Source organism: Bacillus sp. 22190, assembly GCF_052045575.1.
In the GTDB taxonomy this organism is placed as follows: Bacteria; Bacillota; Bacilli; order Bacillales; family Bacillaceae; genus Bacillus; species Bacillus altitudinis.
In genome coordinates this window covers 57,018-114,688 of the sequence record NZ_JBQEPF010000008.1, presented here as the reverse complement: position 1 = coordinate 114,688, position 57,671 = coordinate 57,018, and the positions used below count along the sequence as shown (strand labels likewise).

General features: G+C 40.4%; 57 protein-coding genes and 2 riboswitches (2 of these 59 cut by a window edge). Of the genes, 44 read left to right on the top strand and 13 right to left on the bottom strand.

The features are described 5' to 3' along the window. Nucleotides 1–257, top strand: the final stretch of a protein-coding gene (locus ACTJKA_RS12855) for an anti-sigma factor domain-containing protein (RefSeq protein ID WP_212338802.1). The gene continues 937 nt to the left of window position 1, outside the view; 257 of the gene's 1,194 nt are visible here — the last part of the coding sequence; its start codon lies beyond the left edge, outside the window; it ends in the stop codon at nt 255–257. 39 nt (nt 258–296) lie between these two features. Here ACTJKA_RS12855 and ACTJKA_RS12850 read toward each other — a convergent pair whose 3' ends face one another. Then, on the bottom strand, nt 297–491 hold the full coding sequence (locus tag ACTJKA_RS12850; protein ID WP_008346135.1) for an alpha/beta-type small acid-soluble spore protein: 195 nt from the start codon (nt 489–491) through the stop codon (nt 297–299). A 124-nt stretch (nt 492–615) separates the two neighbouring features. After that, on the bottom strand, nt 616–1,332 hold the full coding sequence (locus tag ACTJKA_RS12845) for a DUF1836 domain-containing protein (RefSeq protein WP_035700520.1): 717 nt from the start codon (nt 1,330–1,332) through the stop codon (nt 616–618). Nucleotides 1,333–1,611: 279 nt separating this feature from the next. Between ACTJKA_RS12845 and htpX the strand changes: the two genes are divergently transcribed. From htpX to ACTJKA_RS12820, 5 genes are all read left to right on the top strand, one after another. Beyond that, nucleotides 1,612–2,511, top strand: a complete 900-nt coding sequence (gene htpX, locus ACTJKA_RS12840; protein WP_007498762.1) for a protease HtpX — start codon at nt 1,612–1,614, stop codon at nt 2,509–2,511. 143 nt (nt 2,512–2,654) lie between these two features. Further along, nucleotides 2,655–4,001 carry a TrkH family potassium uptake protein gene (locus tag ACTJKA_RS12835; protein WP_007498761.1) on the top strand — a complete coding sequence of 449 codons (1,347 nt, stop codon included), beginning with the start codon at nt 2,655–2,657 and terminating at the stop codon, nt 3,999–4,001. Between the two features lie 97 nt (nt 4,002–4,098). Further along, nucleotides 4,099–4,626 carry a DUF421 domain-containing protein gene (locus ACTJKA_RS12830; protein ID WP_017359458.1) on the top strand — a complete coding sequence of 176 codons (528 nt, stop codon included), beginning with the start codon at nt 4,099–4,101 and terminating at the stop codon, nt 4,624–4,626. Further along, nucleotides 4,623–4,787 carry a hypothetical protein gene (locus tag ACTJKA_RS12825; RefSeq protein ID WP_008346124.1) on the top strand — a complete coding sequence of 55 codons (165 nt, stop codon included), beginning with the start codon at nt 4,623–4,625 and terminating at the stop codon, nt 4,785–4,787. The genes ACTJKA_RS12830 and ACTJKA_RS12825 overlap by 4 nt, the downstream gene beginning before the upstream one ends. Next, a complete protein-coding gene (locus ACTJKA_RS12820; RefSeq protein WP_050827210.1) occupies nt 4,780–4,962 on the top strand; it encodes a hypothetical protein in 183 nt (60 codons plus the stop codon). The genes ACTJKA_RS12825 and ACTJKA_RS12820 overlap by 8 nt, the downstream gene beginning before the upstream one ends. 35 nt (nt 4,963–4,997) lie before the next feature. On the opposite strand, the gene ACTJKA_RS12815 is transcribed toward ACTJKA_RS12820, so the two are convergent. Then, complete coding sequence (locus ACTJKA_RS12815; protein ID WP_081114181.1) at nt 4,998–6,017, bottom strand: acyltransferase family protein; 1,020 nt, start codon at nt 6,015–6,017, stop codon at nt 4,998–5,000. A 293-nt stretch (nt 6,018–6,310) separates the two neighbouring features. Here ACTJKA_RS12815 and ACTJKA_RS12810 point away from each other — a divergent pair, with 293 nt between their 5' ends. The 3 genes from ACTJKA_RS12810 (at nt 6,311) to ACTJKA_RS12800 (ending at nt 9,223) form a co-directional block, all read left to right on the top strand. Then, a complete protein-coding gene (locus ACTJKA_RS12810) occupies nt 6,311–8,506 on the top strand; it encodes a PAS domain-containing sensor histidine kinase (RefSeq protein WP_024719640.1) in 2,196 nt (731 codons plus the stop codon). Between the two features lies 1 nt (nt 8,507). Further along, nucleotides 8,508–8,999: a methylated-DNA--[protein]-cysteine S-methyltransferase gene (locus tag ACTJKA_RS12805; RefSeq protein WP_081114183.1), complete on the top strand. Its 492-nt coding sequence runs from the start codon at nt 8,508–8,510 to the stop codon at nt 8,997–8,999. 89 nt (nt 9,000–9,088) lie between these two features. Further along, on the top strand, nt 9,089–9,223 hold the full coding sequence (locus ACTJKA_RS12800; RefSeq protein WP_377862935.1) for a hypothetical protein: 135 nt from the start codon (nt 9,089–9,091) through the stop codon (nt 9,221–9,223). A gap of 24 nt (nt 9,224–9,247) precedes the next feature. Here the strand turns inward: ACTJKA_RS12800 and mtnA are convergent, their stop codons facing one another. Together mtnA and mtnK are read right to left on the bottom strand one after the other, a co-directional pair. Then, nucleotides 9,248–10,309: an S-methyl-5-thioribose-1-phosphate isomerase gene (gene mtnA / locus ACTJKA_RS12795; protein WP_099496472.1), complete on the bottom strand. Its 1,062-nt coding sequence runs from the start codon at nt 10,307–10,309 to the stop codon at nt 9,248–9,250. A gap of 6 nt (nt 10,310–10,315) precedes the next feature. Continuing rightward, complete coding sequence (mtnK, locus tag ACTJKA_RS12790; protein WP_099497012.1) at nt 10,316–11,509, bottom strand: S-methyl-5-thioribose kinase; 1,194 nt, start codon at nt 11,507–11,509, stop codon at nt 10,316–10,318. Between the two features lie 406 nt (nt 11,510–11,915). Between mtnK and ACTJKA_RS12785 the strand changes: the two genes are divergently transcribed. The 6 genes from ACTJKA_RS12785 (at nt 11,916) to ACTJKA_RS12760 (ending at nt 16,952) form a co-directional block, all read left to right on the top strand. Further along, nucleotides 11,916–13,106, top strand: a complete 1,191-nt coding sequence (locus ACTJKA_RS12785) for a pyridoxal phosphate-dependent aminotransferase (RefSeq protein WP_236810411.1) — start codon at nt 11,916–11,918, stop codon at nt 13,104–13,106. Nucleotides 13,107–13,150: 44 nt separating this feature from the next. Next, nucleotides 13,151–13,252, top strand: a riboswitch (SAM riboswitch). A gap of 99 nt (nt 13,253–13,351) precedes the next feature. Next, complete coding sequence (gene mtnW / locus ACTJKA_RS12780) at nt 13,352–14,569, top strand: 2,3-diketo-5-methylthiopentyl-1-phosphate enolase (protein WP_108611229.1); 1,218 nt, start codon at nt 13,352–13,354, stop codon at nt 14,567–14,569. After that, complete coding sequence (locus tag ACTJKA_RS12775) at nt 14,570–15,265, top strand: 2-hydroxy-3-keto-5-methylthiopentenyl-1-phosphate phosphatase (protein ID WP_017359449.1); 696 nt, start codon at nt 14,570–14,572, stop codon at nt 15,263–15,265. Then, the gene (locus tag ACTJKA_RS12770; RefSeq protein WP_007498743.1) at nt 15,229–15,861 is read left to right on the top strand and encodes a methylthioribulose 1-phosphate dehydratase; all 633 of its coding nucleotides are present in this window, start codon (nt 15,229–15,231) and stop codon (nt 15,859–15,861) included. Before ACTJKA_RS12775 ends, ACTJKA_RS12770 begins: the two co-directional genes overlap by 37 nt. A 16-nt stretch (nt 15,862–15,877) precedes the next feature. Then, the gene (locus ACTJKA_RS12765; protein ID WP_008346104.1) at nt 15,878–16,408 is read left to right on the top strand and encodes a 1,2-dihydroxy-3-keto-5-methylthiopentene dioxygenase; all 531 of its coding nucleotides are present in this window, start codon (nt 15,878–15,880) and stop codon (nt 16,406–16,408) included. 301 nt (nt 16,409–16,709) lie between these two features. After that, nucleotides 16,710–16,952 carry an aspartyl-phosphate phosphatase Spo0E family protein gene (locus ACTJKA_RS12760; protein WP_008346101.1) on the top strand — a complete coding sequence of 81 codons (243 nt, stop codon included), beginning with the start codon at nt 16,710–16,712 and terminating at the stop codon, nt 16,950–16,952. A gap of 51 nt (nt 16,953–17,003) precedes the next feature. On the opposite strand, the gene ACTJKA_RS12755 is transcribed toward ACTJKA_RS12760, so the two are convergent. After that, nucleotides 17,004–18,503: an ATP-binding protein gene (locus ACTJKA_RS12755; RefSeq protein WP_336749709.1), complete on the bottom strand. Its 1,500-nt coding sequence runs from the start codon at nt 18,501–18,503 to the stop codon at nt 17,004–17,006. A gap of 204 nt (nt 18,504–18,707) precedes the next feature. On the opposite strand from ACTJKA_RS12755, the gene ACTJKA_RS12750 reads away from it, so the two are divergent. Beyond that, nucleotides 18,708–19,163: a MarR family winged helix-turn-helix transcriptional regulator gene (locus ACTJKA_RS12750; RefSeq protein ID WP_003211701.1), complete on the top strand. Its 456-nt coding sequence runs from the start codon at nt 18,708–18,710 to the stop codon at nt 19,161–19,163. Nucleotides 19,164–19,349: 186 nt separating this feature from the next. On the opposite strand, the gene motB is transcribed toward ACTJKA_RS12750, so the two are convergent. The 3 genes from motB to ACTJKA_RS12735 all read right to left on the bottom strand — a co-directional run bounded on the left by motB (nt 19,350) and on the right by ACTJKA_RS12735 (nt 23,574). After that, complete coding sequence (gene motB / locus ACTJKA_RS12745; protein ID WP_024719648.1) at nt 19,350–20,117, bottom strand: flagellar motor protein MotB; 768 nt, start codon at nt 20,115–20,117, stop codon at nt 19,350–19,352. Then, nucleotides 20,110–20,904 (bottom strand): flagellar motor stator protein MotA, encoded by a 795-nt coding sequence (gene motA / locus ACTJKA_RS12740; protein ID WP_008346088.1) that lies wholly within the window; start codon nt 20,902–20,904, stop codon nt 20,110–20,112. The genes motB and motA overlap by 8 nt, the downstream gene beginning before the upstream one ends. Nucleotides 20,905–21,468: 564 nt before the next feature. Next, complete coding sequence (locus ACTJKA_RS12735) at nt 21,469–23,574, bottom strand: ATP-dependent Clp protease ATP-binding subunit (protein WP_058213826.1); 2,106 nt, start codon at nt 23,572–23,574, stop codon at nt 21,469–21,471. A gap of 245 nt (nt 23,575–23,819) precedes the next feature. Here ACTJKA_RS12735 and ACTJKA_RS12730 point away from each other — a divergent pair, with 245 nt between their 5' ends. The 6 genes from ACTJKA_RS12730 to ACTJKA_RS12705 all read left to right on the top strand — a co-directional run bounded on the left by ACTJKA_RS12730 (nt 23,820) and on the right by ACTJKA_RS12705 (nt 27,949). After that, entirely contained in the window at nt 23,820–24,863 is a 1,044-nt protein-coding gene (locus ACTJKA_RS12730; protein ID WP_108611227.1) for a YkvI family membrane protein, read from the top strand. Nucleotides 24,864–24,934: 71 nt separating this feature from the next. Next, a riboswitch (PreQ1 riboswitch) is annotated at nt 24,935–24,979 on the top strand. 158 nt (nt 24,980–25,137) lie between these two features. Beyond that, complete coding sequence (queC, locus tag ACTJKA_RS12725) at nt 25,138–25,794, top strand: 7-cyano-7-deazaguanine synthase QueC (protein WP_008348090.1); 657 nt, start codon at nt 25,138–25,140, stop codon at nt 25,792–25,794. Next, nucleotides 25,795–26,235, top strand: coding sequence for a 6-carboxytetrahydropterin synthase QueD (gene queD, locus ACTJKA_RS12720; RefSeq protein WP_136944412.1), 441 nt, complete (start codon nt 25,795–25,797; stop codon nt 26,233–26,235). Beyond that, complete coding sequence (queE, locus tag ACTJKA_RS12715) at nt 26,228–26,959, top strand: 7-carboxy-7-deazaguanine synthase QueE (protein ID WP_008348085.1); 732 nt, start codon at nt 26,228–26,230, stop codon at nt 26,957–26,959. Before queD ends, queE begins: the two co-directional genes overlap by 8 nt. Nucleotides 26,960–26,974: 15 nt before the next feature. Then, complete coding sequence (gene queF, locus ACTJKA_RS12710; RefSeq protein WP_003211403.1) at nt 26,975–27,472, top strand: preQ(1) synthase; 498 nt, start codon at nt 26,975–26,977, stop codon at nt 27,470–27,472. 258 nt (nt 27,473–27,730) lie between these two features. Then, nucleotides 27,731–27,949 (top strand): hypothetical protein, encoded by a 219-nt coding sequence (locus ACTJKA_RS12705; protein WP_017367128.1) that lies wholly within the window; start codon nt 27,731–27,733, stop codon nt 27,947–27,949. Nucleotides 27,950–28,073: 124 nt separating this feature from the next. Here the strand turns inward: ACTJKA_RS12705 and ACTJKA_RS12700 are convergent, their stop codons facing one another. After that, complete coding sequence (locus tag ACTJKA_RS12700) at nt 28,074–28,262, bottom strand: YkvS family protein (protein ID WP_003211747.1); 189 nt, start codon at nt 28,260–28,262, stop codon at nt 28,074–28,076. 167 nt (nt 28,263–28,429) lie between these two features. On the opposite strand from ACTJKA_RS12700, the gene ACTJKA_RS12695 reads away from it, so the two are divergent. From ACTJKA_RS12695 to ACTJKA_RS12620, 16 genes are all read left to right on the top strand, one after another. Further along, the gene (locus ACTJKA_RS12695) at nt 28,430–28,624 is read left to right on the top strand and encodes a hypothetical protein (protein ID WP_008348081.1); all 195 of its coding nucleotides are present in this window, start codon (nt 28,430–28,432) and stop codon (nt 28,622–28,624) included. 306 nt (nt 28,625–28,930) lie between these two features. Further along, entirely contained in the window at nt 28,931–29,584 is a 654-nt protein-coding gene (locus ACTJKA_RS12690; protein WP_025207246.1) for a cell wall hydrolase, read from the top strand. Between the two features lie 113 nt (nt 29,585–29,697). After that, nucleotides 29,698–31,014, top strand: coding sequence for a polysaccharide biosynthesis protein (locus ACTJKA_RS12685; RefSeq protein ID WP_017359440.1), 1,317 nt, complete (start codon nt 29,698–29,700; stop codon nt 31,012–31,014). Between the two features lie 54 nt (nt 31,015–31,068). After that, nucleotides 31,069–31,557: an endospore biogenesis thiol-disulfide oxidoreductase StoA gene (gene stoA, locus ACTJKA_RS12680; RefSeq protein ID WP_017367131.1), complete on the top strand. Its 489-nt coding sequence runs from the start codon at nt 31,069–31,071 to the stop codon at nt 31,555–31,557. A 295-nt stretch (nt 31,558–31,852) separates the two neighbouring features. Continuing rightward, entirely contained in the window at nt 31,853–33,772 is a 1,920-nt protein-coding gene (locus tag ACTJKA_RS12675; protein WP_099496477.1) for a heavy metal translocating P-type ATPase, read from the top strand. Between the two features lie 104 nt (nt 33,773–33,876). After that, entirely contained in the window at nt 33,877–34,971 is a 1,095-nt protein-coding gene (locus tag ACTJKA_RS12670; RefSeq protein ID WP_017359437.1) for a M24 family metallopeptidase, read from the top strand. A gap of 292 nt (nt 34,972–35,263) precedes the next feature. After that, entirely contained in the window at nt 35,264–36,253 is a 990-nt protein-coding gene (locus ACTJKA_RS12665) for a LacI family DNA-binding transcriptional regulator (protein WP_440607789.1), read from the top strand. 55 nt (nt 36,254–36,308) lie between these two features. After that, complete coding sequence (gene glcT / locus ACTJKA_RS12660) at nt 36,309–37,163, top strand: glucose PTS transporter transcription antiterminator GlcT (protein ID WP_017359435.1); 855 nt, start codon at nt 36,309–36,311, stop codon at nt 37,161–37,163. A gap of 202 nt (nt 37,164–37,365) precedes the next feature. Next, the gene (gene ptsG / locus ACTJKA_RS12655) at nt 37,366–39,465 is read left to right on the top strand and encodes a glucose-specific PTS transporter subunit IIBC (protein WP_129548257.1); all 2,100 of its coding nucleotides are present in this window, start codon (nt 37,366–37,368) and stop codon (nt 39,463–39,465) included. Between the two features lie 93 nt (nt 39,466–39,558). Next, nucleotides 39,559–39,825 (top strand): phosphocarrier protein HPr, encoded by a 267-nt coding sequence (locus ACTJKA_RS12650; protein ID WP_003211078.1) that lies wholly within the window; start codon nt 39,559–39,561, stop codon nt 39,823–39,825. Next, a complete protein-coding gene (ptsP, locus tag ACTJKA_RS12645) occupies nt 39,825–41,543 on the top strand; it encodes a phosphoenolpyruvate--protein phosphotransferase (protein ID WP_008348058.1) in 1,719 nt (572 codons plus the stop codon). Before ACTJKA_RS12650 ends, ptsP begins: the two co-directional genes overlap by 1 nt. Before the next feature lie 113 nt (nt 41,544–41,656). After that, nucleotides 41,657–41,884, top strand: a complete 228-nt coding sequence (locus tag ACTJKA_RS12640; RefSeq protein ID WP_008361179.1) for a transcriptional regulator SplA domain-containing protein — start codon at nt 41,657–41,659, stop codon at nt 41,882–41,884. 80 nt (nt 41,885–41,964) lie between these two features. Then, the gene (gene splB, locus ACTJKA_RS12635; RefSeq protein WP_007498710.1) at nt 41,965–42,993 is read left to right on the top strand and encodes a spore photoproduct lyase; all 1,029 of its coding nucleotides are present in this window, start codon (nt 41,965–41,967) and stop codon (nt 42,991–42,993) included. A gap of 115 nt (nt 42,994–43,108) precedes the next feature. Then, nucleotides 43,109–45,070 (top strand): methyl-accepting chemotaxis protein, encoded by a 1,962-nt coding sequence (locus ACTJKA_RS12630; RefSeq protein WP_035392234.1) that lies wholly within the window; start codon nt 43,109–43,111, stop codon nt 45,068–45,070. 80 nt (nt 45,071–45,150) lie between these two features. Further along, nucleotides 45,151–45,933: an SDR family oxidoreductase gene (locus ACTJKA_RS12625; RefSeq protein ID WP_345912240.1), complete on the top strand. Its 783-nt coding sequence runs from the start codon at nt 45,151–45,153 to the stop codon at nt 45,931–45,933. A gap of 13 nt (nt 45,934–45,946) precedes the next feature. Continuing rightward, nucleotides 45,947–46,819: an NAD(P)-dependent oxidoreductase gene (locus ACTJKA_RS12620; protein WP_181891549.1), complete on the top strand. Its 873-nt coding sequence runs from the start codon at nt 45,947–45,949 to the stop codon at nt 46,817–46,819. 114 nt (nt 46,820–46,933) lie between these two features. Here the strand turns inward: ACTJKA_RS12620 and ACTJKA_RS12615 are convergent, their stop codons facing one another. After that, nucleotides 46,934–47,731 (bottom strand): CAP domain-containing protein, encoded by a 798-nt coding sequence (locus ACTJKA_RS12615; protein ID WP_017359431.1) that lies wholly within the window; start codon nt 47,729–47,731, stop codon nt 46,934–46,936. A gap of 336 nt (nt 47,732–48,067) precedes the next feature. On the opposite strand from ACTJKA_RS12615, the gene ACTJKA_RS12610 reads away from it, so the two are divergent. Then, nucleotides 48,068–50,194, top strand: a complete 2,127-nt coding sequence (locus ACTJKA_RS12610; protein WP_008348045.1) for a peptidoglycan D,D-transpeptidase FtsI family protein — start codon at nt 48,068–48,070, stop codon at nt 50,192–50,194. 156 nt (nt 50,195–50,350) lie between these two features. Next, on the top strand, nt 50,351–52,177 hold the full coding sequence (locus tag ACTJKA_RS12605; protein WP_268359656.1) for a PAS domain-containing sensor histidine kinase: 1,827 nt from the start codon (nt 50,351–50,353) through the stop codon (nt 52,175–52,177). Nucleotides 52,178–52,202: 25 nt separating this feature from the next. Here ACTJKA_RS12605 and ACTJKA_RS12600 read toward each other — a convergent pair whose 3' ends face one another. Next, nucleotides 52,203–53,375 carry an aminotransferase A gene (locus ACTJKA_RS12600; protein WP_336749731.1) on the bottom strand — a complete coding sequence of 391 codons (1,173 nt, stop codon included), beginning with the start codon at nt 53,373–53,375 and terminating at the stop codon, nt 52,203–52,205. Between the two features lie 294 nt (nt 53,376–53,669). Here ACTJKA_RS12600 and ACTJKA_RS12595 point away from each other — a divergent pair, with 294 nt between their 5' ends. Beyond that, nucleotides 53,670–54,554 (top strand): cation diffusion facilitator family transporter, encoded by an 885-nt coding sequence (locus ACTJKA_RS12595; protein ID WP_039169114.1) that lies wholly within the window; start codon nt 53,670–53,672, stop codon nt 54,552–54,554. A gap of 65 nt (nt 54,555–54,619) precedes the next feature. On the opposite strand, the gene ACTJKA_RS12590 is transcribed toward ACTJKA_RS12595, so the two are convergent. Continuing rightward, complete coding sequence (locus tag ACTJKA_RS12590) at nt 54,620–54,772, bottom strand: hypothetical protein (protein ID WP_017367142.1); 153 nt, start codon at nt 54,770–54,772, stop codon at nt 54,620–54,622. Between the two features lie 300 nt (nt 54,773–55,072). Between ACTJKA_RS12590 and ACTJKA_RS12585 the strand changes: the two genes are divergently transcribed. From ACTJKA_RS12585 to ACTJKA_RS12575, 3 genes are all read left to right on the top strand, one after another. After that, nucleotides 55,073–55,612 carry an RDD family protein gene (locus ACTJKA_RS12585; RefSeq protein WP_007498690.1) on the top strand — a complete coding sequence of 180 codons (540 nt, stop codon included), beginning with the start codon at nt 55,073–55,075 and terminating at the stop codon, nt 55,610–55,612. Between the two features lie 125 nt (nt 55,613–55,737). Beyond that, the gene (locus ACTJKA_RS12580; RefSeq protein ID WP_026050080.1) at nt 55,738–57,048 is read left to right on the top strand and encodes an MFS transporter; all 1,311 of its coding nucleotides are present in this window, start codon (nt 55,738–55,740) and stop codon (nt 57,046–57,048) included. A 73-nt stretch (nt 57,049–57,121) separates the two neighbouring features. Next, nucleotides 57,122–57,671, top strand: partial view of a chemotaxis protein gene (locus ACTJKA_RS12575; RefSeq protein ID WP_008348035.1) — the 5' portion only. Its footprint extends 359 nt past the window's final position; only the first 550 of its 909 coding nucleotides appear in the window; the start codon lies at nt 57,122–57,124; its stop codon lies beyond the right edge, outside the window.

Genomic DNA, 57,671 nt, shown 5'->3' with positions numbered 1-57,671 from the left:
AGAAAAAGGGAAAAGAAGACAAGGACCGCCCTTTTGAAAAAGACAAAGAGCAAAAAAAAAATCACTCGACTGATCCAAATGAAAAAAAACATCCAAACGGCACATCACGTGGTGATACTGAAAAGCATGTAAAAAAAAACGACAGTGGTCAGAATCGTCCGTACGGCGAACGTAACAGAAATGACGTCAAACAAAAAGGAAAAAACACACCGCCCTCATACCGTGAAAACCGGGATGAACCTACATATGAACAGTAAAAAAACGCCAGAATAGATCCGGCGTATTTCACCATGTCTTTATTTAGTTGAATGGCCCATTTGAGATTGCGCCTGCTGTACGAGTCTTTTTGTCATCTCGCCGCCAACAGAACCGTTTGAACGTGCGACTGTATCTGAACCGAGATTCACGCCAAATTCTTGAGCGATCTCGTATTTAAATTGATCTAAAGCTTGTTCTACTCCAGGAACAAGAAGTTGATTTCGATTTGCCATCACATATTCCTCCTTTCACCTCATGTTTGTTGCGCCTTCTTATTTTGAAAAAAACAGCCTGCAATTATGCTGGCAATTGCTGCACAAAAAAGCCGAGGTGATGAAGGTCACCTCGGGCTCAGTTTTAAGTCTTTTTCAGCTGAAGCGTATTCAACATCATTTCTTGCGCTGTGCTTTGCAAGTGAGAAGTGAAAACGGAGAACACGGTAGAACTGATAATGCCTTTAATCAAATGCCATTGCGGCTTCGTCAATTCTGTGAACTCTTCGTGGAGTTTGTCCGTCTGCTCTTCTGTCATTTCTCGTAAATTTGTTTCCTTTAATGGAAAATGTGTATGGTGATAAATAAAATCAAGGACGTGCGCATATGCTTCATAAAAACGGATGGGGCTGATAATATCATCCGTTCGATCTGTGATCGTATTAAATAAGGCAGATAAGATCGTACGAATAGAATCAAAATCAAATACTGATTTTAAATCCCGGACAATTAATAAAATAACGACTTGATCAATGGAGTACTTCTTGCCAAGCTCTGGATGGCCGATCATATCTTTAATATCGCGCTTGATCCAGTTTTGAATGGCTGTCGATTTAAGAGAAGTCAGTTCACACAAGTTGCCAAGCTCAACGATTTCGTTCGTTGAAAGCCCGTGCTCTGATTTTTGCTTCCGCCGTTCGAGTTTTTCAAAAAACGAAGGGATTCTTAATTCATCATATTCATGTTCCTTATCGCTTTTTACAGATAAATTCAAAAGCTGAAGCGGAGTCAGATCTCCCTCGCCTTTTAGAGAATACAGAAGTCTCGTCATGTCAATTCTCGTTAATTTAAAAGTCACCATGTTCCACCTCATTTTGTACGTCAAAAACGTGATTATTGATCTAATTCAACATCATAATCTCTTTTTAATGAAAATGCAAAATAAACTAAAATAGGACCGGTGCGTCACAATTTGTTCACTTGTTTGCGGATGCAAGTAGCGTAATCATTGAAATGACGAGGTTTTAGCCAGTATGATAAACATAGAAAACGATTCCTTTTTCCTTGCAATTTGAGACGTTTATTTTTATAATTTTATTAATAAGTTCAAATGAACTTAATATGACAGCGGAGGTTATGTATGGGTAAAAGAATATTTCTGTTTATATTAACGAACATTCTTGTTATCACTACGATTGGTATTGTCCTATCGGTTATTAGTGCAGCAACTGGTGTTGGTTCTTATATAGGAGCAGACGGAAGACTTAATATCCTTTATCTTCTTGTATTCAGTGCAGTTGTTGGTTTTGTAGGCTCGTTTATGTCACTAGCGATGTCTCGCTGGATGGCAAAAATGATGATGGGTGTGCGTGTGTTAAATCCAGAAAAGGATTCTTTAACATATGATGAGCAGCAGCTTGTTGACCGCGTTCACAGACTATCAAGAGCAGCAGGCCTTTCTAAAATGCCTGAGGTCGGTATTTACCAATCATCTGAAGTAAATGCATTTGCGACAGGTCCTTCTAAAAGAAGATCGCTTGTTGCCGTATCAACTGGATTGCTTCATGAAATGGATGATGCAGCAGTTGAAGGGGTTATCGCTCACGAAGTCGCTCACGTAGCGAACGGTGACATGGTTACAATGACGTTACTTCAAGGAATCGTCAACACGTTTGTTGTCTTCCTTTCAAGAATTGCGGCATGGATCGCAAGCCGTTTCGTTCCACGTGAAGAGCTTGTGCCGATTGTTCACTTTATCGCTGTGATCGTCTTCCAAATTATTTTCTCTATCTTAGGAAGCCTTGTCGTATTTGCTTACTCTAGACATCGCGAATTCCATGCAGACCGCGGCGGTGCGGACCTTGCAGGAAAAGATAAAATGATTCATGCGCTCCGTTCACTAGAGGCGTATACATCAAGAATTAAAGATGATGATCAAACAGCTGTTGCTACACTGAAAATCAGTGGTAAAAGAAAAGCTTCTCTTTTCTCAACACACCCTGATTTAAACGAAAGAATTAGAAGACTCGAAGCAAAATAAGAAAGATCAAAAGACATTCTGCGTAAGGATGTCTTTTTCTTTTTGATGAAAAAGTAAATAAAGCACAAAATACCTTTAAAATCTTCTTTCTTTTCATTAAAATGATATAGTATTCGAAAAGAAAGATAAAAGAAGGAATAACCATGAATCCAATGAAAAAACTAATCGACCGGCTGTCGGCTTTTCAGTTGATTGCCCTTTACTATTTTCTTGCTGTGACCGTGTCGTTCATTCTACTCAGTCTGCCAGTGGCTCACCAAGAAGGAGTCAAATGGACATTTATTGATGCGCTATTTACAGCTGTGAGTGCTGTCAGTGTCACGGGTCTGACTGTTGTCGATACATCACAAACATTTAGTGTGACCGGGATGTGGATCCTTGCATTTGTTTTGCAAATCGGTGGTATCGGCATTATGACCCTTGGTACATTCGTCTGGCTGGTTATGCGAAAAAGGATCGGCATTAAAGAAAGAAAATTAATTATGGCAGACCAAAACCAGAGCAACTTATCAGGAATTGTAAAACTCATGAAGCAGGTCTTATATTTAATCTTACTGATTGAGTTTGTAGGCGGTCTGATTTTAAGTATGTATTTTCTTAAGTATTACGATGTGCAAGGCGCTTTTTTACACGGATTTTTCTCTAGTATCAGTGCCACAACCAATGGAGGCTTTGATATTACTGGGAATTCGTTAATTCCTTATAAAGATGACTATTTCGTCCAATTTATCACGATGCTGCTCATCATTTTTGGCGCTATTGGCTTTCCGGTACTTGTCGAAGTAAAGGATTATTTATTCAATCAAGACCGAAAACATGCATCGTTTTCATTGTTTACGAAAATTACAACGATCACGTTTGGCCTTCTTGTTGTCGTTGGGGCAATTGGGATTTATGCACTTGAAGCCCGGTTTACTTTTCTAGGGAAGAGCTGGCATGAAATCTTGTTTTATTCTTTGTTTCAATCAACAGCTACTAGAAGTGGCGGGCTTTCGACATTAGATATTACGCAATTGACAGAGCCGACACTGTTATTTTTATGTTTGCTGATGTTTATCGGGGCATCTCCAAGCTCGGTAGGGGGCGGAATTCGGACAACCACGTTTGCCCTTAATTTACTTGCTTTGTTTCATTTTGCGAGAGGAAATAAGTCCATTAAAATCTTTAAAAGAGAGCTTCATCAAGCGGACATTAATAAATCCCTCATGGTGACGATGATGGCCTTTATTTTAGTGTTTGGTGCTACGTTTCTGTTAACTTTATCAGACCATCATACACTTCTTGAAACTTTATTTGAAGTTTGTTCTGCCTTCGGAACAACAGGACTGTCGCTCGGAATTACGTCTGACTTGTCCGTATTTGGTAAGTGTATTATTATGGTCGTCATGTTTATAGGACGGATTGGAATTCCAAGCTTCTTGTATTTAATTGGCCGCCGGGAAAGTGAAGCGAATTATCATTATCCGAAAGAGCGTGTGATCATCGGCTAACCAGCATTCCTACTGAATGCTGGTTTTTTATTTCCATTATATAACTGGCTAAATCACAAAGGTTGTTCGCAATCTATAGGTAAGAGGTGAAAGAGACGTGCTGGATGTGTTATGGAAAGCAATTGTAATGCTGCTCGTTGGTACTTTGCTGCTGAGAATAGCAGGGCCTAAATCCATTAGTCAATTAACGGTTCAACAGACAGTCATCATGATTTCAATTGGATCGATTATTATCCAACCCTTTATTGAGCATAATTTACTTGAAACCATTTATGCGGCCGCCATTTTTATTGTGGCGCTTGTGATTATGGAAAAGCTGTCGATCCAATTTGATTTTTTTGAAAAATTGGTTTCAGGGAAGTCTGTGGTGATTTTAGAGGATGGAGAAATGCTTGATCACAAGCTAAAAAAAACGCGTCTGACAAGGGACCAATTCAAAATGCGCTTAAAGCAGCAGGGCATCACAGACATCAGCAGTCTCAAAAAAGCAACGCTAGAAGCGAATGGGCAAATTGGATATGAGTTAAAGCCTGAGGAAAAACCAGTGACAGTCAAACAAATGAAAGAGCTGTTTGATCAATTGAGCGAAGAACTAAACATGTTAAAAAGGAATGATGACAAATGAAAAGAAAAACAGCAAAAAATGAAGCACTCACGAATAATATGACGCCTACAGAAAGCATGGCACACGATCAAGGACAAACACAATTTGACGAGCAATCAGAAGACCGCCAGGCGAACCGAAATTCTCATCAAGGTAAACAGGGGGGAGCATCTCGTGACTAAAAAACATGTGAAAAGTAAAGATATGAAAGACCATAAAAAACCGATGAACCCCGATATCTTGGAAGAGGAATTTGGCAGCGAGCTGGGAGATATAAACAGCAGTAAATGGATTGATACCTTAATGAATCCTAAAAAAAACGATGAATGTCATACTGAACAGAAAAACAAAAAATAAATAGAAAAAAAAACGATCCAGAGAGATCGTTTTTTCTATTTAATATAACTGTTTTGTCTGCCAGTAATGGTTCGCATCAGACTGGTCATTTTGAGCTCGATGACTGGTTGTGCAACAGTTTTAACAAATGTACTAGATAGGGTAAAGGTTAAGAGGACCGTAAGTAGCAATAGAATCAATACACTTGCCGTATTTAGAGCCCAATCATCAAACCAAGTCGTTCTTAAAAGCTTAATCACAAAGCCATGAAGTAAATAGACATAAAGCGTTCTTGTGCCCCATTTGGTAAAGAAGAACCGGCGGGTTGGGACTAATGCAAAGAAACTAAAGGTAGCAGCAAATGCAAGTAAATACCATGCCATTCGTTTCATAGCTGCAATGAGTCCTTCATCTCCAAGAGAAGCGTAAGACTGTGACCCAAATAAAAAGGAATAATCGAATTCATAAAAATAGCAAAACATGAACACGGCCAACAGTACAAGAAGTGCAGTCAGTTTCCCTTTGCTTGTTCGGATAAATTCAAAGTGCTGCTTTTTTAAATAAAAGCCAGCTAAAAACATCGGCAAAAAGACAAACGTACGAGATAGGCTGAGCGTATCGCTAATGCTGTCCACGTAACCGACAAGTAACGCCATCGATAAACTGACAATCATTGCCCAGTGGAATGGCAGTTTTGAAAAAGGAATGAGTAGTAAGTTCCAAAAGAATAAACTGATTAAAAACCATAAAGACCATTGTGGATCAATCGGATTTAAGTTAGAGATGCTTTGATCCTGTAAAAAATAATAATACACAGAATAGATGACCTGAAAAATCAAATATGGGATGATCAGCTTAACTGCGACTTTTTTCATAAAACCTGGTTTTCTAAAACCTTTGGCAAAGAAGCCAGACACCAATATAAAAGCGGGCATATGGAATGTATAAATAAATTTATATAAGTAGAGTATCCAGTCATTATCATGTATGAATGACCGTAACAAATGACCAAAAACAACTAGAAAAATCAGAAGAAATTTTGCATTATCAAAATAACTGTCTCTCGTTGACGTCATAACATCACCTTTCCTGCTTCTTTTCGAACATAAACGTTCTAAGTGCACTGTTCCCTCATTTGCCCCATTTTAAAATACAAATTGGCTCATTTCGCTATTTGATGTGAAATTGTAGAACGGTTGTAAAAGAAGCGTAAGAAAAGAGAATCGTTATACAATCGTGTCATCCAAATGAAACAAATGAAGCAAGCCTCGTGTAAAAAGTTCTCTTTTTTTATGAGTCGAATGAAGGAACAATGAAAATCTTGTAGAAATATTGTAGAGGAATGAGGCTGGAAAAGGAGTGTAAGAGAATGACTGAAACGCTCGATGGTGCGAAAAATATCAGAAAATTAGAAAAAGAGAACGAATATTTGCGAAATGAATTGATACAGCACAAAATGCTGTTAAATAAGACGTTAGATGCGATTTTTATATTTGATCAGCACCTCAACATTATCCAAGCCAATGAAGCGACATGCAGGCTTGTGCAAACACCGAAAGAAGACCTCCTCAATAAATCCGTTCTAGATTTCCTATACGGCATCCCGAAAAACAAAATTGACTGCTCGCTTGAGATTTTTTTTCGAAAAGGAACGTTAAAAAGAGAGATCTCCATTCAACTTGAAAATGGAGAGACAAAATATATTGAATTTGTGGCGGAGCACGACGTGGTGAATCAACAATATATTGTCGTCATGCGTGATATTTCTTCAAAGAAAATATTAGAGCGAGAACGTTCGATGAATGAGCAGCTGTTTAAAGATTTATTTGATCGAGCGATTGACGGTATGGTCATTTTTGATCAGGATGGTTGTATGATTGACGCCAATCACTCTTTTTGCCAGAGCTTTGAACTTCAAAAAACAGATTTAACAGACCGCTACTTAAATGAATTTGTTGAAGAAGAAAACCTTCCAGCGCTCCAGCAGCTCTTAACTTCATTGAAAGAAACAGGGAAAGCAAAGGGAGAACTTCCTGTTACCCTTCAATCTGGGCAGCACAAATTATTCGAACTGACCATCACATCCAATGTGATGAGCGGTTTTTACATGTCCATCATGCGTGATATTACAGAAAAAAGATTAATGGAAGAAAAGCTGCTAAAAAGTGAAGAACGTTTTAGAGAAATATTCGAAAATGCGATGGATGCCATCATCATTTGGGCGGATGATGGAGAAATTGTCAGGGCAAATGAATCAGCCTGCCGAATTTTTGAATTACCGATGCATCAGCTGATTGGCAAGAAACTCATGGATTTTCTAGTCAAATCTGATCGCAGATACCGGCCGACAAGAAGACGGTATATCAGGAATCTTGAAATCAGAGAAGAACTTCTCTTTAGAATGGCGAATGGCCAATTCAAAGAGCTTGAGTTCACCTCTAAGCATGCGGTATTAGAAGGACAGCACTTAACCATTCTACGGAATGTCAGTGACAGAAAGCGAATGGAAGAGGAGCTGCGAGAAAGTGAGCTCAAATTCCGTAAAGTATTTAATGGCTCTATGGATGGCATTGTTCTTTTCGATAATCAATACCGGATTATTGATGTGAATCCATCCGCAAGTGAACTGCTTGGCCTCAAAGATGATCACTTAACGGAAATGAATCTTTTTCATATCCTTGCGCCATATCAAATTGAAAATTTGGCGCAGCCAGCTCAGGCGATGTCATTAGATGAGATGGACAATGAAGTTCCATTTGTGCTGAACCATCCAGATCAACGTATTTTGGAGTTTTCTTTTAAACGAAATATTATTCATAACATGAATTTGGCCATCTTTAGAGATGTGACTGAACGCAAGGAATTAGAGGAGCGGGTAAGAAAATCGGATACGCTTCATGTTGTCGGAGAGCTTGCTGCTGGAATTGCCCATGAAATTAGAAATCCAATGACGGCTTTAAAAGGCTTCATTCAGCTGCTCAAAGGAAACATTGAAGGGGAGTATTCGCTCTATTTTAATGTCATCACATCAGAGCTAAAAAGAATCGAATCCATCATTACAGAATTTTTGATTTTAGCGAAACCGCAGGCCATCATCTATGAAGAAAAAAATGTCGTGCAAATTGTCAAAGACACTATGGACCTTCTTCACGCACAGGCCAATCTTGGCAATGTACAAATGCATTTAGATGTGCTGGATGATATTCCGCTCATCTACTGTGAACAAAATCAATTGAAGCAAGTTTTTATTAACATTTTGAAAAATGCGATTGAAGTAATGCCTCAGAAAGGAAATGTATACGTGAGCATTCAAAGGAAGGGGGAGGAGCACATTGTGATTTCTCTTCGTGATGAAGGCTGCGGCATGACAGAGGATAAACTAAAGCGTCTCGGAGAACCATTTTATACAACAAAAGAAAGAGGCACTGGACTTGGGTTAATGGTTAGTTATAAAATTATTGAAGAGCATCAAGGAACCATTGAAGTAGAGAGTGAAGAAGGGGTCGGAACAGTGTTCCATCTCACGCTTCCACTCCGGCAGCAGAAACAAGAAGGGGAGCTTTAATGTGTATTATACAGTCTATACCGCACCAATCGGGGCATTATACATACTAGAGAAAGATGGTGCCATCATTGAAGTGAAGTTTGATGATGAATCGTTTTTGGTCAAAGAGCAGAGAGACCGTTTTAAACAAGAAGACACGCCTGTATTAAAAGAAGCGAAAAAACAGCTGGATGAATATTTTAAGGGCGATCGGAAAGTGTTCGATCTCCCGCTCAAGCAAGCAGGTTCTCCGTTTCAAGAGCAAGTGTGGGAGGCACTTTCTACTATTCCGTATGGTGAATCAAAAAGCTATGCTGATATTGCAGAAGCGATCGGCAATCCAAAGGCTGTCAGAGCCATTGGACAGGCTAATAGACGCAATGCATTGCCTATTTTTATCCCGTGTCACCGGGTCATTGGAAAAGACATGACTCTGACTGGTTATGCAGGGACGAAGACAGGGATGAAAGCGATCTTGTTAGAATTAGAAGGCATCCCATTTGTTCAAAAATAAATGAATTGACCTGTTCCAAATGTTTAGTGAGCGACATATCCTTTTATTAAGCTAAAAAAGTTGGTCTAGGGAAAAAGGAGGCTGCTAACATGTTATGGGGCAAAAAAAATAAAATGTACGCCGTCACATCACTATGTGTCAAAATGAACGTGTTGACAGAAGAACAGAAAAAAGAAATATTAGCAAAAACGAACGAAACAAAAAAGCACGGTGCTCTTAAATGATAAGAACCCCGTGCTTTTGTTTGATTAAAGTGACACGCTTTCGGTGAATAGTGCATCAATCTCTTCTGTATAGTTGGAAGTGATAATGCCTTTTTCTGTAATGATTCCGGAAATGAGGTGATGAGGAGTGACATCAAAGGCAGGGTTAAATACCTGCACGTCAGGAGGCGCAATTTGGATGCCGTTTAATTCCTTTACTTCCTGCGGGTCGCGTTCTTCAATCGGAATATCTGATCCATCTTTAGTTGACACATCAAAGGTCGAAAGAGGCGCAGCCACAAAAAATGGAATTTGAAAGTGTTTAGCTAAAATAGCCAGACTTAACGTTCCAATTTTATTTGCTGTATCACCGTTTCTAGCGATTCGATCTGCACCAACAATAACGGCAGAAATTTGTTTTTCTTTCATCGTATGGGCTGCCATATTATCCGTGATAAGCGTGACATCTACGCCGCCCTGCATCAATTCCCATGTCGTCAGACGAGCGCCTTGAAGGACAGGACGTGTTTCACATGCGTAAATGTGAAGATCGAGGTTTTTCTTTTTCGCTAAATAAAAGGGTGCAAGCGCTGTTCCGTACCGGCTTGTGGCAATGGAGCCAGCGTTGCAAATGGTCATAATTCGATCACCAGATTTAAAGAGCTGAAGAGCATTTTGACCGATTTGCCGGCATGTTTCTTCATCTTCGATTTGAATTTGAATGGCTTCATGGACAAGATCAGTTTTGGCTGCATTCACCGAAGCAGCACGCTGAGTGCGCTGATAAAGCCGGTCTAATGCCCAGGCAAGATTCACAGCGGTTGGACGAGCACTGTTTAAATATTCTTTCAGGCGAGCGACTTCTCGCTTAAAGAGATCAATGTCTTCTGTATCAATCTCTTGTGCACTGAGTGCGAGCCCAAAAGCCGCTGTAATGCCAATAGCAGGTGCTCCGCGCACTTTTAGCGTCACAATGGCCTCATACACATCTTCTTTTGTATATAAATGCTCAAATACGGTTTCAGCGGGTAATTTTTGCTGATTCAAAATGTTGATACGGTTTTCTTCCCATTCGACGGAACGGGGAACTTCAAATTCTTTAGACAAAACTCGTCACTCCTTTACAGTTTGCTGGAATAATGCGACGAGGTCAGACGCTGTTTCCACTGCTTGATATTGTTTGATGAATGTTTTTCCTAGTGTAAGTGCTGCTTTTTTCTGCTGAAGCCTTCTAGAATGTGATGGAATCGCATCGAGATCAGCCGCATGCGCAAGACCGATGGTTCGGCGAACAAGCTCACAGCCAGCAAAGCCGGTGGCTTCTTTTAAAATACGGTCAAACGTTGTTTCTAAAAAGCTGTCCGATACACTAAACGCTTCAATACTGTCTTCTTTCCATGCTTTTGTGAACACTTCTTTGAATGTTGCCCAAACATTGACGACATGATCAAAAAGGTGCTGCTGATCCTGCTCATTCTCATGAGATAAAGCATTTATGAACAGATTGGCAATAAAGTGACCGATATCGAATCCGAAAGGACCGTAAAAAGCGAACTCTGGATCAATGATTTTCGTTTCCGTTTCGTTTGCAAAAATACTGCCTGTATGAAGATCTCCATGTACCAGTGTTTCAGCAGAGGTTAAGAAGATCCGTTTCAATTCGGCTGCTTTTGCTTGCAGTTCAAGATCAGCCCATAGTGCTTGTGCCTCTTCTCTTAATTCCTCTTCGAAGTCATTCGTTTCGCTGTCAAAGAAAGGATCTGTGAAGACGAGTTTTTCTGTAATGTCACAAAGATCAGGGTTCGTAAACTGCTTCACGAATTGTTTTTTGATTTTAGGATTTGTGGCAAAGTCAGACGTGTAAAATAGTGTTTTGCCTAAAAATTCTCCGACATGATCTGATAAATACGGATAATGTTTTCCGGCAATTAGCCCTTTTCTGACGATTTCAAGGTGTGATAGATCCTCCATTGCCGTCACTGCAAGAGCTGTATCCGAATAATAGACGGTTGGTACGAGATGTGGTGCATACTCTGATTGCTTGATGAGTGCTGCACTTTCAATTCTTGCACGGTCTAATGTCAGCGGCCAGCTTTCTCCAACGACTTTTGCGTAAGGAAGGGCCTGCTTGATAATCAGTCCTTTTGCTTGTTTGTGATCATAAATATGAAAGACGTAATTTAAATTTCCGTCACCGATTTCAGTGCATGTTAAATGACTGCTCTCCTGAATCAATCCAAGTCTAATGGCAAGTGCAACTGCCGAACTTTCTGTTAATTCTTCATATGATGCCGTAAGTGTAACCAATTGCTTCCCCTCCAAATCATATAAAAAAGCCTCTTTCTCCTGAGAGAAAGAGGCTTGATGGCGTGTATGCTCGAAGCCTCTCTTATCTCTCAGCACATACGTCTGATGGAATTAGCACCGTGCCCTATAAGACAATGAATTGTCTTGGCGCTGTTCTTGCTGCGCCCCACTTCACAGTGGTATTAACGGTCGGTTGCTGTTGGGGTCAAAAGGCCAAATCCCTCGCCCAACTCTCGATAAGAGAAATCAATATGTAATTGTTTCATGTCTGCTTGCATTTCTTAATTCTAGATATTATCAGAGCGGCAGTTCACATGTCAATCTTTTTTCAAAATTGCTTTACAATTCATAAAACAATCCATTACAGTGATTGTATTGTCACGTAACTTGAATAGAAGGTGAAAAAATGGAATTCCAGCAATCAGATGTATTGAAACATTTACCGAAACAATTTTTTGCGTCGCTTGTTCAAAAAGTGCAGAAGAAAATGCAGGAAGGGGCAGATGTGATTAATTTAGGTCAAGGAAATCCTGATCAGCCCACTCCTCCACATATTGTGAAAGCGATGCAGGAAGCGGTAGCAAAACCTGAAAATCATCAATACTCCTCATTCCGCGGGACAGCGAAACTAAAAAAAGCTGCAGCTGCTTTTTATGAAAGAGAATATGGCGTCACGCTTGACCCAAAGACAGAGATTGCCATCTTATTTGGAGGAAAAGCGGGACTAGTCGAATTACCGCAATGCCTACTGAATCCAGGTGATACGCTGTTTGTTCCAGACCCAGGATATCCTGATTACTGGTCAGGCGCTGTGCTTGCCGGAGCTCATATGGTCACAATGCCTCTTCTTGAACAAAATGACTTTTTGCCTGACTACCACCAACTGTCTGAGGAAGATAAGAATCAAGCAAAATTGATGTACTTAAATTACCCAAATAATCCGACTGGTGCGACTGCAACCCGGACATTTTTTGAAGATACTGTTGCGTTTGCGAGTGAAAATAAGATGTGTGTTGTCCATGATTTTGCATATGGCGGCATAGGGTTTGACGGCGAAAAACCCCTTAGTTTCCTGCAAATAGACGGAGCAAAAGAGACGGGTATTGAAATCTATACATTGTCCAAAACGTATAATATGGCTGGCTGGAGAGTCGGTTTTGCAGCAGGGAATGCCTCTGTTATCGAAGCCATTGAGCTTTATCAGGATCACCTGTTTGTGTCACTGTTTAAAGCAACTCAAGATGCAGCAGCAGAAGCACTTTTAAGCGATCAAACGTGCGTCCAAGTACAAAATGATCGGTACGAAAAAAGACGAAACACTTGGATTGCTGCATGTAAAGAGATTGGCTGGGACGTCAGTGCGCCAAAGGGCTCGTTTTTTGCTTGGTTAAAGGTGCCTGAAGGGTATACATCGGAAACTTTTTCTGATGTATTATTAGAAAAAGCACATGTTGTTGTGGCACCGGGGAATGGCTTTGGTGCTCACGGTGAAGGCTACGTCAGAGTCGGTCTTTTAACAAGTGAGGAGCGGCTAAAGGAAGCCGCTGATCGTATCGCTGCCTTGCAGTTATTTGAAAAAAAGCCATTGACAACGTAAAAAAATGGTGCGATAATTCAGGCAATATTTAAGAAAATTGAATATTCTTATCAAGAGTAGGCAGAGGGACTAGCCCAATGAAGCCCGGCAACCGACTTCCATGAAGCACGGTGCTAATTCTTGCAGCAAGCGCTGAGAGATAAGATTCGGATGAATGAGACGAAACCTCTTTAACGCGCTGATCAAGCACTTAAAGAGGTTTTTTTATTGACCATATACTGGACGCAATCGAAAGGGGATTCCTAGTGAGTGAACTACTGGCAACATACGTACTAACACATCGAGAGGATGAACAAATAGACCGAAAAGCAGAGCAGATCGCACTTGGGTTAACGGTCGGGTCATGGACGGACTTGCCGCAGCTCAAAAAGGAGCAGCTGAAAAAACATAAAGGCCGTGTGGTGAGCGTAAAAGAACAGTCTCCCGCAAATGGTGGTCTGTATCAATCAGAGGTGACCATTGCTTATCCTGAGGCGAACTTTTCAGCTGATATACCAGCGGTGTTGACGACGATTTTTGGAAAGCTTTCACTGGATGGGAAAGTAAAGCTCGTCGATATCGAATTTTCGGAAAGGTTTAAACGCTGTCTTCCAGGACCGGTATTTGGCATTGAGGGGATACGAAAGAAAGTAGGCGTGTTTGATCGGCCGCTATTGATGAGTATATTTAAAGGCGTGATCGGCCGTGATATCGAGGATTTAAAAGAACAGCTCCGCTTACAGGCTTTAGGTGGAGTAGACTTCATCAAAGATGATGAGATTTTATTTGAAAGCCCATTAGCCCCTTTTGAAGATCGAATCAAGGAAGGAAAAAAGATATTAAAAGAAACATATGAAGAGACAGGACATCGCACGCTTTATGCTGTTAATTTAACTGGTAAAACTTTTGATTTGAAAGATCGAGCAAGAAAGGCAGCCGAACTCGGGGCTGATGCGCTATTATTCAACGTTTTTGCCTATGGACTTGATGTCATGCAAAGCTTGGCTGAAGATCCAGAGATCCCATTGCCGATCATGGCACATCCGGCAGTGAGCGGTGCAATGACATCCTCTCCAGACTATGGATTCTCGCATTCCCTTCTTTTAGGCAAATTAAATCGATATGCTGGCGCTGATTTAAGTCTTTTTCCCTCTCCTTATGGATCAGTCGCCCTTCAGAAAAAAGATGCCATGGGCATTTTCGAAGCATGTGTGAAAGAGGATACAGTTCAACAAACATTTCCTGTTCCTTCAGCAGGCATTCACCCGGGAATGGTGCCGATCTTAATCAAAGATTTTGAACTTGATCATGTCATTAATGCAGGCGGGGGAATTCACGGACATCCGCGGGGAGCAATCGGAGGAGGGAAAGCCTTTCGTTCAATCATTGATGCGGTGGTCAAAAAAGAGTCTATCGAAGAAAAAGCATCAACTTGTCAAGACTTACAAGCAGCACTTGATCTTTGGGGAAGGGTAGCAGAATAAATGAAAAAACCAATTGTATGTTGTGATTTTGATGGCACGATTACGAAAAATGATAATATCATTCGCATCATGAAGCAGTTTGCTCCAAAAGAATGGACGAATTGGAAGGATGGTGTTCTAGCAAAAGAGATCACGATCCAAGAAGGCGTCGGACAGATGTTTCAGTTACTGACGAGTGATCAGAAAGAAGCCATTCGGTCATTTATTTTAGAGGATACAGAGATTCGTGAAGGATTTGAACAGTTTGTCGATGATGTCAAAAAAGCAGATATTCCTTTCTATGTACTCAGCGGCGGTATGGACTTTTTTGTCTATCCCATCCTGGAAGGGATTGTCGAACAAGAGAATATTTATTGTAACCATGCATCATTTAAAGAAGACCATATTCAAATTGAATGGCCGCATGCCTGTGATTCAGAATGCCAAAATGGCTGTGGCTGCTGCAAGCCTTCCATTATTCGAGAGCTGACGCAGGAAGATGATTTTATTATCATGATTGGTGATTCAGTGACTGATATTGAGGCAGCGAAACATGCGGATCTCACGTTTGCACGTGATTATTTACTGAACGAATGTAAAGAGCTAGGGCTCGTACATAAAGAGTATGAAACATTTGTTGATCTAAAAGCGCAATTTGATCAAATAAAGGAAGTGAAGGAATGGCAGACGAGAAGAGTAAACGCTGGAAGGAACTAGCAGACGTCAAACGTGAATTGGCACAAAGAGACTGGTTTTACGGAACGAGCGGCAATTTATCGATAAAAGTGTCGGATGATCCCATCACGTTTTTGGTGACGGCAAGCGGCAAAGATAAACGAAAAGAAACCGATGAAGATTTTGTTCTTGTTGATGCAGCAGGTCAGCCGGTTCATCCGAATGAGCCGCTCAGGCCATCAGCTGAAACACTGCTTCACACATACGTTTATGAGCGGACGAAAGCAGGATGTTGTCTTCACGTCCACACGATCGATAACAATGTCATTTCTGAGCTGTATGGCGATAAAGGAGAAGTTCGTTTTAAAGGCAACGAAATTATTAAAGCGCTTGGTTATTGGGAAGAGGATGCAGAAGTCACTGTTCCTATTATTGAAAACCCAGCTCATATTCCGCACCTTGCAGAGCAATTTGCAGTGCACCTGACGGACGATGCTGGTGCTGTACTCATTCGTAATCATGGCATCACCGTTTGGGGGAAAACCGCATTTGAAGCCAAACGAGTCTTAGAGGCTTATGAATTTTTATTTACCTATCATTTGAAAGTAGCGCTTTATCAAAAGCAGCTTGTTAAATAAAAAGGAGGAAAAACACATGGCGACCATTTACATTCATAATGAAGAAAACACGTTACTTGAGAACGAACAAGAGGTCCGGGCGTATTTAGAACAGCAAGGGGTCATTTATGAACATTGGGATATTGAAAAACTACCAAAACAGTTATCAGAAAAGTACGATTTAACAGATGATGAAAAGGAAGAAATTTTAACTGTGTTTCAAGAGGAAATAAAGAGTATTTCCGAGCGAAGAGGATACAAAGCGCAGGATGTGATTTCATTATCAGATGCGACCCCTAACCTGGATGAACTGCTTCAAAACTTTAAACGTGAGCATCATCATACGGATGATGAAGTCAGATTTATCGTGAGCGGTCATGGAATTTTTGCCATTCAAGGCAAAGATGGTGTCTTTTTTGATGTGAGACTGAATCCAGGAGATTTAATTTCTGTGCCCCCGAATATTCGTCACTACTTTACACTTCAAGAAGATCGTCAAGTCGTCGCAGTTCGCATATTTGTCACAACTGAGGGCTGGGTGCCAATTTACGAAGAAGAAACGGTTTAATAGTGGGAGCTGATCATTTCGCATGAGGCGGAAGATCAGCTTTTTTTTAGGAAAATAGACATAAAATGAGAGAGAAAATAGTTGATTTTGGTCTTCTGCATAGGATAAAATTCTGTTTAATCAATGTGTCAGTCCTGTCCAATTTTGAAGTTTACCCCCAGAATTCATTGGGTAAAAGGTCTTTAGGCTGTAAAAAATTAAATAAAATAAGCATATTTAATTTAATTTACAAATAAAGTATAATTTTGGTGTCGGATCATTTAGAGCGTAGACAGACGAATTCATAGCGGGAGCTGAGATCATGAATATTTATGTACGGAAAGAACAGCTATTAATGTCAATTGATGAAAAGAGAAGACAAATGGTAGAAGCTGCTCAAGTAGAAGGCTATACAGGTGAGACGACAATTAAATATAGTCAAGAACTGGACAACCTGATGAATGAGTATCAGTATCTTCTTTTTCATGAACAACAATCTGTTGCTTCCTTTCATGATCTTGTATCACAAATGAGTCTCCTTTCTGTCAATCGTCCTTCTTATTGACATCAAAAAACCGGTCTTGCCATTAGCAAAACCGGATGAATGCTTCAGCTATTAGTGTGCAGAAGGGAGCATGATGATCACGGTTGTTCCTTTATTCACTTCGCTCTCGATATCGATTGTCCCCCCATACATCGAAATGATTCGTTTACACACAACAAGCCCAAGACCTGTTCCTTTTTCCTTCGACGTAATAAAAGGGAGGAAGATATGTTTCAGCATCTCTTCTGGTATACCTTCACCTGTATCTTTCACTTTTATGATGACCTGTTCTTTTTCAGCCTCAATGACAATCTTCAAATGACCGCCATTTGGCATCGCTTCTAACGAGTTTTTCGCTACATTCAATACCACTTGTTTAATGTGATCCTTCGTGCAATACACGCCAACATCTTGAATGGTATTGATTTGCAAATCAACCTCGACATTATAAAGGTTCGCCTCAGAAAATACAATTGGCATAATCTCGCTCACAATTTCTTTCACAGAATTATTTTGCCACTTTTCAGCCGTTGGTTTTCCAAGCACAAGAAACTCACTGACGATTTGGTTAATCCGTTTAATTTCTTCCTCAATGACAGAAAAATAAAGCTGATCCTCTTCTGAACGATACTTCTTTTGCAAAAGTTGAATAAACCCGCTAATGCCTGTTAATGGATTGCGAATTTCATGCGCTGTACTTGCCGCGAGTGTTCCAATGAGTTCAAGTTTTTGTGCTTCATTTTGGTGGCGTTCCTGCAGGGTTTGTCGTCTTAAAATGATATATTGGACGAGTGTGAATAAGATATTTAAGAGAATAAATGCACTGGATAAAGGAAACAGCATCACAGACAGTACTTCACTTGTTGTCGCACGCTGCGGAAAAACCTCCAGCTTCCAGCTATTTTCATCTAAATATGTAGACACAGTGCTATCACTTTCAGATACTGGCTGTGGACCACTTGTAAACACGACGTCTCCATTTTGATTCAGCATCTTAAAATGAAGCTCTGGGTTTAATACATTCATAATATTTCTTAAATAATCAATTTGAATCGCAGCGACTAGCACATCCGTGACTTCGTCGTTTTCATTCAAAACAGGGACACAAATGGAGAGAATCCGCTGCTTAGTAATGCGGCTCACATAGTTATCTGTGATGACGGTCTGTTTTGTGACTTGAATACGTTTAAAGTAATCTCTAAATGACAGGTTGATTTTTTCCTTTAATGGTGTGGTGCTGGCTGTGACATTTCCTTTTTGGTCTAGGAGATACAGGCCTGAAAAACGAGGTTCTTGTTTATAGATTTTCTCTAGGATGTTTTGTACTCTTTTCGTTTCAAGCGGCTGGTCAAATCCCATGGCAAGGGAAGTTAATCTTGCTTCTGTTTCACTGATTAAATAATTCATTTGGTTTTTGTGAATATTTAACATAAGTGTAGCGGTTTGTTTGTTTTTTACATCAATTTTCTCAGTTTCTTTTTCATAGATAAAATAACTAATGATGAGGGTTGGAATCACGACCAAAATAAGGTAAAGCTTGATCTTCTTCCAAAACCCTTTCAGTATACTCATGATTCATCGCTCCAACGTATTACCTAATAGACTTATTATAGCATTGAACCTATCTTTATTACGATGACTTGTGAGATTTTTAAAAAATTAGGTGATTCGTTCTGGTCTCTTTTTCATGCTAAAAATGGTTCAACATGTTGACATTTTACTTATTGTTTATTAATGTCACATTAGTGGGTTGCATTTCATAAAGGATGATAAAAAATGGAAAATCATAATGTTGAGAAATCTTTGAAATTATTTATTGTACTATCACGTGCCTATCGCTCCATTAACCACCACATGAACAAACATATTGTGAAGCACGGTCTGAATCCGACTGAATTTGCTGTATTAGAATTGCTGTATCATAAAGGTGATCAGCCGCTTCAGCAAATAGGTGATAAGATCTTACTCGCAAGCGGAAGCATCACGTATGTGGTTGATAAATTGGAGAAAAAAGAACTCCTTAGCCGGAAAGCTTGTGCAGAAGACCGCAGGGTGACATTTGCACATATTACGGAGCAGGGAAGAGCTTTACTTGATGACATCTTCCCAGATCATGCAAAAGAGATTCACGAGATGATCAGTGTGCTTAGTGAAGAGGAAAAGGATGCCTGCATCGATATGCTCAAACATGTAGGACTGCGTGCCAAGCATTTATATGATCATAAAGAATAAACACATAAAAAAGGAAGCCGCTGGCTTCCTTTTTAGTATGTAGACTAATCCTCGCATATGGTGTCAGTCCTGCGCACCGATAAACGACAAGCGCTTTCAATCGCGCTCATAAGAAAGACAAAGGACTAAAATAAACATCATTTTAGCCCTTTGTCATGATCTGAAAGGAAGCTGCTGGCTTCCTATTTATTTTGCTTTTTTCTCAATTGGCAAAATAAGAACTTCGACGCGTCTGTTTTTACTTCTGCCTTCTGCGGTATCGTTAGAGGCAATCGGTTTAAATTCACCGTAACCTTTTGTGCTAAAGTTCTCTTGGTCTAGGTTGCTGTTTTCAAGGAGAATATTTAAAAAGTTGACCGCACGAATGGCGCTTAAATACCAGTTGGATTCAAATTCAGAATTCCGAATCGGAACGTTATCTGTATGTCCGCTAATAACGATATCACGAGCAGGGTTAATGACGAGCAGCTTTGATATTTCTTTGGCTAACGGAACATCCTGCGAGCGGATCACCGCTCGCCCAGAATCAAAGAAGATGCTGTCTTCAATTGTAATAAGCAGACCTTCATCCGTCAGCTTTGTTTCAAGCTTCGAACCAAGTTTTTTATCCGCAATGAATGAATCTACTTGCTTTTTAACCTTTGTTAATACCGCTTGATCACGAGCTTTCGCTTTTGCTTCTTCTTCTTCATCTTCTGCTGATTTTTTGGTTTGATTACTGTTTTCTGTTTCTTCGGTGCTCTGCATGCTCGATTGGTCCATTACGCCAGTGCCGCCAGTAAAGACAACATTAAACGATTTAGCCATCTGTTCATATTTTGCCGCATCAATGGAGCTAGATGCAAACAGCACAATGAAGAGGGCGAGAAGAAGCGTAAGAAGATCGGCGTAAGGGATCAGCCAAGACTCATCTACATGGTCTTCATGATCATGTTTTTTACGTTTCCTAGCCATTCTGTTTTTCTCCTTCTTCAATGACAAGATTTGCACGTTCTTTTGCTGGTAAGTACATCAGAAGTTTTTGCTCAATGACCTTTGGAGACTGGCCTTCAAGGACAGAAAGAATCCCTTCAATCATAATGAGACGAAGCTTTACTTCTTCTTTTGATTTACGCTTCAGCTTGTTGGCAAATGGATGCCACAACACATACCCTGTAAAAATCCCTAGCAGTGTGGCGACGAAGGCAGCACTAATCGCATGTCCAAGTGCTTCAATGTCTCCCATGTTTGCAAGTGCGGCAATAAGTCCGACAACGGCACCAAGTACCCCTAGAGTCGGAGCGTATGTACCAGCTTGTGTAAAGATTAATGCGCCTGACTGATGTCTCTCCGACATGGCATCAACTTCTTCTGTTAAGACGTCGCGAATAAATTCAGCACTTTGACCGTCAACTGCCATGCTTAAGCCGTTCTTTAGAAAATCGTCATCGACTTCCTCAAGATTTGCCTCTAATGCCAAAAGACCTTCACGACGAGCAATTTGTGCCCAGTTTGAAAATAGAGGAATCATTTCTTGTATCGTTGGAAGCTTGCTATCTTTGAAAATTTTGCCGAATAATTTTGGTGTTTTTTTAATTTCACTAGATGGGAAGGCAATGACAACAGCTGAAATTGTCCCAACCACAATGATCAATATAGCCGCCGGGTTGATAAGAGCGGTTAGACTCACACCTTTCAAAACCATACCGACACTCAGTGCAATAAATGCTAAAATAATACCAATTAACGATGTTTTGTCCATTATCTCACCAAATCCTTTAACTATCTTTTTCTATAGTTAATATCGGTGTCTTCTAGAAGGGTTTTAGTCAGAATATAAAATTAAGACATTTTATGTGAAGAAATTTTGACGAAAGCGCTTTCTAGAAGCCGTAAAAAAAGAAAACTCCCTCATATAAAAGGGAGTTTTCAGCGTGTAGACAAACCCTCGCATTCTTTGTCAGTCCTGCGTACTGGTGCTCACGAATGTGACATTCGCTCCGCGCCAGTACTCGTCCTTCCTAGGGCTGCAAAGGTTTTCTATCACGCTGAAAAGAAGACAAAGGGCTAAAATAAAGTTCATTTTAGCCCTTTGTCAACAATCTGGAAACTTCATCTTTTTTGAGCTGTTTCATCTAAGAGCAATTCTTTTAATTTTTCTTCATGTATGATTTTGATCAAATCGTAGTTCCAATTGATCATGTGATCCATGTGCTCCACCTCTTTTTCTTTTATCGTAAAGGAAAAGAGGCGGGGGAGCGTCGGCGCTCAGATGGAATTTAGACACTGCCACATGATGGAGCTGAAGATCCTCCTTAGGATGTACTTAGCTCTTTTTCACAACAATTTCGTCATGTTCAACATCGACTGTAAATCCAGTAAGTTGTTCTTCTTCAAGCAAGATGTCCGTCATTTGATCCTCAACATGCTCTTGAATCGTTCTTCGTAACGGACGAGCCCCAAATGCTGGATGATAACCAAGTTCAGCGATTTTTTCTTTCGCTTCGTTTGTGACGTGAACAGTTAGATTTTGTTCTTTTAACTGCTCTGACAAATCTTTGAGCAGAAGATCCACAATTTTGACTAAATCGTCTTTATCTAATGAATCAAACTGAATGATGCTGTCAAAACGGTTCAAGAATTCCGGTTTGAAATAAGCGCTCAGTGAATCAATCAATGATTGTTCTTCGATGGCTTCTTCTTGTTCAGACTGGAATCCGACTTTGACTGCTTTTTTATCTGTGCTGCCAGCGTTACTTGTCATAATGATGACTGTGTCTTTAAAGCTGACGGTTCTGCCTTGGCTGTCTGTTAGACGGCCATCTTCCATGATTTGAAGGAACATATGCTGGACATCAGGGTGCGCTTTTTCGATTTCATCGAGCAAAATGATGCTGTATGGTTTTCTGCGAACCTTTTCCGTGAGCTGGCCGGCTTCATCATGTCCAACGTAACCAGGAGGAGAACCGATGATTTTGGACACGGAGTGTTTCTCCATGTACTCACTCATATCTAAACGAATGATCGCTTCTTTTGAGCCAAATAATTCTTCCGCTAATGTTTTAGACAATTCGGTTTTCCCGACGCCTGTTGGTCCAACGAAAAGGAAGGAGCCAGTTGGTCTGTGTTTTGATTTTAAGCCGGCTCTGCTTCTTTTTACGGCTTTCGCCACTTTTTCAACGGCATGTTCCTGACCAATGACGCGGGCTTTTAAGCGCACATCAATTTCTTTCATTTTTGTTTGTTCGTCTGCTTGCAGTTTGCCGACAGGGATACCTGTTTTTTGTTCTACAATCGACTGAATGTCCTCAGCTGTGACGACATGTTCTTTGTCATTTGTTTTGTTTTGCAATCTCGCTTCAATCGCTTCTTCTTCGTCTCGAAGCTTCGCTGCTTTTTCATATCGTTCTTCATTTAAAGCAGCTTGTTTTTCAGCGGCAATTTGCGCAAGACGGTTTGTTAATTCATCTTCACTTGCTGCATCAATGGAGAGATTCGCTTTTGAACCTGCTTCATCCATTAAATCAATGGCTTTATCCGGCAAGTGGCGGTCTTGAATATACCGCGAAGATAATTGAACACACGCTTTAATGGCTTCGTCAGAATAGGTGACGCCATGATAGGCTTCATACTTATCTTGAATGCCTTTTAATATCTCGAATGCTTCATCCTGTGTTGGCTCATCAACCATGACGGGCTGGAACCTGCGTTCAAGGGCAGCATCTTTTTCAATTTGACGATACTCTTTTAATGTTGTCGCACCTACTAGCTGCAGTTCCCCTCGAGCTAGAGCTGGTTTCAAAATGTTTCCGGCATCCATTGACCCTTCGGCAGAGCCTGCGCCTACAAGAAGATGAATTTCATCAACGAATAAGATGATATTTTTACGGCTTTGCAATTCTTTGATTAATTGCTTCATCCGTTCCTCAAATTGACCACGTACACCTGTGTTTGCCACAAGTGAAGAGACATCTAATAAATAAACTTGTTTGTTCTTTAATTTATTTGGTACATCTCCATTTGCAATTTTTAGTGCTAGTCCTTCGGCTATGGCCGTTTTACCAACACCAGGTTCACCAATGAGGACAGGATTGTTTTTATTTCTTCTATTTAAAATCTCAATGACTCTTGTGACTTCTTCATCACGGCCAATGACAGGATCGATTAAACCAGCATGTGCGCCATCCGTTAAGTTCCGGCCAAGCTCATCGAGTAAGCCTTTTTGTTTAGGCCGCTCTTGGCTCGTCGCATGTCCTGCTTGCTCAGAGAAGAATGAACCGCCTCCGAAAAGGTTAGGACCCATTTTCATTTTTGACTGTTCCATCAAAGAGGTATAGCAGTCTTCACATAAAACCATTTGGCTACGGGACGAATTTACTTGCATATTCAGGCGAATAGTTGCTTCATTTACTTGACAATGTTGACAACGCATAAGCCATGACCTCCTTAAAATAAAGTTTGACTTTATTTGACCAATGAATGTTAAATAAAATGGTCTGTTGTTTGACCATCTTTGACTATAGTATACTCTGACCTATTTTGACTTTCAACTGTTTTGCTCATAGCTGAATGAAAAATCCTTTTTTGCATTTAAACATGGTTTGTCCTTCTTTTCAAGGAACTTGTCTCATAGGATAAAAAAGAGACAATCGAAAGTGATGGGTGCGGAGGGGTCATATGAAACGTTCAAATGAATCCGCTTTTCAGCTTGCCTTTGTATATGTAGGAACAGTGGTTGGAGCTGGGTTTGCGACAGGGAAAGAAATCGTAGAATTTTTTGTTCGTTTTGGCTGGATTGGATTGATCGGGATTTTGATTAGCGGTGTTATTTTTACCGGCCTTGGCGCAAAAATGATGCTGATTTCCAAACGAATTGAAGCGGAATCTTATCAAGATATGAATCGGTTTTTATTTGGAGCTGCTGCGAGTCGATATATTAACATCGTCATGTTTTTTATACTACTAGGTGTTACGTCAGTGATGATTTCTGGAGCAGGCGCTATTTTTGAAGAACAACTTGGCATCTCAAAAGAATATGGTATTTTTTTAACGATTATTTTAAGTGTCATTGTCCTTTTTAAGGGTTCAAAAGGGTTATTTGGTGTCAATGTACTTGTCGTTCCAATGCTGATTTTCTTTTCGCTGATTGTGTTTCTAGACTCATTTGTGTTTAGTAGCGGTGAAAGCCACGTTCTGGGGCTGCAAATGGGAGAGGGCGAATGGATGTTGTCTGCTATTTCATATGGTGCATTTAATTTAGCGCTGTCTCAAGCCGTATTAGTGCCGGTCGCAAACGAAATGACATCCGAAGCCGTGATAAAAAAAGGAGCGGTGCTTGGGGGTCTGATGCTGACACTCATTCTGCTCGCCTGCTTTTTATCCCTTTCTTCATTAGAAATGCTGGAAGCGTATGATATTCCGATGGCCCAAGTGGTGTATCAAGTCGCAAACTCCATTCATCTCGTCTATTTATTCGTGATCTTCGGTGAAGTCTTTACATCTGTTATAGGGAATTTATACGGTCTCGAAAGGCAAGTGAGGGCGTATATCCGATTGAACAGTATGTATACGATATCCTTTATTCTGCTTTGCTGTTATGTCATCAGTAAAATTGGATACGGCACACTCATTTCAACGGTTTACCCTGTTTTTGGCTATGTCAGTATCTTTTTTATCCTCTTTCTTTGTCTGAAAAAAGTGCCTGCATCACGTGATAAGTAAAGAAGGGATAGCTTGTACACCAATTATGTGGTACACTATCCTCTGTGAAAATTGAACAAAAATCCGTGAAAACGGGAGAGGTTCTAGCAAAACCCTCTATAAAAAACTAAGGACTTGCCGTATCCTTGGATGTGGCATTTTTTATTTTTTATGGCTGGGACACCTCATACACATGTAAAGGTGTCTTTTCTTTTGAGAAAAATAGGGGTTTTCATGAACCTTTCAGATGCAGCTTTGTGCGGTGGTACGGGTCTGCAAAAGGAGGAAAAGGAAAATGAAAAATGAAAAAGCGGTCGTTGTCTTTAGCGGGGGACAGGACAGTACGACATGTTTACTATGGGCACTTCAACAATTTAAAGAGGTTGAAACGGTAACCTTTCATTATAATCAGCGTCATCAAGAAGAAATTGATGTCGCCAAAAGAATTGCTGACAAGCTAGGTGTGAAAAATCATCTATTAGATATGTCTCTTTTAAATCAGCTTGCACCAAATGCCTTAACAAGAGATGACATTGATATTGAAGAAAAAGAAGGAGAACTGCCTTCCACATTTGTTCCGGGGAGAAACTTAGTTTTCTTATCCTTTGCATCCATTCTTGCGTATCAAATTGGAGCACGTCATATTATCACGGGTGTGTGCGAGACAGACTTTAGCGGCTACCCAGATTGTCGAGATGAGTTTGTGAAATCTTGTAACGTCACCGTGAATTTGGCAATGGAAAAACCATTTGTCATCCATACGCCGCTCATGTGGCTGAATAAAGCTGAAACGTGGAAGCTGGCTGATGAACTGAATGCGCTAGATTTTGTGAAAAATGAAACGCTCACTTGCTATAATGGCATCATTTCTGATGGCTGCGGGGAATGTCCTGCATGTAAGCTTCGGAAAAATGGCTATGACACGTATATGGACATGAAGGAGGCAAACTAAATGCTTTCTCAAATCTATCCACAGACGAATCATCCATTTTCGTTTGAATTAAATAAAGATATGAATGTATCGGCAGCCCATTTTATCCCGAGAGAAGATGCTGGCGCTTGTAGCCGCGTACATGGTCATACGTATACAATTAACATTACAATTGCAGGAGATCATCTAGATGATTCAGGTTTCCTTGTGAATTTTAGCACGCTAAAAAAACTCATTCATGGACAGTACGACCATACACTGCTCAATGATCATGAAGAATTCTCATCAAATGATCCATACGCGATGCCAACCACTGAGGTTGTCGCAAAGACTGTGTATGATAAAGTGGCCGCATATTTAACGACTTTAGCGAACAAGCCGACATGTGTTCAAGTTTTTGTCAGAGAGACACCAACAAGCTACTGCATTTACCGTCCGAAACGAGTTGAGCTCAATGACTAAAGCGATTCCTGTCTTAGAAATCTTTGGTCCAACCATTCAAGGAGAAGGAATGGTCATTGGCCAAAAAACCATGTTTGTCAGAACGGCTGGCTGTGACTACTCTTGCAGCTGGTGTGATTCATCTTTTACATGGGATGGATCAGCTAAGCATGATATTCAGTGGCTTCAGGCAGAGGATATTGTAAAAGAGCTGAAGAGAATAGGTGGAAAGGCATTTTCTCATGTCACCATTTCAGGTGGGAATCCTGCGCTTTTAAAACAAATGGAATCACTTATTGATTTATTGCATGAAGAAGGAATTGATACGGCGCTTGAAACGCAGGGAACGATGTATCAAGATTGGTTTTTGAAGATAGATGATTTAACCATTTCTCCAAAGCCACCAAGTTCTAATATGAAAACCGATTTCACGAAACTAACGCGTATCATAGATGAATTGAAAAATGGAAACAGGTTGCATCATGCAAGCCTGAAGGTCGTGATCTTTGATGATCTTGATCTAGCCTATGCAAAGGATGTTCATGCGAAATACCCAGAACTCCCCTTTTATTTGCAGGTGGGAAATGATGATACAACAACAGCTGATGATGCGTACTTATTAACGCACTTATTAAAGAAATACGAAATGCTTGTAGATCAAGTAGCGCAAGATCCTGATTTGAATCGTGTGAGAGTCCTACCACAGCTGCACACGCTATTGTGGGGAAATAAACGAGGCGTATAGAAAGGAAGAGACAAAATGACGACAAGAAAACCAGAAGAATTAGAAGGTGTCACTTTACTAGGAAACCAGGGGACGAATTACTTGTTTGACTATGCACCACAAGTGCTTGAAACGTTCCCGAATAAACATACGAATAGAGATTATTTTGTGAAATTCAACTGCCCAGAATTCACATCACTTTGCCCGCAAACAGGGCAGCCAGATTTTGCGACCGTGTATATCAGCTACATCCCAAATGAAATCATGGTCGAAAGTAAATCATTAAAATTATATTTGTTCAGCTTCCGTAATCACGGTGACTTCCATGAGGATTGTATGAATATTATCATGAACGACCTCATTGAATTAATGGACCCAAGATATATCGAAGTATGGGGCAAATTTACACCAAGAGGCGGTATTTCAATTGATCCGTATACGAACTATGGAAAACCTGGGACGAAGTATGAAGAGATGGCATCGTATCGTATGATGAATCACGATATGTATCCAGAAACGATTGATAATCGCTAATAAATAAGAAAAGACATGTGGATGACATGTCTTTTTTTATGGAATAGATCATGATGACACATAAAAAAAGAGAAGAGTCATGTCACTCTTCTCATACCAATAGGAATAGAACTTGCTAGGACGGCTGGGGGCTACCAGCTCGTATGTATAGTATACACGACAGAACGTATGTTTGTAAAGGTGAATCATGCTTTTATTCTTGATATATTTACTTTAAGATAAAATTGAAACGAGCGAATGAAAATGGAGGCGTTTGTGTTGGCAAACAAAGAAGACAAAACAGAGAAGCTGCTAATGGAATTAAGGGAAGAGCTTCAGATGCTTGAACATCAAAACAAAGAACGATATAAATGGAGTGCCTCCACATTACTTGGAGTGATCGCCCTTTTAATTGATAAAGGCGTGATAACACCTGAAGAAGTTGATATGTACAAAACAAAAGCGGAAATGCAAACCTTTCACGCGCAAAAAGACTGACGCCACTTAATATGGTTGTCAGCCTTTTTCATATGTGATGGTCAAAAGAGAACAGAGCTGTCACACGAGTCAGCTTTGCTGTGTATATCCTTATGTAACGGTAGTCTGAATTGAGGATTGCAAATTAATGTACGGAGTCTTTGATGATTTTATAGTTTTTATGATTAACGACTGTTAGTGAATCCAGTTCTAAATCTCTATAGTTGTCCATAATGGTGACATCCACAATAACAGAGTTTTCATTCACTTTTTCAACTACACCTGTTAAACCATTTCTAAATTCGATCACATTCCCAATTTTTGCAATCTTCAACCGATCCCTCTCCTTTAAAAACAGATTTCATTCCCTATTAAAAAGTATTTTGCAATATTTTCATACCAATGTAAAGGATAAAGACGTTTTTCTTTCGTTTTCGTTGTACGCTTTGAAAACGAATGGTATATTTAATATTTGATCAAGGCTGAAAAGGAGCGGTTTTTTTGACTGAAGAACACATCAACACAATACTAGAATCATTACGGAATGGTACTGAAAAACAAGTGACCATTCAAAAGGATGATTTTTTAACATTTCGTTCTGTATTGGTCAATCAAGATGATTTTAAACATTTTCGCGGAATCGCCAAGCATGGTGGAGATGTTATTTTTGAATATCTTAAAGAAGCAAGAAGCTAAAGCTTTTTCTCATTCATGAGAAAAAGCTTTTTATTTTGGTTCTTTTGTCACACTTCAAACCAGCTTGATACATATGAAAAGAAAATGTAATAACCCATAATCAGGAGCATAAGGATGATTATAGGCTAAAAAGAGACTATATTAAACGCTTACATTACCAGTTCATGCGTATTTCAACTAGGACATGCCATTTAATGACGGAATTTGGACAGGCATGAAAATCTTTGTGCGTGAAAATAGAAGAAGCTCTTGTTAGAGTGGACAAGTATCTTACAGCCTACATTGATTAAAGGAGGAATGAGGCGAATGATCAAAATTCATACAGCTCTTTTTGCCATCCTTATGCTCATCTCAGCGATCAAGATGGACAATATACAAGAGCAAGAAGGCACATTAAGTCAGAAACTTGAACAAGCACCTGTAAAGCATCAGCTTTCATATATAGATCAAGATGAAAAGCATACCGTGATCCCAGCGTTTTCAGAGGAGAAACATCAGCCTAAAGTGAAAATGCTAAGCACGTCAACAGAGGAGAAGGCATCAAAACCGAAGCCGAAGAAAAAGGAAACGGCAAAGCCAGCAAGCTCAAGAAATCAATCACACTATTCTAATGAAGAAATGGACTTGCTTTCTCGGTTGGTACATGCCGAAGCAAAAGGTGAATCTTACGCCGGGAAAAAAGCGGTAGCAAGCGTCGTCTTAAACCGCGTAGAACACCGCTCTTTTCCTGACAGTGTCAGAGGCGTGATTTATCAGCGAAATGCCTTCCAGCCCGTATCAAATGGAAGTATCAATGATAAGGCAGACCAGGATTCCGTAAAAGCTGTGAAGCAGGTTGTCAAAGAAGATGACAGAACAACAAAGGCGATTTATTTTTATAATCCAAAAACGGCGACAGATAACTGGATTCGTTCTCGTAAAATTGTAGAACGCATTGGCCGTCATGTGTTTGCAGTGTAAAGAAAAGCAGCGATCAATCAGTCGCTGTTTTTTTGTCTTCAATTATTAAAATATTTTCAGGACTTGTCTCATAGAATGTGAAAAGAATTTGCTTTTAGACAAGGGGAGGCTACATGAATCGATTTGTAAAAGGGGTCATTCTGCTATCTGTCGCAGCTTTCATTGCTGAGTGTATCGAGTTTTTAGTCAATATGATTTTAGCGAGAGAGCTTGGAGAACATGGAATGGGTTTATATATGAGCATCCTTCCCATCATCATGCTTGTGCTTGTGATCGCCAGCTTAGAGCTGCCAGTCTCCATTTCTAAATTCATTGCAGAATCGCATGAGCGGCTTCATAAAAGTATGCTTCGCCATGCATTTAAAATGACGCTTGTGGTGACATGCACCACAACGGCAATAGCAGCCATTGTACTGCCTTTCATTCCTGTATTTCAATCGTATCATCCGCTGATGAAGGGCTTGGTTCTGTCACTCATTCCAATCATCGCATTTACTTCCATTGCACGCGGCTATTTTATGGGCAAGCAGCAAATGGGCAGAATTGCTCTAGCCAATATGCTGAAAAAAACGATCCAGCTTATCTGTTTGTTTTTGTTTTTTCATTGGTATTCGTTTGATATTGAAACAGCTGTGCTTATCGCGATTGGCGTGATTGTTGCAAGTGATCTCGTCGTCTTTATCTATTTATATTCCCAATACGTCATGGCAAAAAATGCTGTGAATGTCAGATCGGTTGAGTTAAGGGGGATTGACGTCAGAAAACGTTTGTTAGCAGTCTCCATTCCGACAACAGGTATGCGTATCTTTCATGCCATTGCCAATGCGATTGAACCGTTTTTAATCAAAGGAGCCCTCGTTGCAGCGGGCATTTCTGGTACGCTTGCTGTTGATCATTACGGAATGCTTGCTGGCGTAGCGATGTCGATCGGTTTTTTTCCGGCGTTTATCGCTCATTCCATTATGATTGTGATGATTCCGAATGTATCAGAAGCCTATGCCTTGGGGCAGTATGATCTCGTGAAAAAACGTGTCAGACAAGCGATTCTCATTACGTTTGGATACGGGGTGCCAGCGGTGATGATCATGTATTATTTCGCTTATCCGCTCACGCAGCTCTTTTTTGACTCACCTCAAGCAGCCGTCTACTTGCAGCTGCTATGGCCTTACTTCTTATGCCACTTGTTCGTGATGCCGTTTCAAGCGTGCTTAATTGGTATGGGTCTCATTAAAGATGTGTTCCTACATAATATATGGGTGCACGTGGTGTCGTTCTCTATGGTGTATTTTCTAGGATCCATCGAATCCTTAAATATGATGGGTGTTATCTTAGGAATGAACACGGGGATGCTGCTATTAACGGCTTTGCATTATGCGACGATTTGCAAGGAACTCGGCGTCTCCATGTTTCTTACATTGAAAAAAGCTTGAATGTCATGTGCAGCTAGCGGGCAAGCTATAGGAAAATCAGGAAGGAAGATGCTGATGAATCGTAAATATCTACCCGCCAGTCTTCTCATGATGACCCTTCTTTTATTTCTGATGAACATAGAGGCTGAAGCAAAAGAGCCTGTCATGGCGCCGAGGATAGAAGCTCCTACATTAACAGGTGAAACGCAGGTGATCCCGGTGAAAGGGAAGCGGACCATTCTGCATTTTTGGACAACGTGGTGCCCGTCCTGCAAAATGGAGCTTCCAGCCTTTGAACAGATTGTGAAAGAAAATCAAAGTGATGTAGACATACTGACTGTTAATTTACTTGGTGCTGAGCAAAGCAAGCATGCTGTTGCCCAATTTGTGAAAGACAGAAAGTTTACATTTCCGATCGTTCTCGATGAGCACGGCGAAATGATGAAGAAATACCAAATCATGACGATCCCGACGACTTTTTTCATCAATGAAAAGGGTGAAGTGGTCAAAAACCATGTAGGTCCGCTGACGAAAAAACAAATCAAAGAGTGGACAAATTCTTAGAACACAAGCTTTCTGTAAAGAACCAATGGTCGATCCGTTGGTTCTTTTTTGTGTTCAATTACCTTTCAGATGAATAAAATGTGCTCAGAAAGAGGAAGAAATGTCGGGTGCTAATAATGATAATTATTATCAAAAAGAAATTATAATAATTATTAATTGAAAATTGATCAGAACCTGTTATAATGAGTTACAGACCTATAAAAAGCTTGAAATAGCAGAAAATATAGATGATAAACGGAACGGGCAACGATTGATAATGTGAAAATCATTATCAATTAGAGAGGAGAAAGTAATCATGAATGAGAATACAGTACTTTATCAAACGACAGATCAAAAGGGATCTAACTCGCTCTTTCATAAATGGGCACAGCACGGAGAATTAATCGCAGCAGGCATTTCGGGGATTCTCATCTTGATTGGATGGTTTCTAAAGGATGAAACGATGTGGAGTATTCCTCTTTTCATTCTTGCTTTTGTTATTGGTGGTTTTGCAAAGGCAAAGGAAGGAATTGAAGAAACCATTTCATCCAAGACATTAAATGTAGAACTTTTAATGATATTTGCTGCGATAGGCTCAGCGATCATTGGCTACTGGGCAGAGGGCGCCATTTTAATTTTTATTTTTTCGCTCAGCGGTGCGCTAGAAACGTATACGTCAAATAAAAGTAAAAAAGACTTAACGGCCTTAATGAGTATCGCTCCAGATGAAGCCACTTTAATTGAAGAAGATGGCACCACCATCCAAATCGCTGCTTCTTCACTTACGCCAGGCGACCGTATTTTAATCAAAGCGGGCGAACGAATTGCAGCAGATGGTGTGATCATGAGCGGAAGAACAAGTGTAGACGAATCTGCCTTAACGGGTGAATCGGTGCCTCAGGAAAAAGGGCAAGGGGAAGATGTGTTTGCAGGAACAGTGAATTTAAATGGTTCATTAACAGTAGAAGTAACAAAACATAATGAAGAAACACTTTTTCATAAAATCATTAAGCTTGTGGAATCTGCACAAGAAAGTGTATCGCCAAGCCAAGCATTTATTGAAAAATTTGAAGGTGCATATGTAAAAGGTGTGCTCATCACTGTGGCGATTTTAATGTTCCTGCCTCATTTTGTACTTGGCTGGAGCATGAGTGAAACGTTTTATCGTGCGATGGTGTTTATGGTGGTTGCCTCGCCTTGTGCACTTGTTGCCTCAATTATGCCAGCAGCCCTTTCACTCATCTCAAACGGTGCAAGAAACGGTATGCTTGTAAAAGGAAGTGTCTTTTTAGAAAAACTGGGCACAAGTACGATGATTGCATTTGATAAAACGGGTACGATTACAAGTGGAAAACCAGCTGTTGAAAAAGTGGTCTTGGCAAAAGGGCAGGATGAATCGACCTTTTATCAAGCGCTCTATCAAATTGAAAGTCAGTCAAACCATCCATTAGCTAAAGCCATTTCTGATATGGCAAAAGAGCATCATACAGAGCGGGCAGCCCACGTAACCATTGAAGAAACATCAGGTTTTGGTGTGGAAGCACAATTAAATGAGGACACATGGCGGATTGGGAAGAAAGATTTTGCCGGAAAAGCTTCAATGGATCGTGACATTGAAGAGAATGGTGATGTTCTTTCATCCAAAGGCTATACAGTTGTCTATGTTCAAAAGAATCAAGAAGTTGTCGGCTGTCTCGGTTTGAAGGATCAAATCAGACCTGAAGCTAAAAAAATGATTCAGGAGCTGAATGATTTAGGCATCCAAACCGTCATGCTCACAGGGGATCAGCAAAAAACAGCTGAAGCGATTGCAGAGGAAGCAGGCATCCAAACCGTTGTCGCTGAATGTCTTCCAGATGAAAAGGTACACGAAGTCAATCAACTGAAAAAACAAGGTGATTCGATCATTATGGTCGGAGATGGAATCAATGATGCACCTGCACTCGCCACAGCAGATGTTGGCGTCGCAATGGGCGGAGGCACAGATGTTGCTTTAGAAACAGCAGACCTCATTTTAATGAAAAATAACTTAAACAATCTGACAAAGATGATCCGTCTTTCAAGAAAGATGAACCGAATCATTAAACAAAACATCATCTTTTCATTAACAGTTATTTGTTTGTTAATCTGTGCGAATTTCTTACAAGTTCTTGATTTACCTTTTGGTGTCATTGGGCATGAAGGCAGTACGATTTTGGTTATTTTAAACGGACTTCGTTTGCTTCGTGCTTCTTAAGCAAATCACAAAAGCGCACTGGCTTTAGGTCAGTACGCTTTTGTGCGAAATACAGTGAAAACTGATACAATAGATCAGTAGTCAAACGTGTGAGGAGGATCACGATGAATCGAATGAAAAACTTGTCTTCTTGGCTTAAGAAAAAAGACATTCAAGGTGCATTTATACATACAAAGGAGAATGTATTCTATCTATCTGGATACTTCACAGAGCCGCATGAAAGAGTGATGGGGCTGTTTGTTTTTCAGGAAGCAGATCCATTTTTCATTTTGCCTAAGATGGAAGTTGAGCAAGCAAAAAATGCGGGATGGGCTGGAGATCTCATTGGATATGAAGACCATGAAAACCCCTTTGATTTCATACAAAAGGCACTAGAAAAACGAGGAGTAAAAGCGACTCGCCTAGCGATTGAAAAAGAATCCATTCCTTTGCAAAGAGCAGAGCAGCTTCAAGCTGTCACTGGGGCAGAAACATTCGTCCGGGCAGAAGATGTGCTCAATCAGTTAAGACTAATTAAAGACGAAGCTGAAATTGAAACATTGAAAAAAGCTGCTCAATTGGCAGACGAAGGCGTCAAAATTGGGGTTCATGCCCTAAAAGAAGGGGTGACGGAAACCGAAGTTCTTGCTGTCATCGAATATGAACTGAAGAAAAAAGGCATTCAGGGCATGTCCTTTTCAACTATGGTACTATTCGGAGAAAAATCAGGAGAACCTCATGGAAATCCGGGGCAGGCAGCCTTGAAAAAAGGTGATTTTGTTTTATTTGACCTTGGCGTGATTGTGGATGGCTATTGTTCAGATATTACAAGAACCTTCATCTATCAAGAAGCGTCTGAACAACAAAAGGATATTTACAACACCGTCTTGAAAGCCGAATTGGCAGCACTTGATATGAGCAAGCCGGGTGTGAGAATTGGTGACCTTGACTTAAAAGCAAGAGGGCTGATCGCAGAAGCAGGGTATGGCGAATACTTCCCGCATCGTCTAGGGCATGGACTCGGGGTTTCTGTTCATGAGTTCCCTTCTATGAGTCAAGCAAATGATGACCTTCTAAAAGAAGGGATGGTCTATACGATCGAGCCGGGTATTTATGTACCAGGAGTCGGCGGGGTTAGAATTGAAGACGATGTTCTCATTACAAAAGATGGCCCAGTCACGTTAACCAATTATCCAAAAGAGTTGACGATCATCAAGTAATGAAAAAAATCACGATGAACGTCCAAGTATTGGGAGCGTCATCGTGATTTTTTTGTCACTCTTTGCGATCCTTATCAACAAAAAAATCATCAATTGATTGAAACGGCTTGATTTTATGTTCTTTTCCTAAAGGATGTAGTGCGAATCGAGCAGAAAACAAAATAGTCAAACATAATATGATCCATATGATAATACCCATCTTGAATTCCCCTTTCCACCCAGTGATTTGTTCAGCTCACATACATCTTAAAGTATGAAACGCTTACCATATCAAGAGAAAGTAGGAGAAAAAATGCCTAACATAAGGGATATTGCGAAAAGAGCGGGTGTATCTGTTACCACCGTATCACGAGTGATGAATGATCATCCTTATGTCAAAGAAGAAAAGCGAGAGCGCGTACTTAGTGCGATGAAAGAGCTCAAATATACACGGAATATTCAGGCAGTACATTTAGCAAAGGGATATTCCAATATGCTTGGAATTGTACTTCCGACAATTGATCACTCCTATTTCAGCGGAATTGTCACAGGGATTGCAGAGAAAGCACAGGAGTGCGGAATGCATTTTGCCTTGTTTCAAACAGGATATGACCCAGTAAAGGAAAAAGAAGCATTAATGAGCTTAAAAGAGCAACGTGTGGATGGTTTAATCTTTTGCTCAAATGCGTTAAGTGATCGAGACATTTTAAAGTGGCAGGAATCTGGTCCTATTATCTTTTGTCATCCTACTCCGCATGATCCATGTTCATCGGTATCGATTGCGCATGATCAGGCTTTTAAGGAAGCGCTTGAACACTTAGCGGCATGCGGTCATGAGCGAATCGCAATCGTTCTTGCTAGAACAGAAGGGGAGAATAGCCAAGTTCGCATTCAGACTTATCAAGAAATGATGCGGTCGCTTGGGCAGGAGATTGATGAGGAATGGATCATTGAAGGAAAACTGACCATTTTTGATGGCAAGCAATTATTTACAGAATGGAAAGAGATGAAAAATCGTCCGACAGCCTTACTGATTACAAACGATGATGTCTCAGCAGGTTTTTTACTAGAAGCACAGCGTCACCAAATAAACGTTGGAGAATCACCAGCCATACTTGGCTTTCAAAACGATCAATTGAGTGAAGCATTGGGGATTTCTAGTATAGACATTCCTCTTAAACAAATGGGGCAGGAAGCATTTGACTTGTTCAAGCAAGCATTACAAGGTGAGGCACCAGAAAAAAGAGTGCTGTCATATCGACTCGTTGAGCGCACAACGACTATTTTGAAAAACAATCGTTGACGCACGTTTCATCTGTTTTGTACGATAAGAAGGATTGAATAAGAAGGAGGTGGGGATGTTCATGGAATCCTTCACCGTTGATAAAGCGTTAAATAATAATGTCATCATCGCAAAACACCCTTCTTTAGGCGAAGTGGTCCTGATTGATAAAGGGATCGGCTTTGGGAAAAAATCGGGTGACGTTCTCGATCAAGCGGCATTTGAGAAAATGTTTGTGTTAAAGAACACAAAAGAGCAAACAGAATACAAACAATTGCTGCACCACATTAATGAGGACATGATTGAGCTTGCCAATGACGTCATTTATCATATACGAGAAAAAATGGGGCATCGCTTAAATGAGCATATTCACATTGCTCTGACAGATCATATTGCCTTTAGCTTTAAGCGAGTTAAACAAGGCTATGATATCACCAATCCTTTTATGCTTGAAACGAAATCCTTATACCCGAAAGAATACGAGGTCGCAAAGGAAGTCGTGGAACTGATAAATGCGCGGCCAGATGTTGAAACAAAGCTGCCCGAAGGAGAGATTGGGTTTATTGCGCTCCACATTCACTCTGCTTTAACGAACCGGCCTTTATCCGAGGTAAACCGTCATTCGCAGCTCATGACACAAATGGTCCAAGTCATAGAAGATGCATTTCATATGAAAGTAGATAGAGAAAGTATTCATTATTTACGCTTACTGCGCCATATTACGTTTTCGATTGAGCGTATTAAACGGGAAGAATCATTAGAGGAGCCAGAAAAGTTGCTTCATCTATTGAAAAATGAATATCCTTTATGCTACAATACTGCTTGGAAAATGATCAAAATTTTGCAACATGCATTGAAAAAGCCTGTACAAGATGCCGAAGCTGTCTACTTGACACTACACCTGTACAGATTGACGAATAAAATTTCATAGTTTCCTTGAAACGTGTAACTGATTCGATCAGGCATGAGTGACTTAAGGTAAATACAGGATAAGATCCTGTTATTTGCGCAACCTTATATCACCATGCCTTTTTTGTGTTCTGAAAGTGAAATGTAAACGGTTAATTATGAAATGTACGTCAATGTGTGATTGAAATGTATGTTGTAAGCGAAAACAAAAGGAGGTTCAACCAGTGTTTAAATCACTTTTTGGTGTGTTGCAAAAAATTGGACGAGCACTTATGCTTCCAGTTGCGATCCTTCCTGCTGCTGGTATTTTACTAGCACTCGGAAATGCGATGCAAAATCCGCAGTTGATTGATGTCGCTCAATTTTTAAGCAATGATACAATTCAGCTTGTTGCTAGTGTTATGGAGAATGCGGGGAATATTGTCTTCTCGAATCTTCCACTCCTATTTGCTGTAGGGGTTGCCATCGGTCTTGCCAATGGAGACGGTGTGGCAGGGATTGCCGCGATCATCGGTTACCTTGTCATGAACGTGACGATGAGTGCCGTATTAATGGCCAACGGTTCTATTCCATCCGATTCAGTCAAATTGGCTAAGTTCTTTAAGGAAAGTCATCCAGCATATGTGAATATGCTCGGCATACCGACCTTGTCTACCGGCGTTTTTGGCGGAATTATTGTCGGGGTATTAGCGGCTTATATGTTTAATAAATTTTACAAAATTGAGCTCCCGCAATATCTTGGCTTCTTTGCTGGTAAGCGTTTTGTTCCAATCGTTACGTCGATTTCAGCACTTATTTTAGGGCTATTGATGCTCGTCATTTGGCCGCCAATCCAAGGTGCATTGAACTCATTTTCAACAGGACTGCTTGCAGCGAATGAGCCGCTGGCTGCCTTTGTATTCGGTGTCATTGAACGCTCATTAATTCCGTTTGGTCTGCACCACATATTCTACGCACCATTCTGGTATGAATTTTTTAGCTATAAGAGCTTATCAGGAGATATTATCCGTGGTGACCAGCGTATTTTCATGGCGCAAATCAAAGATGGTGTTCAGCTTACAGCCGGGACATTCATGACAGGGAAATATCCGTTCATGATGTTTGGACTTCCAGCAGCAGCACTTGCGATTTACCATGAAGCCAAACCTAAGAATAAAAAGCTTGTAGCAGGAATTATGGGATCAGCGGCCCTTACTTCTTTCCTAACAGGGATCACTGAACCGCTTGAATTCTCATTCTTGTTTGTTGCACCGATATTATTTGCGATTCACTGTGTATTTGCTGGATTATCCTTTATGATAATGGATATTCTAAACGTGAAAATCGGGATGACCTTCTCAGGAGGGTTAATCGACTTCTTCCTATTTGGTATCCTGCCAAATAGAACCGCTTGGTGGCTTGTCATTCCAGTCGGTCTCGTACTGGCTGTCATTTACTACTTCGGATTCAGATTTGCGATTCGCAAGTTTAATCTGAAAACGCCAGGACGCGAAGATGAAGCAGCTGACGGTGCAAGCAGCGCTCAATCTGGAAAAGGCGATGACTTACCTTATGAAATTCTTGAAGCAATGGGTGACCAAGAAAACATTAAACACCTAGATGCTTGTATTACGCGTTTACGTGTCACTGTAAATGATCAGAAAAAAGTGGATAAAGACCGCTTGAAAAAGCTTGGCGCTTCAGGTGTCCTTGAAGTCGGGAATAACATCCAGGCCATCTTTGGTCCACGCTCTGATAATTTAAAAACACAAATGCAGGACATTATTGCAGGGCGCACACCTCGACCAGCGAAAGACCCTTCTGCAAAAGAAGAAGTCAGTCAGCAGGTTGAAGAAGTCATTGCAAAACCGCTTCAAAACGAACAAGGGGAAGAAATATTTGCTTCACCAATTACAGGGGAGCTGCATCCAATTACAGATGTGCCAGATCAAGTATTCTCAGGGAAAATGATGGGTGACGGTTTTGCTATCTTGCCAAAAGAGGGAACAGTGGTTTCACCAGTAAGAGGAAAAATCTTAAATGTGTTCCCAACAAAACACGCCATCGGCCTCCAGTCTGATGGTGGACTTGAAATCTTGATTCACTTCGGGATTGATACAGTCAGCCTCAAAGGAGAAGGATTTGAAGCATTTGTACAAGAGGGAGATCAAGTAGAAATCGGTCAAAAACTTTTAGAGGTTGATATTGATAAAATTAAGTCAGAAGTACCATCTTTAATGACACCAATTGTATTTACAAACTTAAGTGAAGGACAATTTATTGACCTTCAAGAATCCGGTGAAATCAAAGCTGGCCAAGAAAACATCATGAAAATTTCAAAATAATTTTCATAACTGCCGTTCTTGTTAGATGACAAGCTCGGCAGTATGATATAATATTGTGGATGTATGAAATGTATAAAAAGGAGATTGATAAAAATGGCTCAACAAACATTCAAAGTAACTGCAGATTCTGGAATTCACGCACGTCCTGCAACAGTTCTTGTACAAACTGCTAGTAAATATGATGCTGATATCAACTTAGAATATAATGGTAAAACAGTGAACCTGAAATCTATTATGGGTGTAATGTCTCTAGGAATTGCGAAAGGTGCTACAATCACAATCTCTGCTTCTGGTTCTGATGAAAATGATGCACTTGCTGCGCTAAAAGACACAATGAAAAGTGAAGGCCTAGGCGAGTAATGCAACAACTGAAAGGAATCGGTGCTTCAGCAGGCGTTGCGATTGCAAAAGCATATCGTCTAGAAGAACCAGATTTAACAGTTCACCAAAAAGACATCAATGATCCAGAGACAGAAGTGAAACGCTTTGAAGAAGCAATTCATGTTTCAAAACAAGAACTTGAAGCAATTAAAGAACATGCGCTAAAAGAACTTGGCCAAGATAAAGCAGATATTTTTTCTGCACACCTTCTTGTGTTAAGTGATCCAGAGCTGCTCAACCCAGTGAAGGATAAAATCACATCGGATAAAGTAAATGCTGAATTTGCTTTAAAAGAAACAGCAACAATGTTTGTTACAATGTTTGAAGCAATGGACAATGAATACATGAAAGAACGTGCAGCGGATATTCGCGACGTTACAAAACGTGTCACTGGTCATTTGCTAGGCGTTGACATTCCAAACCCAAGTATGATTTCTGAAGAAGTCATTATCATTGCTGAAGATTTAACACCTTCTGATACAGCTCAGCTGAACAGACAATTCGTCAAAGGTTTTGCGACAGATATCGGTGGTCGTACTTCTCACTCAGCGATTATGGCAAGATCAATGGAAATCCCAGCAGTTGTTGGAACAAAAGAAGCAACAAAAACGGTGAAAAACAATGATCTGATCATTGTTGATGGTATTAGTGGAGACGTCATCATTCAGCCTTCTGAAGATGAAGTGAAAGCGTATCAAAAAAAGCATGAAGACTACTTAGCTCAAAAAGCGGAATGGGCGAAACTTGTTGACCAACCAACGGTCACAAAAGACGGCGTTCACGTAGAGTTAGCTGCGAATATTGGAACACCTGAAGATGTGAAAGGTGTACTTGAAAATGGCGGCGAAGCAGTTGGATTGTACCGTACAGAATTTTTATACATGGGCAGAGATCAGCTCCCAACAGAAGAAGAGCAGTTCGATGCGTATAAAACCGTTTTAGAGAAGATGGAAGGCAAAGCAGTGGTTGTCCGCACACTAGATATTGGTGGCGATAAAGAACTTCCTTACTTGCAGCTTCCAAAAGAAATGAACCCGTTCCTTGGCTATAGAGCGATCCGCCTTTGCCTTGAAGAGCAGGAGATTTTCAGAACACAGCTACGCGCGTTACTTCGTGCAAGTACATATGGAAACTTGAAAATCATGTTCCCTATGATCGCGACGTTATCAGAATTTAGAGAAGCAAAAGCTATTTTACTTGAAGAAAAAGAAGCATTGGTTGCTGCTGGTACAGAAGTATCTGATTCCATTGAAATCGGAATGATGGTAGAAATTCCATCAACAGCTGTTATCGCAGATCAATTTGCAAAAGAAGTAGATTTCTTCAGTATTGGAACAAATGATTTGATTCAATACACAATGGCTGCTGATCGAATGAACGAACGAGTGTCTTATCTTTACCAGCCATACAATCCAGCTATTTTACGCCTCATAACGCTTGTGATTGAAGCAGCGCATAAAGAAGGTAAATGGGTTGGCATGTGCGGTGAGATGGCAGGAGATGAAATCGCAATCCCGCTCCTACTTGGACTAGGATTAGATGAATTTTCAATGAGCGCAACATCGATTCTTCCAGCAAGAACGCAGTTAAGCAAGCTTTCTAAGGAAGAAGCTGCATCATTTAAAGAGCATATTTTATCACTGAGTACAACTGAAGAAGTGGTTGATTTCGTGAAAAAAACGTTTCAACATAACTAGGTGATGTAAACCAGACAGGTCAAACTGTCTGGTTTTTTTGTCGAATTTTATCATAATCAGTCATATCGCTTGCAGAGAAGGGCATCCTAACATAAAAAATGGAGGTGACCAGTTTGTCTTTCTCTAACTATAAGCCAGGTGATCAAGTATATGTCATTTATCGAAATCCACATGCAGCCAATGTCGCACAAATTAAAGAAGCGGAAATCGTTTCACATCCTTACAATGAGCAAGAGCTTGCGCTATTTCTACTTGAAACATATCACCCATTAGCCCCTGATGATGCCGTATTTCCAACATACGAAGAAGCAGAAGCCCTTTATCAAGATCTGTTTGAATAAGGGAGATTTTAGAAAGGATAGAAGCCATCCTGAGAGGTTAAAGTAACGGTATGAACCTATAAGGTAAGGATGTGCTAAATATGATCAAACCGTTCGTTCCTCAGCTTGTGTATATTGAACCTCGGGCGCTAGAGTACCCATTAGGACAAGAGCTGAAAGAAAAGTTTGAAGGTATGGGAATTGAAATTAGAGAAACAACCTCACACAACCAAGTGAGAAATATTCCGGGGAAAAATGATTTGCAAAAGTACCGTAATGCAAAGTCGACGCTCGTTATCGGCGTGAGAAAAACCTTAAAATTTGATACATCTAAACCATCTGCAGAGTATGCCATTCCGTTTGCGACAGGATGCATGGGGCATTGCCATTATTGCTACCTGCAAACGACGATGGGGAGTAAGCCGTATATTCGTACGTACGTCAATGTAGAAGAGATCTTAGATCAGGCTGAACAGTACATGAACGAGCGTGCACCTGATATCACGCGATTTGAAGCTTCATGTACATCCGATATCGTAGGAATTGACCATTTGACTCACACACTCAAACGAGCGATTGAATACTTTGGTCAAACCGATCTTGGCAAACTACGCTTTGTTACGAAATTTCATCATGTAGACCATTTGTTAGACGCAAAACACAATGGGCGAACAAGATTCCGCTTTAGTATCAATGCCGATTATGTCATTAAATATTTCGAACCCGGAACATCACCACTCGATCAGCGGATTGAAGCGGCTGTAAAGGTAGCAAAAGCAGGCTATCCACTTGGCTTTATTATTGCCCCTATTTACATTCATGAAGGGTGGCAAGAGGGCTATAAAGTCCTATTTGAAAAACTCGATGCAGCTCTCCCTGAAGAAGTGAGACAAGATATCACCTTTGAAATGATTCAGCACCGTTTTACAAAACCGGCGAAGCGTGTCATCCAAAAAAACTATCCGAAAACAAAACTAGAACTAGATGAAGAAAAGAGAAGATATAAGTGGGGTAGATATGGAATTGGAAAATATATCTATCAAAAAGATGAAGAACAAGAACTTAGACAGACATTAGAATCATATATCGAACAGTACTTTCCGTCTGCAAAAATTGAATATTTTACTTAAAACAAGTCATTATGGCTTGTTTTTTCTATTTAAATTTTCTTACAACTATTGAATGCGGTACCAATTTTGCCGATATACACATTAAGATGCGAAAGTAGGATGTAGGGGTGATGAGATGTTTAAGAAACTTCAAGTGAGAATAGCTGTTTTCATCTCAGTTATTTTAATTTTAACCGTTGTCGCAGTTCAAGTGGGTTCCAATTTAGTATTAAGACCATTGATTGAACGAGATGCGAAAACAACGACAGCAGCAACGGCAGAAAGCATGAGAGACATCATAGCACTAAAGCTTGAGAATTACGGTGATACGATTAACAAATTGGCAACAAGTACACTTACTGAAGATTTTGCACAGAAACAAACAAAGCAGACATTGGCATTTGAAAACGATGAATTAAAAGGATTGCAGGAGCAGGATGAACTCATCTCGCTTGCCTATATAGGAACAAGTGATGGTAAAATGTTCGCTTTCCCGGAGTCCGATTTTGGTGAAGGGTATGATCCGTCTAAACGAGACTGGTATATTCAAGCAGCTGAAAAGCCTGACGAAGTCCTATGGACAGATCCGTACATTGATAAAGCAACAAATGAAATGGTCGTTTCAGCCACGAAGGCGATCGTACGAAACGGGAAAGTAGTCGGTGTCGCTGGACTTGACTTGAAACTGGCTTCCATTCAGTCTTATATAAAAGAACAAAAGATTCCTTATATGGGAACGGCTTTCTTAGTTGACGGCACAGGGACCATTTTGGCACATCCAACAGAGCAAGGAAAAAATATCTCAAAAGTCGCTTCTGTGAAAAAAGCGATCGACAACTCGGGTATTGATGATGACAAACAGCTGACCGTCATCTCAAAAATTAAAGAGGCAAACTGGACGATCGGTGTGAGCTTCGAGAAAAAGAAACTTCTTTGGATCACTGAACAAATGAATCAGACAAGTATCATTATTTCTGTCATTGCCATTATACTTGCCATGATTCTAAGCTACTTATTGGCTAGAAGCATTACAACACCAATTAAACGCCTCATCGAGCATGTTCGTAAAGTGTCTGAAGGCGATTTAACCAGCTCGCTTGAGTCGAAGTCTCAGGATGAGATAGGTTTCCTCACGAAAAGCTTTAATCAAATGACTGAAGGCATCAGGGATTTAATTGAAAAAGTGAAAGAGTCTTCAGATCAGGTTGTGAAATCAACGGATGAAGTGACACAAATTTCAAACGAGACCTTGCTATCTAGTGAACAGATTGCAACGGCTATTCAAGAGGTCGCTGTAGGAGCGACGAAACAAGCATCAGAAGCGGAAACCATTAATGAAAAATCAGAGCATTTGTATGAAAAAGTTCGTCATATGGGTGAGCTTGCCACGCAAATGCAAACCAATTCAAAATCATCGGAAGATGCAAGCTATAGAGGACTTGATGCTCTTGGTCTGCTCGTCCAAAAATCAACACAAGCGAATGAAGAATCGAAGAAGGTAGAGCAAATGCTGCTTGACCTTGAGCATAAAACAAAAAATATTGAAAACGTCGTAACAGCGATTTCTGAAATCTCAGATCAAACGAATTTACTCGCACTGAATGCAAGTATTGAAGCAGCGAGAGCAGGAGAAAGCGGAAGAGGATTTGCTGTTGTTGCAGAAGAAGTCAGAAAGCTGGCTGAACAATCTGCGGAATCAACGAAACATATTAGTGAAACCGTAAAACTCATTCAAGATGAATCGAAAAAGGCAGCTGAAGCGATGACAGCAGCAAGCAAAATGAATGAAGAACAAGGTGATGCCATCAATTCAACAGGAGAGGCACTCAGCAGTATCACAATGGAAATGCAGGCACTTGTCGGCTCCATTGACAGCATTCATACACAAATCAATGAAATGACTGAAGAACAGCAGAAAATGAATGATTCCATTCAAAGTATTGCGGCCATTTCACAAGAATCCGCCGCTTCAGCTGAGGAAGTACATGCTTCCACAGACGAACAAGTACAAGCTTTAGAAAGAACGAAAACATCAACAGAAATGTTGAACGAATCAAGTCAGGCACTGCGTCAGGCAGTCAATCGGTTTAAACTATAATCTTGCAGAAAAGAACCTTGCCATGTGAGCAAGGTTCTTTTTGTATGATAAAATATGAACAGAGGAGGGTGCCAACATGCATGTTAATCTATCTGGCAAAAAAAGCATTGGTCGCAGCAAGCAGTCAAGGTATCGGTAAAGCCATTGCCTTTCATCTTGCAAAAGAGGGAGCAGATGTGATGCTCTCGGGAAGACATGAGCAAACGCTGCAAGAAGCGGTCAAAGAATTATCCCCGCTTGTAAAAGGGAAGCTGACTTATCAAGTATGTGATGTATCTGACGCCGAGCAAATTAAAGCGCTTGTCGTCGCAGCAGCAGGTGATGAAAAACGCCTTGATATACTCGTGAACAATACAGGCGGTCCTCAAACAGGAACACTTGAAACCTTAACAGATGAAGATTGGATGGAATCATTTCAGCTTCATTTACTCAGCTATATTCGGTTATTAAAAGAAGCCTTGCCGTATTTAAAAAAACAAGGTGCACGAGTGTTAAATATTGCATCTATGTCGGTCAAAGAACCGATCCCAGGCTTGATGCTGTCGAATACATTTAGACCGGCCATTACCGGCTGGACAAAAACAGCTGCCCAGGAGCTTGCCAAAGATGGTATTTTGATCAATACCTTAGCCCCGGGGAAAATTGAAACAGAGCGTGTGAAACAGTTGGACAAACACCGTGCACAAGAGGAGCAACAATCGGTTGAAGAGATCAAAGCACAAGCTGAACGTATGATTCCGCTGGGCCGTTACGGGCAGCCAGAGGAATTTGCAGCATATGCGGCTTTTCTTTTATCTGAAGCCAATACATATATGACAGGTCAAACCCTCATCATTGATGGTGGATTGACAAAGTCTCTATAAGGAGGAATTCGTGATGGCACAAATCAAAACAGTTGGTTTTATTGGAATCGGTGTAATGGGACGTAGTATGGCAGGGCATTTAATGGATGCTGGCTACGAAGTTCTCGTTTATACAAGAACAAAAGCAAAGGCAGACACATTGGTTCAAAAAGGTGCTCTTTGGAAATCGACCGTAAAGGAGATCGCAAAGGAGGCAGATGCCGTCATCACAATGGTCGGGTATCCATCAGATGTAGAAGAAGTCTATTTAGGAGAAGATGGACTCGTGGCACATGCTGCACCTGGTACATACCTCATTGATATGACCACATCGAAACCTCAGCTGGCAAAAGAAATTGAAGCGAAAGCGAAGGAAAAAGGACTATTTGCATTAGATGCGCCGGTCTCTGGCGGAGACGTTGGAGCCCAAAACGGCACGCTGGCCATTATGATTGGTGGAGAAAAAGCAGCCTATGAAGCGTGCCTGCCGCTATTTCAGCAAATGGGAGAAAATATTCAATATCAAGGACCTGCAGGAAGTGGTCAGCATACAAAAATGTGTAACCAAATTGCTATCGCAGCAGGGATGGTAGGTGTGGCTGAGGCAATGGCCTATGCTGAAAAATCAGGACTTGATCCAGAGCAGGTACTTAAAAGCATCACAACAGGAGCAGCCGGCAGCTGGTCTTTGTCAAACCTTGCGCCAAGAATGCTGAAAGGTGATTTCGAGCCAGGATTTTATGTGAAGCATTTTATCAAGGATATGGGCATTGCACTTGAAGAGGCAGAGCTGATGGGAGAAAAGATGCCAGGCCTTTCACTAGCGAAGTCATTATATGAAAAGCTCAGTGAACAGGGCGAAGAAAACAGCGGAACACAAAGCATCTATAAATTATGGGTGAAATAAAAAAACTGCCCCGCCTAGGTGGAACAGTTTGTAGCGTGTAAACAAGCCCTCACATTACTGAAAAAAGAAGACAAACTAAAAACCTGTCCCAAATAGAGACAGGTTTTTTTGATCTTATTTTCCGATGAATTGCTGCGTCCAGTAGTTACCAGATTTCACATAACCTACACCGATATGTGTATAGTTTTTGTTTAAAATGTTCGCTCTATGACCTTCACTGTTCATCCAAGCTGTTACTACTTCTTGAGGTGATCTTTGACCTTGCGCAATGTTTTCACCTGCTGTTTTGTATGTGATACCAAATTGCTTCATTTGATCAAATGGAGATCCGTAAGTTGGGCTTGTATGAGAGAAATAGTTTTTATCTTTCATATCTTGTGATTTAGCGCGAGCAGATTTGCTTAATTTAGAATCAACAGAAAGAGCTTTTAAGCCTTGTTTTGCACGCTCTTTATTTGTCAGTTCAACCACTTCTTGTTCAAATGCATTTAAGCTGCTGTCTGCTTTTGTTGCAGTTGTGTCTTTTTGATCAGATTTTGAGCTGTTGTTCGTTGTGTTTTCTTTTGCTGGTGTGCTTGGTTTAGAAGTAGCTGGTTTTTTCACTGATTCTTGTTTTTGCTCATTTTTTGCTTTGTTTACTTCTTTCACCACTTTTGTTCCAGTAACAGGTTGACCACTTTTGATCAGCTTGTTTAATAGAGCTTCGATCTCTTTTTGATTTGAAGTGCTTAGCTTGTTTACATCTGAAGAGATATGTAATTTTGCAGCTAATGTATGAAGATCAATGGCTTGATGCTGTACGTTTATGACTTGTTTCAGGTTAAGCTCTTTCGCATCAGCTGAATGCCCTCCAGTGAACGTGATCAATGCAGCAGCTGTCAGCGCTGAAAAAATGAATGATTTCTTTTTCATTTTGTAACTCCTCCTAAAATCTTTGTTTTGTTTTCTCACAGAAAATCATAACATGGACTTTTTGTTATAAACGTACCAGCATCCTCCATTGACAACGCCCATTTGTCATTTTTGTTAAAGTCATAGAAAGAATCTCCTTATATCAATGAATGGAGAATCTTTCTATTTAAAGAAAACGACATAAACATACCAATATTTTAAAGTGTTAGTATATTTTTTTGCAGAATAGGGATTGACAGCTTTTTTTCACTTGTTTCGCTGTAACAACTATTACAAAAGTGTTACAATAATGAGTGGTAATTGTAAAAGATTGAAAGGATGAGAGGAGCTACATAAGTGGGAGAGAAACAGCATCAAGGTGCTGCCGAGCAGAAAAAAATGAAGCGCCGGAACGCCTGGAGAATTAATCTCTTTTTCTTCGCTGTATTTAGTTTATTTGCTGGACTTGTCATCAAGCTCGGCGTGCTGCAAATCGTCAATGGTGAGGATTATAAAAAGCAAGCCAACCGAACTGAAGTCAAAACAGCATCATACCCGTCTCCAAGAGGAAAAATGTATGACGCGAGAGGAAGGGTCGTTGTTGATAACGAAAGTGTACCTGCCATCGTTTATACATCAGAAAGCGGTGTGAAAGCGGAGGATAAGATTAAAGTAGCAAGAAAACTTGCGACTTATATAAAAATGGATACAGATTTTTTGAGAGAGCGTGACATTCGAGATTTTTGGCTGGCAAGCCACCCGGAAGAAGCGGATAAGCTCATTTCAAAAGCAGAGCAAAAGAATCTTAAATCAAAAGATGTCTATCCACTTCAAGTAGAGCGTGTGCCTAAGAAAGAAGTCAAGGCGATCGAAAAAGATGCAGAGGAAAAAGCAGTTGCAGCGATCTATCGCAGGTTTACAGGCGGATATGCCTTTGAACCTCAAATCGTGAAAGCGATGGACCCGAACGAAGAGAAAAAAGGGGACGAAAAAGTTGCGCTGCTTGATGAAACAAAAGAATCAAAACAGACATCATCCGTAAGTTTGACATACGAAGAGATCTCACTTGTATCAGAGCATCTTGATGAACTGCCTGGTGTAAATGTCATCAATGACTGGACAAGGAAATATCCGTATGAAAAAACCCTCTATAATGTCCTTGGCGGTGTCACCACCCCAGAGCAAGGTATTATAAAAGAGCGTGAAGATTACTATATGGCAAGAGGTTACTCGCGAAATGACCGAGTAGGAAAAAGTTATTTAGAATATCAATATGAGGATTTTCTCAATCCAGAAAAAGCAACTGTTCAATATACACAGGTCGGCGGAAAACTGCTTGATGAAATCAAGCGGACAGAAGGACGAAGAGGACTTGACCTTGCACTCACATTTGATATGGAGCTGCAAAAGGAAGTCGACAAAATCGTTGAATCAGAGCTAAGATCCGCTAGTGCAAGAAACTATATGATGGACCGTGCCTTTGTTGTGATGATGGACCCTAACACAGGTGATGTTCTCGCGATGTCAGGGAAGAAAATGGACGGCAGGGACGTCACAGATTATGCGATCGGAACATTTACGACACAGTATGAAATGGGCTCTGTTGTCAAAGGAGCTACTGTCCTCTCTGGTTATCAAGATGGCATGTCACACAATCAATCCTATTTGGATACACCGCTGTATTTTGCGGGAAGTGGAGGAAAGCCTAAACAGTCTTACAAAGTTCTTGGATGGGTTAACGACCTTCAGGCACTCCAAAAAAGTTCCAACGTTTACATGTTCCAAGTGGCGATGAGAATGGCAGGGATCACCTATCAAAAAGATGGCCCGTTACGGGCAAGACCTGAACACTTACAAAAAATGAGAAACTACTATGCGCAATTCGGTCTTGGCGTGAAAACAGGCATCGACTTGCCGCAGGAATCAAGCGGAATGCAGACGCATCCTCAGACAGTCGGCGGACTCTTGCTTGATGAAGCGATTGGTCAGTATGACACGTATACACCACTTCAAGTCGCACAATACATGTCGACCATCGCAAATGGAGGTAACCGTATTCAGCCAAGAGTGGTGAAAAGTGTTCACTTTCCAACGAATAAGGAAGAAGTAGGTCCTGTTGTGAAGAAATATGAGCCGAAGGTGCTAAACACCATTAACAACTCGAAAGCAGATATCGACCGCGTCAAAATGGGACTAAAAATGGTCACATCAACAGGCGGGACTGCCGCTGGCCGGTTCGGTCAGCATGATGTCGCAGGGAAAACGGGTACAGCCCAAACCTTCTACTATGGTGCCAACCGGAGCTGGTGGGGGAATGCCACGTACAACTTAACCTTTGGAGGATATTATCCTTCTTCCAATCCGAAAGTGGCATTTAGTGTCGTCACACCGTATGTATCAGATAAAGATCCTGTCATTAAAACCATTCCAAGTAAAATTGTTGATAAGTACGTTGAATTACAAAAGAAATATGAAAAGCAATAAACAGCAGGGAGCACAGCAAGAGAAAGTGCTCCCTTTTTGCTGAAAATATGGACGTTTCACACGAGATTGGGAGGAAAATACGGTTTTTCTAGCGAATCCTTTTTATACATCAAACTAAGGACAACCCTAAAAAAATTAAAGGAGGGTCGGACGACGATGGAACAAAAAATGAAAGATTCGAATCAGCTGTACTCGAATATTGATTTACATGCCGTTCTTTCTTCTAATGGCCGCTTTCTCTACATTTCTTCCAATTGTAAGCAGCTTTTGCTCTATGAACAAAAGGATTTACTAGGGTGTTTTTTGAAAGACTTTGTTCATACCGAAGATCAATTTCTCGTCGAAAGTTATTTCTATAATCAGCACATGCTAGAGATTTGCCACTTTAGACTGCTTAGAAGTGATCTTACAGCTGTATGGGTAGAAGCAAGCATTGATTTTGTTGCTTGTGATGGGTTAGACAACGATTTGAGTAGAGAAATGATCCTGAAAATGAGGGTAATGAATACAGAGCCTCAAAAAGCAGTATTTCAACCAACAGAAGTGTCAGAACAGTCGTTAGGCAGTCTACCGGCTTTCCAAGATGTCAGTGAAGCTGAAAATCTGATTGCCATGCTGCCAAATCCGTTATGTATTACGGCACTTGGGAAAATTGTGTATGCCAACGATGCGATGCTGCAATTAATGGGTGTATGTACAAAAGATGAAATGATCGGCAAGTCTGCGTTTGATTTTATTGCCGAGGAGTACCATGACATTGTGAGAAGCCGAATCAACAGACTGCAGCAAGGCCTTCCAGTCGGAATGATTGAACAAATATGGAAAAGGAAAGACGGGAGCATGATTCATATTGAGGTGAAGTCATCTCCGGCAATTTATCAAAATCAACGGGCAGAACTTTTACTCTTAGTGGACATCTCTTCCCGTAAAAAATTTCAAACCGTTCTTCAAAAAAGCAGAGAGCGGTATCAACTGCTTATCCAAAATTCGATTGATACCATTGCCGTCATCCACGATCATAAATGGGTATTTATGAATGAATCAGGTATTAAATTATTTGAAGCCGAACATTACGATAAATTAATCGGAAAAGATATCTTTCATCAAATCCATTCATGTGATCAGCAAAAAGTCAAAAAGAGCTTATCACGTATTATCGAAAGAGCATCAGATTCTGAGATTGTGACGATGAGCTGCCATACGTTTAAACACCGGTTGATTTATACAGAAATGGTTTGTATCCCTACCACATTTTTTGGTGAAACAGCCGTTCAAATTATTTTAAGAGATATATCTGAACGAAAACAGACAGAAGAACTCATGCTGCGCTCTGAAAAATTATCAATCGCAGGTCAATTGGCAGCAGGCATTGCACATGAAATAAGGAATCCACTGACGGCGATTAAGGGCTTTTTACAGCTCATTAAACCAAAAACAAAAGACCGTGATCAATATTTTGAAATTGTCTTCTCTGAGCTGAGCCGGATTGAAATCATCTTAAGTGAGCTACTAATGCTTGCGAAGCCGCAGCAAACGGCATCAATGCAGACGCTTGATTTGAAAAAAATCATTAGCGAAGTCACCGCTCTGTTAGAAACACAGGCCAACTTAAATGGAATTTTGATGAACACAAGTGATATTGAGGAGGATCTCCTGATGAATGGGGATCAAAACCAGCTGAAGCAGGTGTTTATCAATTTAATCAAAAATGCCGTCGAATCCATGCCGGACGGAGGGAAGGTAGACATTACCGCCAAAGCCGAAAAAGAAGGAATACTTGTCACGATTAGAGATGAAGGAATTGGTATTCCTGAATCGGTCATGAAGCGGATCGGTGAACCTTTTTTAACGACAAAAGAAAAGGGAACAGGGCTTGGGCTCATGGTGACATTTAATATTTTAGAAAATCACAACGGAACCATCCGGGTAGATAGCCATCCAGAGAAAGGGACTGTGTTTCACATCATGTTTCCCGCAAAATAAAAACAACGGCAAGAGAGCCGTTGTTTCATCCGTCTATTGATTGTATGGAACGCTTTTCAAGTACAAATTGTTCGAGACGGTCAAGTCCTTCTTTTAACGTTTCAAGTGAATATGCATAGGAAAGGCGCACATATCCTTCTCCGAGTGAAGAGAAAGCAGAACCAGGTACGACCGCAAGTCTTGTACTTTCTAACAACTCCATGCAAAAATCAAATGAACTCATCCCAAACGATTCAATGGAAGGGAAAATATAAAAAGCGCCGGAAGGCTTAATGACCGGAAGCCCCATAGAAATGAGTCGATCATATACATAGTCGAGTCTTTTCTTATATTGCTCTCTCATGATCAGTGCATCATCCACACCATTTGTCACTGCTTCAAGTGCCGCCTTTTGTGAGATAGCCGAGGCACAAGACACGTTATATTGATGTACTTTTAATACATGTTTAGCAATAGGAGCGGAAGCAAATAAAAAGCCGATTCTCCATCCGGTCATGCTATGAGACTTTGACAGTCCATTGATGACAATCGTCTGTTCCTTTAAGAAAGAAGCAATGGAATGATGTGGACGATCAAATGTCAGCTCACTATAAATTTCATCAGATAGAATAAAAATATCCTTTCCTTCAAGAAGCTGTGCAATTTCTTTCAATTCTTCTTCTAATAGCGTGACCCCAGTTGGATTTGAAGGGTATGGAAGGACAACACACTTTGTCTTTTCCGTTAATGCATCTTCAATCAGCTTGGCATTTAATTTAAAACCGGCATTTGTTGTGTCGATATGCACGGGCACCGCACCGCACATCCGAATGATCGGTTCATAGCCAGGGTACACAGGGCCTGGCAGGATGACCTCATCGCCTTCAGTCAAAATGGTTCGAAACGCAGCATCAATTGCTTGACTCGCACCTGTTGTCACAATGATTTCTGTCTCTGCATCATAATCAAGATGGACTTTCTTTTTGATGTATTGCTGGATCGCTTGTCTTAGCTCTAAAAATCCAGCGTTATGAGTATACGAGGTGAAATTCTCGTCAATGGCTGTTTTGGCAGCTGTTTTGACATGATGCGGCGTATAAAAATCGGGCTGACCTATGGTCAATGAAACGACATCCTCATATGAAGATATGAGATTTGAAAATGTTCGAATGCCTGAAATTTCAATATCCTTTACTCTTGGATTCAGCAAATGCTCCATTTCTCATCACCTTAAAAATTTATGTTTTTATCCTATTTTACCATTCACTGCATAAATGTCACCTGCGGAAAGGCTTCGGATATCGTTATATGTAGTCTATTCTCCTATCCATCACAGCATGAGTGATAGATGAAGAAAGAGCAACATTTATTATAGCGTAACCTGCTCGGAAAATACAGCTCTGCTTATGATGATTAGAATAAGGCAAAACGGTATAAACTGAAAGAACGAGAGAATCGAGTCATGGGAATTGCTTTCACAGGCATACGATCTCCTGAAGGAGGACGATAATAGATGGATCAATCAGCAAAGACATCGAAAATAGCCTTTTTATCCGTCATGAGTAATACGTTTGTTGTGGTCCTTAAAATCATTGTAGGGGTGCTAACTGGATCTGTTGCGGTTTTATCAGAAGCCATTCACTCTTTTCTCGATTTAATGGCCTCTTTTATTGCATTTATCTCTGTTCGTATTTCAAGAAAGCCGGCAGATTCAAAACATCCTTATGGACATGGGAAAGTTGAGAATATTTCTGGAACGATTGAAACTTTGTTGATTTTTGTTGCTGGGATTTGGATCATTTATGAATGTGTTCATAAATTAATGCATCCAGAGCCTGTTAAACTGCCGGTACTTGGTATTGTGGTCATGCTGATCGGCGCACTTATCAATTTTGTTGTGTCGAGAGTTGTGAACAAAGAGGCAGAGCGAGTACATTCTGTTGCCATGAAATCGAATGCGCTGCATCTTTTAACAGATGTGTTTACGTCACTAGGGGTCGCCATTAGTTTATTGCTTGTTGCATTAACGGACTGGTATTTCCTCGATCCGATTATTGGAATGGTGCTAGCGCTCTATATTATGCGTGAAGCGTTTAAACTCATGAAGGAAGCGTTCCCGCCGCTTGTCGACGCCCGGTTAACCCCGGAAGAAGAACAAGCGATAGAGGGCATCATTCAAACATTTAGTCAAGAATTCATTGAATATCATGACTTTCGAACAAGACGATCCGGTGCTGAAGAATATATTGATTTTCATTTGATTGTTCATGGAAAAACAACCATTGAAGATGTTCACCAATTATGTGATCGAATTGAAGAGAACATTCAGCAAGCGTTTCCGCATGCACAAATCTTTATTCATGTAGAACCTGAAAGTGAAAGAAGCACACAAACGTAAAAAAGGCGATACCACCTCTTTGAAGGTTGTATCGCCTTTTTTTACGCTTCATCTATGAAATGAAATCAATATCCATAAGCAGTATCGTAATCTTCATACCAAGAGATATAAGCAGCATCTTCATTAGATAAACCATGTTTCATATCTAAAAAATCAGCTTCGCAAATATCTTCAATCACAGTCATTTCGTTGTTCTTTAATAGTACGACAGTTCCCATCATGAACACCTTTCTTTAAAAAATCCTTGACTATTGTACCATGTGAAACGTGATTGTCAACAGAAGAATCGAAATGAGAGGAAAATATCACAAAATGTTAAAAAATCAGGCGTTGAAAGAACTAGATGTGCCATAATTTTCGTGAATTTTCAGTATTTATTCACATAAATCATCATTGAAAAATGATCTAAAATTCATGTAAAAATGTAAAGCTCCATTGATCTTGCGATATTCATAAGATATAATAACGAATGATTATAAGAAATTTATAGAAAACATACATAATAAAGGAGAAATAGGATGGAAACAAACATGTCAGAAGCACCTATTCAAGAAGAAAAACATCCTGAACTAGCTGGAGTAGGTTATCGTTTTCTTGCTCATCTTTTAGACGGTGTCATTATTAGTGTACCATTTTCAATCATTGTATTTATTCTCGCAACACTCTTTTTTGTCTCAAGCCCTGAGGCGGCATTTTTAATGTATGATGATAGCTATTACTATTCTTCAACGGTGATCACGGATGAAGAATGGGCAGTCATTGTGGGCCTTCTCTTTTTCTATGGCGTAACGACCTTAATCGGTATCGCGGTGACTTGGCTTTATTATGCGATCATGGAATCATCAAAGTTGCAAGGAACTCTTGGCAAGATGGCTCTTGGCATCAAAGTGACAAAAGTAACGGGTGGAAAAATAACATTCGGGCGCGCGACAGGCCGCTTTTTTGCAAAAGGCTTTTTGTCTCCAATCTTATTCATTGGCTACATCATTGCGTTTTTCACAGAAAAAAAACAAGCACTTCACGACTTGATTGCAAGTACCATTGTCGTAAAGAAATAATGAAGAGAAGCACCTCTGCTAAATAGTAAGGGGTGCTTTTTGTATAGATTGCTTGTATGGAAGAGGGAAACGTCACATAAAGTAGAATGATAGTGAAAATAAAAGCAGAGAAGGGAGTCAATCTATTGAAAAGAGGGAAAATGACCGTTCAGAAAAAAGGGGTAAGCTTCGGGCTCTTTTTCACCGCACCTGTTTTGGCCTGGGCATTGTATGATTTTGCAAATACGATATTTTCATCGAATATGATCACCATTTTCTTCCCATTTTACTTGCAGGAGACGATAGGCGACAGTGCGAGGATGGATCAAATCGCTAGTACATTTATTTCTTATGCGAACGCACTTGCAAGCTTTTTCCTCGTCATTTTTACGCCTTTATATGGTGTGCTGATTGATCGTACAGGGAAAAAGAAGCGGTATATCACGGTGTTTACCCTGATTTGTATTGCCTGTACCTTTATGATGGGGATCTTTGCTGGGATTGATTTCTCAAGCGAATGGTTTGGTCTTCCTGTCTCCTTATTGGTGGTGGTTACCTTGTTTGTCATCGCCAAATTTTTCTATCACTCTAGTCTTGTTTTTTATGACACCATTTTGCCCGATCTTGGGACAAAGGATGAAATCCCCCTCATTTCTGGATTCGGTATTGCTGTCGGCTATTTAGGTACACTTGTCGGCCTTTCTGTTTATTTACTTGTAGGAAATGACCAGTTTCATGAAGCATTCATTCCGACAGCCCTTTTATTCTTTCTCTTTTTTCTGCCCTTTCTCTTTATTATAAAAGATCCTCAACCTCTCCCGCAGCAAGAGAAAAAGTCGTCTTTTTTCAGCGGGTATAAAGAGATTATTCGTACATTTAAAGAGATGAAGCAGTACAAACCGGCCTTTATTTTTATGATCGCTTTCTTTTTTATGAATGATGCGTTGCAGACAGCGATTGCGATGATGGCTGTTTATGCAAAAATTATCATTGGTTTTACGGCAGGTCAATTTATTTTGCTGTATCTTGTGTCCACGATTTCAAGTATCATTGGCTCGTTTCTATTCGGATATGTCACAAAGGCCATCGGGGCAAAGCGCTCGATTACAGTCGTGTATGTCATTTTAATTGTGGCGCTCATTCTAGCTGTGACAGCGACAACGGAATGGGTCTTCTGGGTAGCAGGCAGTTTATTCGGCATTTCACTTGGCGCAAGCTGGGGATCATCACGAATCCTCATTATTGAGCTGACGCCTAAAGAAAAACGAGGACAATTTTTTGGTCTCTTTGCGTTTTCGGGAAAGGTGTCTTCAATCGTCGGTCCCATCATTTATGGCTCCGTCACACTTCTATTTGCAGCACATGGGAATCTCGCAAGCCGTCTTGCATTAGGGTCTTTGCTCATCCTTGCAGCCATAGGACTTGTGATTCATCAATTCGTGCGAGAGAAAGCGTAAAGAAACGTCAACTTTTTACCCATGCTGCCGATATAAAAAGTACAATCTTATATTGAAGAATAGAGGGATTTCCGTGGCTTTAAACAAACAAGAAATTTTACTTGACTCTGGTACTAATGAATTGGAAATTGTGAAGTTTGAAATTGGTTCAAATCAATTCGGCATTAACGTCATGAAAGTAAGAGAAATTATTCAGCCAGTTGAGGTGACAGTTGTACCGCACTCTCACCAAGATGTAGAAGGGATGATTAGTTTACGAGGCGAGATTTTACCAGTCATCAATCTATTTTCCTTTTTTAATGTCGAGTCAGATCAGTCAGAACAAGAGAAATACATTGTGACTGAATTCAACCAACGGAAATTTGTGTTCCATACAGGAACGGTATCACAAATTCACCGCGTCAGCTGGGAAGAGATTGAAAAACCAACTGCACTCAATCAAGGAATGGACCGTCATTTAACAGGGATCATCAAGCTTGACGAGAAAATGATTTTCCTTCCAGATTACGAAAAAATCATCTATGATATTGAATCCGCATCTGGTGTAGACACATATCATATGTTTGACGGTGAGAAAGACGAGAGAAGAACAGGGAAGAAGCTGTATGTTGTTGAAGATTCTC

Coding starts and splice junctions, on each gene's coding strand:
- ACTJKA_RS12850 (WP_008346135.1), bottom strand. CDS start 491: ATGGCAAATCGAAATCAACTTCTTGTTCCTGGAGTAGAACAAGCTTTA.
- ACTJKA_RS12845 (WP_035700520.1), bottom strand. CDS start 1,332: ATGGTGACTTTTAAATTAACGAGAATTGACATGACGAGACTTCTGTAT.
- htpX (WP_007498762.1), top strand. CDS start 1,612: ATGGGTAAAAGAATATTTCTGTTTATATTAACGAACATTCTTGTTATC.
- ACTJKA_RS12835 (WP_007498761.1), top strand. CDS start 2,655: ATGAATCCAATGAAAAAACTAATCGACCGGCTGTCGGCTTTTCAGTTG.
- ACTJKA_RS12825 (WP_008346124.1), top strand. CDS start 4,623: ATGAAAAGAAAAACAGCAAAAAATGAAGCACTCACGAATAATATGACG.
- ACTJKA_RS12815 (WP_081114181.1), bottom strand. CDS start 6,017: ATGACGTCAACGAGAGACAGTTATTTTGATAATGCAAAATTTCTTCTG.
- ACTJKA_RS12810 (WP_024719640.1), top strand. CDS start 6,311: ATGACTGAAACGCTCGATGGTGCGAAAAATATCAGAAAATTAGAAAAA.
- ACTJKA_RS12800 (WP_377862935.1), top strand. CDS start 9,089: ATGTTATGGGGCAAAAAAAATAAAATGTACGCCGTCACATCACTATGT.
- ACTJKA_RS12785 (WP_236810411.1), top strand. CDS start 11,916: ATGGAATTCCAGCAATCAGATGTATTGAAACATTTACCGAAACAATTT.
- ACTJKA_RS12775 (WP_017359449.1), top strand. CDS start 14,570: ATGAAAAAACCAATTGTATGTTGTGATTTTGATGGCACGATTACGAAA.
- ACTJKA_RS12770 (WP_007498743.1), top strand. CDS start 15,229: ATGGCAGACGAGAAGAGTAAACGCTGGAAGGAACTAGCAGACGTCAAA.
- ACTJKA_RS12765 (WP_008346104.1), top strand. CDS start 15,878: ATGGCGACCATTTACATTCATAATGAAGAAAACACGTTACTTGAGAAC.
- ACTJKA_RS12760 (WP_008346101.1), top strand. CDS start 16,710: ATGAATATTTATGTACGGAAAGAACAGCTATTAATGTCAATTGATGAA.
- ACTJKA_RS12755 (WP_336749709.1), bottom strand. CDS start 18,503: ATGAGTATACTGAAAGGGTTTTGGAAGAAGATCAAGCTTTACCTTATT.
- ACTJKA_RS12750 (WP_003211701.1), top strand. CDS start 18,708: ATGGAAAATCATAATGTTGAGAAATCTTTGAAATTATTTATTGTACTA.
- motB (WP_024719648.1), bottom strand. CDS start 20,117: ATGGCTAGGAAACGTAAAAAACATGATCATGAAGACCATGTAGATGAG.
- motA (WP_008346088.1), bottom strand. CDS start 20,904: ATGGACAAAACATCGTTAATTGGTATTATTTTAGCATTTATTGCACTG.
- ACTJKA_RS12735 (WP_058213826.1), bottom strand. CDS start 23,574: ATGCGTTGTCAACATTGTCAAGTAAATGAAGCAACTATTCGCCTGAAT.
- ACTJKA_RS12730 (WP_108611227.1), top strand. CDS start 23,820: ATGAAACGTTCAAATGAATCCGCTTTTCAGCTTGCCTTTGTATATGTA.
- queC (WP_008348090.1), top strand. CDS start 25,138: ATGAAAAATGAAAAAGCGGTCGTTGTCTTTAGCGGGGGACAGGACAGT.
- queD (WP_136944412.1), top strand. CDS start 25,795: ATGCTTTCTCAAATCTATCCACAGACGAATCATCCATTTTCGTTTGAA.
- queE (WP_008348085.1), top strand. CDS start 26,228: ATGACTAAAGCGATTCCTGTCTTAGAAATCTTTGGTCCAACCATTCAA.
- queF (WP_003211403.1), top strand. CDS start 26,975: ATGACGACAAGAAAACCAGAAGAATTAGAAGGTGTCACTTTACTAGGA.
- ACTJKA_RS12690 (WP_025207246.1), top strand. CDS start 28,931: ATGATCAAAATTCATACAGCTCTTTTTGCCATCCTTATGCTCATCTCA.
- ACTJKA_RS12685 (WP_017359440.1), top strand. CDS start 29,698: ATGAATCGATTTGTAAAAGGGGTCATTCTGCTATCTGTCGCAGCTTTC.
- stoA (WP_017367131.1), top strand. CDS start 31,069: ATGAATCGTAAATATCTACCCGCCAGTCTTCTCATGATGACCCTTCTT.
- ACTJKA_RS12675 (WP_099496477.1), top strand. CDS start 31,853: ATGAATGAGAATACAGTACTTTATCAAACGACAGATCAAAAGGGATCT.
- ACTJKA_RS12670 (WP_017359437.1), top strand. CDS start 33,877: ATGAATCGAATGAAAAACTTGTCTTCTTGGCTTAAGAAAAAAGACATT.
- ACTJKA_RS12665 (WP_440607789.1), top strand. CDS start 35,264: ATGCCTAACATAAGGGATATTGCGAAAAGAGCGGGTGTATCTGTTACC.
- glcT (WP_017359435.1), top strand. CDS start 36,309: ATGTTCATGGAATCCTTCACCGTTGATAAAGCGTTAAATAATAATGTC.
- ACTJKA_RS12650 (WP_003211078.1), top strand. CDS start 39,559: ATGGCTCAACAAACATTCAAAGTAACTGCAGATTCTGGAATTCACGCA.
- ptsP (WP_008348058.1), top strand. CDS start 39,825: ATGCAACAACTGAAAGGAATCGGTGCTTCAGCAGGCGTTGCGATTGCA.
- splB (WP_007498710.1), top strand. CDS start 41,965: ATGATCAAACCGTTCGTTCCTCAGCTTGTGTATATTGAACCTCGGGCG.
- ACTJKA_RS12630 (WP_035392234.1), top strand. CDS start 43,109: ATGTTTAAGAAACTTCAAGTGAGAATAGCTGTTTTCATCTCAGTTATT.
- ACTJKA_RS12625 (WP_345912240.1), top strand. CDS start 45,151: ATGTTAATCTATCTGGCAAAAAAAGCATTGGTCGCAGCAAGCAGTCAA.
- ACTJKA_RS12620 (WP_181891549.1), top strand. CDS start 45,947: ATGGCACAAATCAAAACAGTTGGTTTTATTGGAATCGGTGTAATGGGA.
- ACTJKA_RS12615 (WP_017359431.1), bottom strand. CDS start 47,731: ATGAAAAAGAAATCATTCATTTTTTCAGCGCTGACAGCTGCTGCATTG.
- ACTJKA_RS12605 (WP_268359656.1), top strand. CDS start 50,351: ATGGAACAAAAAATGAAAGATTCGAATCAGCTGTACTCGAATATTGAT.
- ACTJKA_RS12600 (WP_336749731.1), bottom strand. CDS start 53,375: ATGGAGCATTTGCTGAATCCAAGAGTAAAGGATATTGAAATTTCAGGC.
- ACTJKA_RS12595 (WP_039169114.1), top strand. CDS start 53,670: ATGGATCAATCAGCAAAGACATCGAAAATAGCCTTTTTATCCGTCATG.
- ACTJKA_RS12590 (WP_017367142.1), bottom strand. CDS start 54,772: ATGGGAACTGTCGTACTATTAAAGAACAACGAAATGACTGTGATTGAA.
- ACTJKA_RS12585 (WP_007498690.1), top strand. CDS start 55,073: ATGGAAACAAACATGTCAGAAGCACCTATTCAAGAAGAAAAACATCCT.